We start from the raw sequence: 57,671 nt of genomic DNA on the forward strand, positions 1-57,671 counted from the left end.
TCGAGGTCTTGCGCCGGCTTCTCGACAACGCGTCGCTGCCGTGGCGGAGGGGCCGGGGGAGCGATCTCGAAAACCAGCCGGGGGCCACGCTGCGGATCACCGATGCTGATCGCCTGGCCATTGCGCAGTGCGACCGTCGAGGCCCGCGCTCCGTCGATGAAGATGCCGTTGTGGCTGAGGTCGATCGCCACCCAGTGGGTGCCGGCGAATCGCAGCACCACCTCGGGGCGAGGCGCCGGAGGCGGCGAGCTGGGAGTCCCGAGGCGCTCGAGGGCGATGTCGCTGCCCGGGCCGTAGCCGATGATCACGTCGCGGCCGGGGGAGAAGTCGAAGCGCGCCGACCCGACCCACACGGTCAACGGGGAGGCCCTGAAACCGGAAGCCTCGGGCCGCATGGCCGCCACCTTTCCTCTCACCCGGTCAGATCGACTTAGTGTCTACCCGCCGGCAGTCGTGCATCCACGTGGGTGCGCCGTCACAGCGCGTTGCGCCGCCCCGCCAGCGACGCGTTGTCGAGAAGCCGGCGCAAGACCTCGACCGCGTCGGTCAGCACCTGGCGGTCACCTGGCTCCAGCAACGCCAGCTGCGGTTCGATCGCCGCGGCACGGTCGGCGCGAACCGCGTTGAGCGTGCGCTTCCCCTGGGGAGTGATGCGGATCCGGACAGCGCGGGCATCCCCCGGGTCGACGGTTCGGGTGACCAGGCCGGCGTCCTCGAGCCGGCGTACCTGCGTCGTCATGGTCGGCTGTGAGCAGTGATCGACGGCGGCGAGGTCGCCGATCCGGGCTTCACCATGAGCTTCGATGCTGGCGAGCAACCTGGCCTGGGCCGCCGGCAGCGGCATCTGGATGCGCTGGGTGGCCAGCCGGTTGAGCCGCGCCACCACGGCGAGCAGGTCGGCTCCCAGCTGCTGGGTCCCGATGTTTGCGGTCTCGACAACTCTGTCCATGTCTCCATGGTTCCATAGCTTTGCTAAGCGAGACGAGAGGCGCCCGGTCCTGACGGGGTCGGGAGTGTCGAGTGTGACGAACCGAGTTGGGGCCGCGGCCTGGCAGAATCAGTGAAGTGAAAGTCCGTCGCCCCGTCCGTGCGCGCCGCCGGGGTGGACCTTTACACCCAACCGAATTGGCCCAGGCCTCGGTCATGGGGGCGCTTTGCGCGGTGATCGCGATCATCGCCGGTGTCATCCCGTTCGCTCAGGGTTTGGCGCTGCTGGGCACGGTCCCGATGGGGCTGCTGTCGTACCGTTACCGGCTGCGGGTGCTGCTGGCGGCGACGTTTGCTGCCGGAATGATCGCCTTCCTGATCTCCGGGGTGGGCGGCTTCGTGACGGTCGTGAACTGTGCCTACATCGGCGGGCTGACCGGTTTCGTCAAGCGCAGGGGCAGGGGCACCCCCACCGTGATCGTCTTGTCCCTGATTGTCGGGGTCGCCGTCGCCGGCGCGACGGTCGGCGCGTTGGCGGTGCTGAATCGGTTGCGGCATCTGATCTTTGAGGTGATGGCGGCCAACGTGGACGGTCTGGTCGCATTCCTGGATCGGGTGAACCTGCGGTGGCTCGGCGCCGACGTGAAGCGCTGCTTCGAATTCGGCCTGCACTACTGGCCGTGGTTGATGCTCGGCTACGTCACCTATGGGGTCATGGTGTCGTCGTGGATCGGCTGGTGGGCACTGTCTCGCTTGCTGGACCGAATGGGCAGCGTCCCCGATGTGCACAAGCTCGACGCTCCCGACGAGCCTCCGGGCGCCCCCATCGGGCCCGTCCCGGTGCGGCTGGACAGGGTGCGGTTCCGCTACCCCCACGCCAAGCAGGATGCCTTGCGTGAGCTCAGCCTGGAACTGCAGGTCGGCGAACATATCGCCGTCATCGGCGCCAACGGATCGGGTAAGACCACGCTGACGCTCATCTTGGCGGGCCGGCAACCGACATCGGGCACCGTGCAGCGTCCGGGCGCGGTGGGGCTGGGCATGTTGGGTGGCACCGCGCTTGTTCTGCAGCACCCGAAGAGCCAGGTCCTGGGAACCCGCGTCGCCGATGACGTGGTGTGGGGGCTGCCCCCGGGGACAGAGGTCGACGTCGACCATTTGCTGCAGGAAGTCGGCCTTGGGGGCTTTGCCGAGCGCGATACCGGCGGCCTGTCCGGCGGCGAACTGCAACGCCTCGCTCTCGCCGCGGCGCTGGCGCGCGAACCGGCGCTGCTGATCGCGGACGAGTTCACCAGCATGGTCGACCAGAGGGGGCGTGAGGTCCTGTTGAACGTGCTGTCCGGCCTGCCCAAGCGGCATCGGACCGCCCTGGTGCACATCACTCATTTCGACAACGAGGCCGCGTCGGCGGACCGGACCATCAACCTCAGTGATTCCCCGGATAACACCGGCATGGTCGAGACGGCTCCGCCGCCGCTGCCATCCGCCGCCGTCAGGCGCGGCCCAAGCAAGCCGGTGCTGGAAATCGTTGGCGTGAGCCACGAATACAACAGCGGGACACCGTGGGCGAAGACCGCGCTGCGCGATATCAACTTCGTCGTGGAACAAGGCGACGGGATTTTGATTCACGGGGGCAACGGCTCGGGCAAATCGACGCTGGCGTGGATCATGGCCGGACTGACCGCCCCCACGGTCGGCGCCTGCCTGCTTGACGGTGAGCCGATCCGGGATCACGTCGGCGCGGTGGCGTTGTCGTTCCAGACGGCGAGGCTGCAATTGATGCGCAGCCACGTCGGTCTGGAAGTTGCTTCGGTGGCGGGCTTTTCGCCCCATGACGAAGGTCGGGTGACGGCTGCCCTGGCGGCGGTCGGACTGGAGCCCACGATGGGGCGGCGGCGCATCGATCAGCTCAGCGGCGGTCAGATGAGACGGGTCGTGTTGGCCGGCCTGCTGGCGTGCTCGCCGCGCGTGCTGATCCTCGACGAGCCGCTGGCCGGGCTGGACGTCGGGAGCCAGCGGGGCCTGCTGCGTCTGCTGGCCGACCTGCGCCGTCACCGCGGGCTCACCGTCGTCGTCATCTCCCACGACTTCGTGGGGTTGGAAGCCGTCTGCTCGCGGACCCTGCACGTGCAGAATGGCGCGCTGCAAGAGGTGACGGCCACCGCCGCGGCCGGGGGTGTGTCGTGACCGCAAGTTCGTCTTCCCCCCGCGGCAAGGAGCGCCGCACTTCCCGCCCGGTGGTGCTGCTGGTTCCCGTGCCGGGCGGGTCCGCGATCCACAGCTTGTGGGCCGGCACCAAGCTTCTCGTGGTGTTCGGTGTAGCGGTGTTGCTGACCTTCTACCCGGGTTGGGTGACGATCGGGGCGGTGGCCGCGTTGGTGCTGACGGCGATCCGGATCGCCCGCATCCCCCGCGGTGCGCTTCCGTCAATCCCGCGCTGGCTCTGGGTCCTCATCGCGTTGGGTTTTGTGACGGCCGCGCTGGCCGGGGGTAGTCCGGTGGTGTCGATCGCCGGGGTCCACCTAGGCCTCGGTGGAGCATTGAACTTCCTGCGGATCACCGCGTTGTCCCTCGTTTTGCTCGGCCTGGGGGCGATGGTGTCCTGGACCACCAATGTCGCCGAAATCGCCCCGGCGCTGGCGGTTTTGGGCCGCCCGCTCAAGCTGGTGCGTATCCCGGTCGACGAGTGGGCGGTGGCCCTGGCCCTGGCGCTGCGCGCCTTCCCGTTGCTGATCGAGGAATTCCAGGTGCTCTACGCCGCTCGGCGGTTGCGGCCCAACCACATGGCACCGACCCGCAAGGCTCGGGTCAAGCAGACCGCGGGCAACTCGATCGACTTGGTCGCCGCCGCCATCGTGGTGACCTTGCGCCGCGCCGACGAGATGGGTGACGCGATCACCGCCCGCGGGGGCATCGGCCAACTTTCTGCCGCGCCGGCCCGGCCGAAACTGGCCGACTGGTTGTCGCTGGCGGTGACCATAGCGGTGGGCGGTGCCGCGGTGGCGATCGAGACGATATTCCACCTGACGCGCTGACCGTTCGCGTAGCGTGAGCGCGTGGCCGACATACGCCGGACTCGCTCGATCGCGGCCCGCATCGGCGACATCTGGGAAACCCTCGCGGAGTTCGGATCGATCAGTTCGTGGGCCGGCAACGTCGACCACTCTTGCATCTTGTTCCGCGGCCCCGACGGGTCCGCCGTCGGCACCTCCCGGCGGGTGCAGGTCAAGCGCGACGCCCTCGTCGAGCGCATCACCGAATTCGACCCGCCCCACGCCCTGGGCTACGACATCGAAGGTCTACCCGCCCGGGTGCGCAGGGTCTCCAACCGCTGGACGCTCGAACCGACCGGCGACTCGGCCACCACCTTGGTGACCCTCACCAGCACCGTCGAAATCGGGCCGCACGCAATGCAAAACCTGGCCGAGCGCGCCCTGTGCCGCTTTCTCGCGCGGCAGTCCGAAGTGATGCTCGCCGGCCTCGCCGACCGATTGGAGCGTGCCCGTGTCTGACCGGCCCGATGTCATCGTCATCATGACGGACGAGGAACGCGCGCTACCGCCCTATGAGGCCCCCGAGGTGCTCGCGTGGCGCGACCGAATCCTCTCCGGCCGCAAGTGGTTTGACGATCACGGGGTCAGCTTCACCCGGCACTACACCGGCTCACTGGCCTGCGTGCCGAGCCGCCCGACCATTTTCACCGGCCACTACCCCGACCTGCACGGTGTGACCCAGACCGATGGCATCGGGAAGACCGCGGACGATTCACGCATGCGCTGGCTGCGTGCGGGCGAGGTTCCCACGCTCGGCAATTGGTTCCGGGCGGCCGGCTATGACACCCACTACGACGGCAAGTGGCACATCTCGCACGCCGATCTCCTCGACCCCGGGACCGGTCGACCGTTGGCGACCAACGACGACAACGGCGTGGTCGACGAAGCCGCCGTGCGGCGCTATCTGAACGCAGACCCGTTGGGGCCGTTCGGGTTCTCCGGATGGGTCGGTCCCGAGCCGCACGGGGCGGCGCTGGCCAACGCCGGTGTGCGACGCGACCCGCTGATCGCGGACCGGGTGGTCGCGTGGCTGGCCGACCGCTACGCCCGCCGCCGCGCCGGTGACCCCGCCGCCTTGCGGCCGTTCCTTTTGGTCGCCAGCTTCGTCAACCCCCACGACATCGTGCTTTTCCCGGCATGGTCGCGGCGGAGCCCGGTCAAGCCGTCGCCGCTCGATCCGCCGCCGGTGCCCGCCGCGCCGACCGCGGGCGAGGACCTGTCCACGAAGCCCGCGGCGCAGATCGCCTTCCGCGAGGCGTACTACTCCGGCTACGGCCCCGCGGCCGCGATCGACCGAACCTACTCGCGCAACGCGCAGCGCTACCGTGACCTGTATTACCGATTGCACGCAGAGGTGGACGGACCGATCGACCGCGTCAGGCGGGCCGTCACCGAGAGTGGTTCGGGCGACGCCGTATTGGTGCGCACCGCCGACCACGGCGACCTGCTGGGCGCCCACGGTGGTCTGCACCAGAAGTGGTTCAACCTGTACGACGAGGCCACCCGCGTTCCCTTCGTCATCGCGCGCATCGGCGAGCGCCGCACGCAACCTCGGCTCGTCTCGGCGCCGACCTCACACGTCGACCTGGTGCCCACCCTGCTGGCGGCCGCGGGCGTCGATGTCGCTGCGGTGTCCGCGACGCTGGCCGAGTCGTTCTCGGAAGTCCACCCGCTGCCCGGCCGGAACCTGATGCCCATCGTGGACGGCGGCCCGGCCGACGCGAACCGGGCCGTGTACCTGATGACCCGCGACAACATGCTCGAAGGGGACAGCGGCGCATCGGGATTGGCGCGCCGCTTGAAGCGGACCGTCAATCCCCCTGCGCCGCTGCGCATCCGAATCCCGGCCCACACCGCCTCCAACTTCGAGGGCTTGGTTGTCCGCGTCGACGAGGCGACGGCCGCCGGCGGCACCGGTCACCTGTGGAAGCTGGTGCGCACCTTCGACGATCCGGGCACCTGGACCGAACCAGGCGTGCGGCATCTGGCGGCCAATGGGCTCGGGGGAGAGGCATATCGGACGTCTCCCCTCGATGACCAGTGGGAGTTGTATGACCTGACCGCCGACCCGGTCGAAGCGATCAACCGCTGGTCCGATCCGGACCTGCATAGCCTGCGACAGCACCTGCGGGCGCAGCTCAAACACGCGCGGGCCGAATCCGTTCCCGAGCGAAACCGACCGTGGCCCTACGCATCTCGCCGGCCTCCTGCGTCACGGCCGTCACGGCTCAAGCGCCTCTTCCGCCTGCGGGCGTAACGCCAGGGCGGAAAACTCGACTCGAATTGCGCCCTGGCGTTACGCGCGCGACGCCGCTAGGTGCGCATCCTGTCGATGAGGTTCGACAACACCACAATGCTTTCGCTGCGCTCGATGTCCGCGCTGGACCGGATGCGCTCGAGGGCGGCCTCCAGGTGACGCATGTCGTGAGCCAGCACGTGCAGGATGGCGTCCGATGTGCCGGTCACCGTCGCGGCGCTGGCCACCTCGGGGATGTCCACCCAGGCCGCGCGCAGCCGATCGGGCGCGATCGTGCCGTGGCAGAACACCTGCACGTAGGCCTCGGTGTTCCAGCCGAGCGCGTTGCGGTCGACGACCGTGGTGAACCCCTTGATGACGCCGGCGTCGAGCATCCGGTCGACGCGGCGCTTGACCGCTGGGGCGGACAGATTCACCTTGTCACCGATTTCGGCGAACGTCGCCCGCGCATTTTCGGTCAGCTCGGTCAGGATGCGGGCGTCGGTCTCGTCGAGGCGCTCCATCACCCTCCGTTCAGCCTTGCGCAATAGATCGATGCAAAGTCCACTCTAACGCAATAAATCACATATGGACACGCAACAGCTAGCATTTGATTGCGCTACGGGCGGCAAATACCGTTGATTTATGACGGAACAACACGTCGCCGCGCCCAGGTCCGCCCCGGCGCCTGCCGCGCACCCCCGAATACCAACCGCCCGCCGCTACGCGATGACGCCGCCGACGTTCTACGCGGTCGAGTACGCGATCAACCCGTGGATGGACACGGCGACGCCCGTCGACGTCGGGCTCGCGCTCGCCCAATGGGAAGAGCTGCGCGCGACCTACGTCCGGCTGGGTCACCGGGTGCACGTGGTCGAGCCCGAGCCCGGGCTGCCGGACATGGTGTACGCCGCCAACGGCGGATTCATCGCGGGTGACGTCGCGATCGTCGCGAAGTTTCGCTTCGCCGAGCGGGCCGGTGAATCGCGTGCCTATGCCGACTGGATGTCATCCATCGGGTACCGGCCGGTGTCCACCCGCCATACCAACGAGGGGCAAGGCGACCTGCTGATGGTCGGGCAAACGGTGTTGGCGGGCTACGGCTTTCGCACCGACCGGCGGGCGCACCCGGAAATCTCCGCGGCGCTTCGCCTACCCGTCGTCTCACTCGAATTGGTGGATCCGCGCTTCTACCATCTCGACACGGCGCTGGCCGTGCTCGACGACCACACGATCGCGTTCTACCCGCCGGCGTTCAGCGCCGCCGCGCAGGACCAACTGCAGGCGCTGTTTCCCGACGCGATCGTCGTCGGAAGCGCCGACGCGTTCGTACTCGGCCTGAACGTCGTGTCGGACGGACGGCACGTCGTTTTGCCCGCCGCGGCAACGGGATTCGCGGCACAATTGCGCGCCGCCGGCTTCGAGCCCGTCGGCGTCGACCTGGCCGAGCTGCTCAAGGGTGGCGGTTCGGTCAAGTGCTGCACATTGGAGGTATTCCCATGACGGTCCTCGACGCCCGGACCGCGACCGCGACCGAGGCCGCCATCGAGCTGGTTGAACGCCATGCCGCACACAACTATTCGCCGTTGCCAGTGGTGGCGGCCAGCGCGGAGGGCGCCTGGATCACCGACGTGGAGGGTCGGCGCTACCTGGACTGTCTGGCCGCCTACTCGGCGGTCAACTTCGGCCATCGCAACCCGGAGATCACCGCGGCGGCCCACGCCCAGCTCGACACCGTCACGCTGGTGAGCCGGGCATTCCACTCGGACACCCTCGGCCCATTCTGCGCCGCCCTTGCCCGGCTGTGCGGCAAAGACCTGGTGCTGCCGATGAACTCGGGCGCCGAAGCCGTGGAGAGCGGCCTCAAGATCGCCCGCAAGTGGGGCGCCGACGTCAAGGGCGTCCCCGACGGTCGCGCCAACATCATCGTGGCCGACAACAACTTTCACGGCCGCACGATCAGCATCGTCAGCTTCTCCTCGGATCCGACGGCGCGGCACGGGTTCGGACCTTTCACGCCCGGATTCCGCTCGGTGCCCTTCGGCGATGCCAACGCGCTGGCCCGCGCGATCGACGACGACACCGTCGCCGTCCTGCTCGAACCGATTCAGGGCGAGGCGGGCATCGTCGTTCCGCCCGACGACTATCTGCCGGCCGTGCGCGCCCTGTGCAGCGAGCACAACGTGCTGATGATCGCCGACGAGATCCAGTCCGGGCTGGCGCGCACGGGACACACGTTCGCGTGCGACCACTGGGGCGTGGTGCCGGACGTCTACCTGCTCGGCAAGGCGCTGGGCGGTGGCGTAGTACCCCTGTCGGCGGTGGTCGCCGACCGCGAGGTCATGGGCGTGCTGCATCCCGGCGAACACGGCTCCACCTTCGGCGGTAACCCGTTGGCCGCGGCGATCGGAACCACCGTGGTGTCCATGCTGGGCCGCGGAGAATTCCAAGCGCGCTCGGCGGTTTTGGGCGCGCACCTGCACGCGCGGCTGCGCGCACTGCGGGGTCACGGCGTACGGGCGGTGCGCGGACTGGGATTGTGGGCCGGAGTGGACATCGACCCGCGTCTCGGGACGGGCAAGCAGATGAGCCTTCGGTTGGCCGGCCGGGGCGTGTTGGTGAAAGACACGCACGGCTCGACGTTGCGGTTCGCGCCACCGTTGGTGATCAGCGAGCAGGAGATCGACTGGGCGATTGAGCAGTTCGCTTCTGCGTTGCGGGAGGCTGGCCCATAATCAGCTGATCGAGCAAGGAGGGGCAATTGCCACCCACGTCGATCAGCCTCAAGGAGCAGATGCTGCGGCGCCGGCCGGTCGTCGGCACGCCCGTCGCGTACGGGGCCGCGGACCACCTCAAGCGGACCATCGGCACTTTCCAGCTGACCATGTTCGGGGTCGGCTCGACGGTCGGGACGGGCATCTTCTTCGTCATGTCCCAGGCCGTGCCCGAAGCCGGCCCGGGAGTGATCCTGTCCTTTCTCATCGCCGGGGTCGCCGCCGGGCTCGCGGCCATCTGCTACGCCGAATTGGCCTCGGCCGTGCCGGTTTCCGGGTCGTCGTACTCGTACGCGTACACCACCCTGGGCGAGGTCGTGGCGATGGGGGTGGCGGCCTGCCTGCTGCTCGAATACGGGGTGTCGACCGCCGCGGTGGCGGTCAACTGGAGCGGCTACCTGAACAAGCTGCTCGACAACGTCTTTGGTTTCCAGCTGCCGCACGCGCTGTCGGCCGCGCCGTGGGACGCCCGGCCCGGCTATGTGAACCTGCCCGCGATCATCTTGATCGCGATGTGCGCGTTGCTACTCATCCGCGGTGCCAGCGAATCGGCCCGGGTCAACACGATCATGGTGCTCGTCAAGCTGGGCGTGCTGATCATGTTCGTGATCCTGGCGTTCACGGCGTTCGACGCGCACCATCTCCACGACTTCGCGCCCTTCGGCGTTGCGGGAATCGGCTCGGCCGCCGGGACCATCTTCTTCTCCTATATCGGGCTTGATGCCGTGTCCACCGCGGGTGACGAGGTGAAGGACCCCCAGAAGACCATGCCGCGCGCGCTGATCGCGGCGCTGGTGACGGTGACGAGCGTCTACGTGTTGGTCGCCGTGGCCGCGCTGGGCACCCAGCCGTGGCGGGACTTCGCCGGGCAACAGGAGGCCGGGTTGGCCACCATCCTCGACAACGTGACGGGTGGCAGCTGGGCGAGCACCATCCTGGCTGCGGGCGCCGTCATTTCGATCTTCTCGGTCACCCTGGTCACCATGTACGGGCAGACGCGGATCCTGTTCGCGATGGGGCGCGACGGGTTGCTGCCCACGCGATTCGCGCGGGTGAACACGCGGACCATGACGCCGGTGGGCAACACCGTGATCGTGGGCATCGCGGCCTCCGCGCTGGCCGCCTTCATCCCGCTGGACAAGCTTGCGGACATGGTGTCCATCGGGACGCTCACCGCGTTCGTCGTCGTCTCCGCTGGGGTGATCATCCTGCGCGTGCGCGAGCCCGACCTGCCGCGGGGCTTCAAGGTGCCCGGTTATCCCGTCACGCCCGCCCTTTCGGTGTTGGCGTGCGGATACATCCTCGCCAGCCTGCATTGGTACACCTGGATTGCCTTCAGTGGCTGGATCGCGCTCGCGTTAATCTTCTACTTCGTGTGGGGCCGCCATCACAGTGCGCTCAACGCCGGAGCGCTAGAGCGGGACGCGCTGTGACCGTCGTCGTGGGATACCGGGCCGGCAAGGTCGGGCTCTCCGGGTTGCATCTGGGAGTGCGCATCGCGCGGACCCGCGCAACCTCGGTCACCGTGGCGACCATCGTGCCCAAGCCGTGGCTCACACCGTCGCGGGCCCGCATCGACGCCGAATACGAACTGTGGGCCGACACGATGGCCGCCGAATCGGCGAAGGAGGCCGCCCGCTTCCTGGACACGGCGGCCGACGGAATCGAGGTCAGCTACCTGCATCGCGCGCACGGATCGGTGTCCGGGGGACTCCTCGAAATCATCCACGAGGTGGACGCCGACGTGCTCGTGCTGGGCTCGCTGCCCAGCGGCGGGCGCGGCCAGGTGCTGATCGGCTCGACCGCCGACTGGCTGCTGCACGCGTCGCCGGTGCCGGTGGCGATCAGCCCGCGCAATTACCGCTCACACCAAGGCAAGTTGACCCGGCTCACCTGTGCCTACTCGGCCACCCCGGACTCGGTCGACGTGGTGAAGCGCTGCTATGAATTCGGCCGGCGATTCGGCGTGCCGGTGCGAGTGATCACGTTCGCGGTCCGCGGCAAGACGATGTACCCCCCGGAGGTCGGGCTCGAGGTCGAGGATCAGGTGCTGCAGGCCTGGGCCGCCCAAGTGCGCGGCATTCTCGAGGAACTCAAGACCGACGGCATTGTGAGCGAAGACGTTGCGCTGCAGGTGGTTACCGGCCGAAGCTGGAAAGAGGCGCTCGAAAAAGCGGATTGGCAGGAGGGCGAGATCCTGGCGTTGGGTACCCGGCCCCGCGGCGACATCCGGCGGGTCTTCCTCGGGTCCCGCAGCACCAAGATCATCCGCGAGAGCCCCGTGCCGGTGCTGGTGCTGCCCGGTTAACGCTGCGCCGCGGCATTCGCGGCCGCTTGCGCCCTACGCAGGGTGGCCGCGACATCGCCGCGGCCCAGGAACATTTCGTCGAAGTATGGCCGCAGGGCGTCGTTGCCGGCCGCGAAGCCGGCGCCGCCGGGCGCTGCGATACGTGGGCCGTTGAGCACGGCGAAGAAAGGCGTCACGTCGACGCCCCGGGCGGACCAGTAATCGAAGTAAACCGGTTGAGCCGAGAGGACCGCCGGGATTGCCGCGCCCTCGCGCCCGAGGTACTCGTTGCCCTCCTTGCTGCCCATCCAGGTGAGGACCTGACGCACCGCCTCGGGGTGCTTGGTCGCGGCATTGCCCGCCGCCGCAATGCCATTGGTGACGCTCACCCGGCCCACCGGGCCGGCCGGCATCATCGCCACGCCCCAGCGGAAGCGGGCATCGCGGGCGACCGGCGCCAGGTTGTAGGTGCCGGATTGGAAGAGCGCCATCCGGCCGGCCAGGAATTGATTGCGGGAGAAGTCACCGTTGTCGTTGGTGTCCGAGGCGGGCGGCGCGACGTGGTCGTCGTTGATCAGGCCGACCAGATAGCGGAAGGCCTGCACCGCCCCGGGATTGTCGAAAGCGAACTGGTCGCCGCGCTGGAAAACTCCGCCGGCCGAACCGATGTAGTTGAGGTAGATGCCCTGCGGGTCGTTGGCGGCGTTGTAGCCCCACTGCCGAACCCGTCGGGCATCGAAACCGGCCGTGTTTCCGGCGTGTCCGTCGGCGTCCACGGTAAGCCGGACCAGCATGGGACGCAGGGTGTCGTCGCCGTCGGCGCCCCAGCGCAAACCGTTCAGCTGGGCGGGATCGACGCCGGCCGCGGCGAGCAGGTCCGCGTTGTAAAACAGCGCGATTCCGGCGTCGGTCAGCTGCGGCACACCCCACAGCACGCCGCCGCGGGTGAACTGGTCGACGACGGCCGGGTCCCACCGCGAGGCGGAGCCCGGTTCGAGGGCGGTGCCGATGTTGATCAGCCGGCCGCTGTCCGCGTAGGCGGCCAGGTAGGCATTGGACAGCCAGAAGATGTCGTCGGCGCTGCCGCCGGCGACATCGGTGCGCAGCGTGTCGAAGTACGTCGAATACGACACCACGCTGGTGTGCACCGTGATCTCGGGATGCGTGCGGTTGAACGCCTCGAAGGACCGTCGATACGCCGCGGCGATCTGATCGGCCCAAACCCGCACCGTCACAACGATCTTGCCGCCGGGGGGTTGGCCGGAGTAGTCGAGCAGCACGGCGGTCGCGCCCAGCAGCACCGCCACCAGGGCGAGTGCTGCGGCCGTCAGCGTGGAAACGCGAGGCCGGGTCATGGGCTGCACCGAGATTGCCCTGGCGGTCGTCGATCGCCCGCAATCGCAGCCGTCGCGGCAATCTCGGTGTGCGAATGACTCACTTGAGCCCCGAGACGACGATCGAAGCGACGATGTGGCGCTGGAAGACCACGAACAGCGCGATCAGCGGGACGATGGCGACGGTCGTCGCGGCCATCACCAACGTCCACTGGGCGTTGAACCGCGACTGCAAGTCGGCGGTCGCCACCGTGAGTACCCGCCACTTGTGCCCGCTGGTGATCACCAGCGGCCACATGAAGTTATTCCACTGCGAGACCACGGTGATCAACGTCAGGGCGGCCAGCACCGGCCGGCTGGACGGGATGACCACATGCACGATCACGTCCAGCGTGTTCGCGCCGTCCAAGTGTGCGGCGTTGACCAAGTCGTTCGGGATGATGCGAAAGTGCTCACGCAGCAGGAAGATCGCGTACGGCGAGCCGAACATGAAGGGCAGCACCAACGCCCAGAACGTGTTCCGGAGGCCGAGCTGGGCCATCATCAGGTACAGCGGCACGACGGTGACCGTTCCCGGCACCATCAACGTCGCGATGTACACCCAGAACAGGGCATCGCGTCCGGGAAAGTCCAACCGCGCGAACGCGTATCCCGCCAGCACCGAGAACGTCATTTGGCCGAGCAGGATCACGGCGGTCATCAACGCGGTCACGGCCGCCGCCCGGCCGAACCCCGCTCCGCCCAGGTCGGCGTAGTTGGCGAGGGTGAACGGCCGCGGGAGCTGCAGGGGCGTGCCGGTCGCGAACTGGTGCGCCGAGGTGAACGACGTGAGCAGGCCAAGGGCGAACGGCGCCAACGTAATCAGTGCACCGAGGATCAGCCCGGCGTAGATGGCGAGCCGACTAGGTAAGGTCATAGCTGATCCGCCGCCGGAAATACAGGTGCTGCACCATGGTGACGCCGATCAGGATGACGAACAACACCACCGCCATCACCGACGCGCGCCCGATGGCCGCGGAACCGAAAGCCTCGGCGTAGATGCGGTGGGCCACCAGGTCGGTGCTGTTGCCGGGTCCGCCGCCGGTCAGCGCGTAGACCATGTCGAAAACCTGTGCGGTGCTGACGATCCCCGTCACGAGGACGAAGAACGTGGTGGGCCGCAGCATGGGCAGGGTGATCCGCCAGAACCGTTGCCACGCGGTGGCGCCGTCGGTGCGCGCGGCGGCGTGAATGTCGTCGGGGATCGCCAGCAGGCCCCCCAGGAACGACAGCGAGACGTACCCGACGTTCGTCCATACGACGACGGCCGAGACGAGCGGCAGCGCGAAGCTTGGGTCCGACAGCCATTCGATGCTGTGGCCCAGCAGGGTGCTCACGGCGCCGTCGGTGGGAGCCAGGATCCAGCGCCACAGCACCGCGATTGCCAGCGGCGCGCAGATCCACGGCAGCACGTAGAGGGTGCGGAACAGGCCGGTGCCGGGCAGCTCGCGGGCCAGCATCGACGCGGCCAGCAGGCCCAGCACCGTCTGCGCCGGGACCACGATCGCCACGAAGACGGCGGTGACGATCAGCGAGTTGGCGAAGTTGCGGTCGGTCAGCACCGACCGCCAGTTGGCCAGTCCCACATAGTGCAGCGGCCCGAGCAGGTCCCACCGGTACAGGCTCAACCAGACCACCACGAGGATGGGCAGCAGCAAGAAGGCGACGACACCGAACAGGCTGGGCGCCAGCAAGGCATAGCCCAGCGCGGTGGAGCGAGGCTGTGTCCTTTCGGCGCCGCTGGCCATGGAGGTAATTAAAGCGGGCGGCGCCCGGGTTTGGGGTGAACGGCCGTTACGGTGGAACCGTGACACCGAACCGGGGGATCGATGCCGACTTCCTCAACCTGCCGCGCCACGAGCTGGCCGACGCCGCGCTCTCAGCGGCCACCGCGGCCGGCGCCAGCTACGCCGACCTGCGGGTTCACCGCATCGTGACCGAGATCATCCAGCTGCGTGACGGCGAATTGGAGACGTCGGTCGTCAACCGCGAAATCGGGTTGGCCGTGCGGGTGATCGTCGACGGTACGTGGGGGTTCGCCTCGCATGCGGAGCTGGCGCCGTCGGTCGCGGCCGAGACCGCCCGGCACGCCGTGCAGGTGGCCACCACCCTGGCGACGCTGAACCGTGAGCGCGTCGAACTGGCGCCCGAGCCGGTGTACGCCGACGCCACCTGGGTCTCGAATTACCGCACCGACCCGTTCAGCATCCCTGTGTCCGACAAGATCGACGTGCTGGAGGAGTACTCCGGCCGCCTCCTCAGCGCCGATGGGGTCGACCACGTGTCGGCCATCCTCACCGCCGTCAAGGAACAGTCGTTCTACGCCGACACCTTCGGAACGTCGATCACCCAGCAGCGGGTACGGGTGCAGCCGTCGTTGGAGGCTGTCACCGTCGATGCGGCGGCGGGCAGCTTCGACTCCATGCGCACGCTGGCCCCACCGACCGGGCGCGGGTGGGAAGTGCTGGCCGGTGACGACGTGTGGAACTGGACGGACGAGCTGGCGCAGTTGCCGTCGCTGCTCGCCGAAAAGGTCAAGGCGCCCAGCGTGACCGCGGGGCGCACGGACCTGGTGATCGACCCCACCAACCTGTGGCTGACGATTCACGAGTCCATCGGGCACGCAACCGAATACGATCGGGCGATCGGCTACGAGGCCGCCTATGCCGGTACGTCGTTCGCCACACCCGACAAACTCGGCACCATGCGGTACGGCTCACCGGTGATGAACGTGACCGCCGACCGCACCGTAGACCACGGCCTGGCGACCATCGGTTACGACGACGAAGGCGTCGCGGCGCAAAGCTGGGATCTGGTGCGCGACGGCATCTTCGTCGGATATCAGCTCGATCGGGTGTTCGCTCCCCGGCTCGGACAACCGCGGTCCAACGGATGCTCGTATGCCGATTCGCCGCATCACGTGCCGATCCAACGGATGGCCAACGTGTCGCTGCAGCCGGCCCGCGAGGACGTCAGCACCGCCGACCTGATCAGCCGTGTCGAGGACGGCATCTACATCATCGGCGACAAGTCGTGGTCAATCGACATGCAGCGCTACAACTTTCAATTCACCGGTCAGCGGTTCTTCCGTATCCGTGACGGCCGGCTGGACGGCCAGCTGCGAGACGTGGCCTATCAGGCCACCACCACCGATTTCTGGAACTCGATGGAAGCCGTGGGCGGCCCGTCGACGTGGCGGCTCGGCGGCGCATTCAACTGTGGGAAGGCCCAGCCCGGTCAGGTCGCCCCGGTCAGCCACGGCTGTCCGTCGGCGTTGTTCCGCGGCGTCAACGTGCTCAACACCCGGACCGAGGGCGGCCGATGATTCGCGCGCAGCATGTCGTCAACCTCGTCCTCGAGGAGGCCGCCAAGCTCGGCGGCGCGAGCGAGACCATGGTGCTCGTCACCGACAAGGTCGAGGCCACGTTGCGGTGGGCGGGCAACTCGATGACCACCAACGGGGTGGCGGTCAATCGCAGCATCACGGTCATATCCGTTGTGCGCCGAGGGTCCAGCGCGCGCATTGGAACGATGGTGTCCGCCGAGGTCGACCCGCGGGTGATCCCCGAGCTGGTGGCGGCCTCCCAGGAGGCGGCCCGCTCGGCGCCCGAAGCCGGCGACGCCGCGCCGCTGCTGGCCGACACCGGGGTGCCCGCCGATTGGAACGCGCCGGTGCCCGGCACCGGGCCCCTGGTGTTCGCCGACGTCGCGGACTCCTTGAGCCGCGGCTTTGAAGGCGCGGACCGGCTGTACGGCTTTGCGCACCACAGCGTTTCGACGACGTTCCTGGCGTCCTCGACGGGAGTGCGCCGACGCTACACCCAGCCCGCCGGGGCGGTGGAGATCAACGGCAAACGCGGCGACGCAAGCGCGTGGGCGGGTATCGGCACGCCCGACTTCGTCGATGTGCCAATGGATTCGCTGCTCGACGAGCTGTCGATGCGGCTTGGCTGGGCCGAGCGCACCGTCGAGTTGCCCGCCGGACGCTACGAGACCATCATGCCGCCGTCCACCGTCGCCGACATGATGCTGTACCTGGCGTGGTCGATGGCCGGCCGGGGCGCGCGCGAGGGCCGCACCGCGTTCTCGGCGCCCGGCGGCGGGACGCGGGTGGGGGAGCGCCTCACCGAATTGCCACTGACGCTGTTCTCCGATCCGATGGCGCCGGGTCTGGCGTGCACACCGTTCGTCGCGGTCAGCAGCTCGTCGGAGACGATGTCGGTGTTCGACAACGGCATGGAGATTGGGCAGGTGGACTGGATCCGCAACGGCGTGATCAACGCGCTGGCCTACCCGCGCGCGACCGCCGCCAAATTCGGTGCCGACGTCGCGGTCGCCGCCGACAACCTGGTGATGACGGGCGGGTCGGCCGAGCTGGCCGACATGATCGCCGCCACCGAACGCGGGCTGCTGCTGACCACGCTGTGGTACATCCGCGAAGTCGACCCCACCACGCTGCTGCTCACCGGGCTGACCCGCGACGGTGTCTACCTGATCGAGGACGGCGAGGTAACCGCCGCGGTCAACAACTTCCGCTTCAACGAGAGTCCGCTGGACCTGTTGCGGCGGGCCACCGAGGCGGGGACGAGCGAGAAGACACTGCCCCGGGAGTGGGCGGACTGGGCCACCCGGGCGGCCATGCCGTCGCTGCGGATACCGGACTTCCATATGTCGTCGGTGAGCCAGGCTCAATAGGCGATTGCCGCTGGGCCGGAGGCGTTCTAGCGTGTGACGAATGGCGGCTCCGGTTTCGGTCCAAACAGATCAGCTTGCGCGATTGGTGGCCCTGTGTCCGGGGTCCGGGCCGGAGGCGCGCATCGCTGCCCTGATTCGGCGGGTGTGTGCCGAGACTCTGTCGCTACCGCCGTTGCCGGCTCCCGTCGAGGCCGGTGCGCCGGAATCGGACACCGAGGTCGTCGTCGCCGAGTTCGCCGAGCAGTTCAGCGCCGACGTGTCCGCAATCACCGGCGCGCAGCGGTCCCAGCTGGTCAAGCAGTTGGGCGATGGCGCCTTTGGCGTAGTGGTTGCGATGTATATCGCCGACTTCGTCCCGCGGGTGCGGGCCGGCCTGGAGGCACTCGGCGTCGGCTCGGAGTACTTGGTTTGGGTGCACGGCGTCGCGTGGGATCACACCACGAACCCGGCCAATCTCGTGTTCAACGACTTCCTGCCCGCGGTGGCCCGCATGCGCGCGCTGGACCCGGTCACTTCCGAGGTGGTCCGGTTGCGCGGTGCGGCTCAGCACAACTGCCGGTTGTGCAAGTCGCTGCGCGAGGGCACGGCGCTCGATGCCGGCGGTTCGGAGACGCTGTATGACGAGATCGGTCGTTTCGAAGCCTCGCGGTTGCTCGACGACCGCGTCAAAGCAGCGCTGCGCTACACCGATGCGTTAATTTGGACCCCTGCGCACCTCGCCGTCGACGATGCCGCCGAGGTGCGCTCCCGGTTCTCGGATGCCGAGGCCGTCGAGCTCACCTTTGACATCATGCGGAATGCAAGCAATAAAGTCGCCGTCGCATTGGGCGCCGATGCGCCCCGCGTCGAGCAGGGTACCGAGCGTTACCTGCTCGGGTCCGACGGCCAAACCGTATTCAGCTGACGCCCGGCGGGCCGCCGGGCGGCGGCCTGCCGCCGGCGCCCGGTGCGTAATCGCTGGTCAAGGTGCATTCGGTCCGGACGTGCCGGCTGGGCTGGCATGGGACGGCCGACGGCGCGACGCCCGGTGCCAAGCACCGAATGTTAACCATCCGTACACGGTCACGCAAACAAAAGTTCGTCGCTCGGGCCGCTGCTACTGGCTAAATTTATGTCCCGACACCAAAACTCATATGTGAACTCATATGTGCTGGTGATCTCAGATGGCAGCGCCGCCTGAGTTGACGACTATTCGACCGCGTGACTGTCAGCCGTGGCCCGTTATCTCGGCTAGCAGTCACCACACGAAGGCTTGTTTGCGTCGGAGGGCGACCTCGCCCCCGCAGAGGGAGGACCGGAGATGACAACCACCCGTTCGCGCTCGCGTATGCGAGTGTCCTCGGTCTGGGCTGCCGGTGTGGCGCTGGGGGCCTCGATGCTCGGCGGCGCCGTGCTGTCGGCACCGCAAGCTGCGGCCTCCTGCAACTTGAGTCCGAAAGACGACCAGTACATCCAGCTGCTTGCCCAGAACAAGATGGTGCACAACGCCGACTTCAGCGACTGCACCGAGGCCGCCGAGGGGCGGTGGTTTGCCGACCAGGTGCGGAACCACCCCAACCCGTTCGGGGAAGCCCAAGAGCTGGTCAACATGATCACGAACACCACGTCGATGACCCAGGCGCAGGCCGAGTGGGAGGTCGAGTCGGCGATCTATGTCTACGCGCCGGACGTGATCCCCAAAATCCAGGATCAGGCCGCGCATGCGGACTGGCCCAAAGAGTAACGACTCCGGCTTCACCAGCTAATTGGAAATAGATCACCGGCACGCTCTGCGCCGGTGATCAACGCAACCCGTGTGATTGCCGGTCGGCGGTAGCCGTCGACGGCGTGGTGGCCCCTGCCGGCCGGAATGGTAAAGCTCGCTGTGATTTTGGCTAACCGCTGTTCACCCACTGTTTGACGAGTGCGTCGTTTGCCACGCTCGTCGACGGTGGTACCCGACGCGTAGCGCGGAAGGACAACTAGCAAATTCCACGATGAGGGGGTCTGGAGAAGTGAAGATGACACGATCGCGCGGGCAAGCGCTGGCGGCGGGGGCCGCCGGAGTTGCCTTGGGAGCGACGATGTTCGGTGGTGCGGTGCTGGGGGCGCCGCACGCGTCGGCGTCGTGCAATATGTCCCCGGCCGACGATCAGTACATCAAGCTGCTGGCGCAGAACAAGATGGTGCACAACGCCGACTTCAACGACTGCAGCGAGGCCGCCGAGGGGCGTTGGTTCGCCAGCCAGGTCCGGTCCAACCCGAATCCGTTCGGGGAGGGGCAGGAGCTGATCAACATGATCACCAGGACCACGCCGATGAGCCAGGCCCAGGCCGAATGGGAGGTCGAGTCGGCCGTCTATGTGTACGCGCCGGACGTGATTCCCAAGATGAAGGATGAGGCTGCACGGCAAGCGCCCGGCCAGCCGGCCCCTGCGTGACGCACCCCGAAGCCCGTCGCCTCTCTTTCGAGGGCGGCGGGCTTCGAGCATGCCCGGCGGCCGATGGCAACCCGTTGGGCTACCGTTTCCTACGGAACATCGCTAGGGGCGGTAGCTCAGTTGGTTAGAGCCGCGGACTCATAATCCGTTGGTCGCGGGTTCGAGCCCCGCCCGCCCCACGTCAGAGGCCTTTTTTTGCGGATCGACGGGGTCGATCCATCGTTTATTCATCGCTTATGGCGCGGTCCAGCAGCTCAGCAACTTCGGTGTGAACGCGGTTTCTGGCCATGTAGTTGTCCTGCGTCATCGAAACCTTGGTATGACCTAACTGGTCAGCGCCTACACGCGCAGATAGACCCGCGTCGTCAATGAGCGTGGCAACGGTCTTGCGGAAGCTGTGGGTAGTTATCTCCGGTGCTCCCAAGTCTTCGCGTACGGCGCGCCACTGCTTGCCGAAGTTGTTCGGGTCGCGCCAGGCGCCCGTGGTCGACGGAAAGATCATGGGTTGCTCGCCAACGAATGCCCGCCCACGACGCGACCTGAGAACATTCACGGCGAACTGGGGGAGTGGGAGGGTCCGTTTACCGGCTGCACTCTCGGTCTCGTCGATCCGCCTCAACCCGTGCCCCGTCGCTCGGACTAGCTTGCCGGTTACCGACAATTCAGCGGCCTCGGCATCAAAATCGATCCAGCGCAGCGCCAGTAACTCAGAGCGGCGTAATCCAGTGGCGATCAAGACGGTGACCGGATCGACCAAGTCCTGGTTTTGGCAGTAAGTCGAGCGGTGCAATTTCGCCAGCAGCTCCCGCAGCTGCTCGCTGGTAAGAGCTATCGCCCCCTTTGGCTGCGCCTTTGACCTGATCGCTTGTATATCCCGCACAGGGTTGGCGTGCACCACGCTCGCCATCACCGCTAGCTGTAGCGCGCCGCGAAGTATTGTCTTGGACTGCCGTGCCATGGTCGCTCCATGCGTTGCCCGCATCGACCGTATGGCGGCATCAATTCGGGCTGGCGTCGCCTCGTGTACCCGGAGGGCACTGATGAACTTGTTGAGCTTCTTCGCGGCGAACTTGTAAGTCGAGATTGTGACAAGAGAGCGGTCATCGTCTGCCAACCGTTCCAGATGTCGCTCGATTAGCGCACTAACTGGGGTGTCAAGCGTGACCTCGTCGCCCATGGCTGGCGTTCGCCGACCCTTCAGCGCGTCAATGAGTGCATCCTCGGCCAGCTTGCCGTACTGGTCGAACTCATCAGCCGGACCGCGCCTCTCAACGATTCGCGTGACGCCGTCCGTATCGCGGTACCGGCACCTTGCCAGCCAAGCGCCGTTACTTAGCTTCGTGCGACTGATAGTTCCGTGTTGCCCTATCCGCAGGGGAGGTCTACCTGCCATCGCCCCTAGCTTCCCACCCTTGCTAGCCGCTCATGCTCCCAAGCGATGACATCGCTGAGCCGGTAGCGGACATGGCGTCCAAACCGTGCATATTTCGGGCCGGAGCCTTTGGTCGCCCATTCGGCTGGTGTCTTGTGCGGCACGCCGAGGCGATTCGCAAGCTGCTTTCGGCTGAGCCATATCACTTCTGAACCCTGTGTCATGTGTCCTATTGAATACCAACTAGTTTGGCGTGAACCGGGAAAGTTATTGGTTGCCCTCCCTCTCGGGCAAGTTACCGACCGCCGGAAGCAACCCTCTGGACAGTACGGCCACATCACAGCAACAATCACGTCGGGCGTACGCGCAACGTGTCGACTCGCGGCTACCCTTCTGGCCTGCGCTTTTTGGCTCCCGGTTGACGGCTTCTTTGCGCATCTAGCGTTGAGGCGTTCGTATGGCTACAACAGCCGCGATGGTTTCGGGCAAGCCTTACGAACAACGGAATCCCTTCTGCATGAGGGGGTTCCATCCCAAGTTGAAGGCCCCTCGGGCTGATCGAGCTGTCACGATAGGAGTAAAAGGTGACTCAACACGATGAGTTGTACGACTTTCCGGAGGCTGCCCACCAGAACGTCAATCTGATCCGCGATCTAGAGAATTGGTGTCTACTCGCGAATGCTGCCGCCTACGAGATCCAGGGCGTCCGGAACACCTGCATTCACACGTCCCATGCTCTCGTCGCCTATCTGCAACTACAGGGTTTTGGGGCCGAGGTCTTCCGCGCTCGGGCGAGGGCACTTCCCAGCAAGGAGCTTGCGCAAAGGCTCGGCAGGCGAGGCTATGGCGCATTTGCGGGGGAAGGACATGTCGGTCGCGGCTCCTGGCCCGGTCATCTCGCAGTCTCTTGCGGCGACTTCGTACTCGACCCGACGCTAGATCAGCTTGAGGCAGAGGGCGAGCGTCCTAGGCCTGCTGTCTTCCGCAAGCCTGTCGGATGGGATGTCCCGCCGCCGGACAGGCCGTGGCAGGGCGGCGCTTGGCACTACTGGCGCGACGGCGACCTCAACGTGGGCCATGCTCGCTACCCCCGCCAGGTCGGTTGGAAGTCCAAATCAGCCGCGCGACCGAGCTGTTGGATGAAGGTGGTCGACATGATGATAAGCATCAGCGGCGATCGGACGGACATCAAAGAGCGGAACGCGCTGGCGTGGACGGCTGCTACTGCACCGGAAGCCGCAACCCCGATCGGTGGTGTGCGGTGACTGCGCCGACTGGTCGTCTCGCGGACATCGCGGATCTCGCGGGCATGGGAGGGTCTGCGGTCCTAGATGCAGTGGACGGCTTCCTCGCCCGCTTTATCGCCTACCCCAACGAACATGCACGTCAGGCACACACACTGTGGTTGGCCCACACCTGGCGCATGGACGAATGGGACTCCACACCACGGCTTGCGTTCATGTCGCCGGAAAAGGGTAGCGGGAAGACACGCGCACTCGAAGTGAGTCATCACCTAGTCCCGCGAGGTGTTCGGGTCAGCCAAGCTACGCCGAACTACATCTTGGCCAAGGTCTCGGAAGTGCCTCCACCCACCTTGTTCTATGACGAGATCGACACGGTCTACGGGCCGCGGGCCAAGGGCAACGAAGACTTGAGGGCAGTTCTCAATGCTGGTTTTCGCCGTGATGCGACTGCCGGCCGTGGTAGTTGGGAAAACAACCGGCTGACAAGCCAGGACTATGCCGCCTACTGTGCAGTCGCACTCGCCGGCCTCGGGAAGCTACCGGGATACAGTCGCCGACCGAGCCGTGATCATTCGCATGAAGAAGCGCAAGCGGTCGGAATGCGTGGAGCCGTGGCGGGAACGTGTGCACGCAAATGAGGCCAAGGCACTCGGTGAGGTACTCGGATCGTGGGTGAAGGAAGGAATCTTCACATGGCCAATCGACATGCCAGTAGAGGATCGCGCCGCCGATGTGTGGGAATCGCTCATCATGGTTGCTGACACTGCGGGAGGCCACTGGCCCGCGACTGCACGCGACGCAGCAGTCGTCCTCACCTCTGAGAAGTCGCAGGCAAGTCTCGGTGTCCAGCTCCTGCGCGACCTTCGGATCGTGTTCGGGCCGAACAACAAGATGCGCAGCGACGACGTCATCACTGCATTGACGGAGCTGTCAGAGTCACCTTGGCAGAGGTTCCATGCCGATGGGAGCCCACTCAACTACCGCGACTTAGCCTCTCTGCTAAGGGAATACGAGACCCGTCCAAAGGATGTATGGATCGATGGTGCGTCGGTAAAGGGCTACACGGCCGATGACTTGCGGGACGCGTGGGAAAGGTATCTGCCCGCCTCCATAGTCCGCGAGGACCGCGAGGTCCGCGAGGGCTGAATGGCACACCGTGAGAGCGCTTCTTCTGCAGCCGCATACGTTTCGGCCGCGCACACTAGCTGATTCGTGCGGACGTCGACGTGGAATTGAAAATGAAAGTACTCGACTCAATTTTGCCGGAGAGAGAGGCCGCGATTTGCAAGTCGTGTCCGGTCCAACTGCAAGAGGGGATCCCCCCCAGGCAAAGGCGTGTCAGATCGGAAAGCCTTGAGATGCAACGAGCTGATTTGCCGGAGACGAACTCACTCCCGGGTACGCGTGCGCCCGCGCGCAGGTTGCTATGACCTCACGGGCGAGTTTCGGCCCCCGCCGTCCAAAAGTGGGTCGGCGACAAGCGGGTCACCCAACCGGATTTCCTGCCAAATTGCGACGAGCTGTGCGGCCTGTTGATCAGAAATGACCCCACGTTCGGTCGCGATCTGCGTCGCTTTCGTGATGCGGGTCTTACGGCTCGCCTTGATCTTTGCGATTCGCTCCTCGCGAGCCCGATCCTCAGCGGCCACTACAGCAGGGTCGACGATGCCAGGCGGCCACGTAGGGTCGCTGCTACAGCCCGGACACCAAGTATCTGGCGTGCTGTTACGCGCGTCGCCTTGGCTGTACGTCCCGTACGCCGTCTGGTGCACACGACAAACGGCGAACACCGCATCATCGACCTCATGGGCGAACACAACCTTGTACCTAGCCAACTCGGCGGCGCTGACCGGCTTTCCTGTGCCATACCGCGAAGGGGCCGTATCCACGACGGTGCTACCGCGCCATTCACCCACAAGCCGGTTCGGCTCAGCCTGGGCCGCACCTTTAAGCCTGGCGTCCACCATGGGCGCGACCACTTCGATCTGCCTGCGTCGCCGTCGCCGCATCTGCTCGATATCTTGATCAGTCGTCAAATCTGCCCTTCCGTAGTGGCTGTATCTAAGCATCTCTCGTCTGTCGGGGGGAACCTTCGGCAAGTACTCGGTACACCGTTGCCCTGCTCACGCCCAATGCATCGGCAATCATCCTTGCTGACTCCCCATTCTCGTTCATCCTTTGCGCTAGAGCAGCTTTCGACTCATCGAGTGCCTTAGGTCGTCCGATGTGCTGTCCGCGCATCCGACATGCCTCGCGTGCCGCCGAACGACGTTCGCGGACGAGTTCAAGCTCAAGCTCGGCGAGGCTGGCGAGGACGCCTGCCACCATGCGGCTGGCCGCATTGGAGGCCAGAATCGAACTCGACGCTTTCGTCTCAAATGTAAGATTTGAGAAATTGTGGCCGAGCCGAGTTGAGCAGTCCGTCCCCCCTGCCTGTGTGCAGACTTCGAGCCCGATCCACGTTGACAGGCTCCCGCATCAGGGATCGGTGGAAGGCAGTAGCCAAAACGCTCGCGCCAGTCGGTCGGCCGAGCCGAAAGCTGGAGATGACTCAGCCCTCCGTCGGAGCCGCTTACCCCATAGAATCGCCATCCTCTTTAGGCGCACAGTCGGTGCGCCCCCTTTTCTGTACGCTCGAGTTTGTACATAATTCGCACTGTGGTAGCCCAGGGGGGTGCTCAGCCGTCGACCGGAGTACTGTTCGGTTGCACTTGCACAACCAAGCCGGACATCCATCTAGAACTTGCCGAACTTTTCACTTACGCGGAAGGCTCAGGTACCCGAACAGCCGAATGGCAAACTGCACGACTTGCAGCAGTTGACACCGCCTCGCTCGAGCTGGCCGCGTGTGCCATCGCTAATGCAGCAGTCGCTTGGAGATGTGTCGGCACACCAGCCGTGCACAATAGCTGGGTCCAAGCTGTAACCGCGGGAGCCAAGCTTTCCAGCGAAGAGACGGAGCTGTTTCGGGCCTACGTTGAACACGCGTTTGGGCTCCCTGATGCGCCCCGAGACGGCAAACACAGGCGCGGATGGCTTGCGGAGTTCCTGTTCTATCTTCTTGCGGAAAGAGTAGGGTCGCAGGCTGGACGGTCACTTGTACGTGTTGAAGGTCCCGACTGGCATCCGACGAAACCTGGTCCCGATAGTCTGGCGATTTGGAAGAAGAACGATGAACTTGAATTCCGGCTGTGGGAGATAAAGCAAAACGTTGGGTCAGGCCCTGTGTCTAATTCGGTCGGAGAAGCGACTGCGCAGCTGAAAGAATCAGCTCTTAAATACTTAGCACAAGCTACCAGCATTGCAAGAGCTGGTAGCGCTGCACTTAGCGAAGACGTACAGAGACTTTATGGAGAACTGGCGCTGCTCTGGGTGCGAGGAAGCCGTCAGTCTGGGATAGGTATTTCAGTTACCACTACTGATTCGAAGGTACCTAAACGATGCTTTAGCCGCGTGGCTAAGTCATTCCCAAAATTGCTTTCAGCTTCTCAGATCGAAGGGCTTGTCTCAGGAATCGGCGATTTCACTGAGTTCGCTGACAATGTAAGAGACCGCGTGTGGATGCCTCTCTAAATTTAGATTTAATTTCCGATGCAATCGGATTTGGAGATCCAAGACTCACCGATGTATTCGAGTCCGGCGCTCTTCCTACGCCGGCTCGGCTGCAACAACTATTAGCCGAAGCGGAAGTGCAGCTCTTCATCGGACAGGGAGACGTAGGCCATGATCTCATTGGTGCTGCGTGGTACTTACACGGGGTCGCAAGCGCCAGTGAGAGATTGCAACTGTATTCAACACAGCAGCAGCGGCAGGCCTTTGCAGTTAGTGCACATATCTTCGATCTGGCCTGCATGCTTCCAGGCGTTGACGAACAGGAAACTCTGCAGAGGGCTTTCGCCTCTCAGGTGGGCTTCCATCGAAGCGGAGGCGAGCCGAACGCTGGCGCGATCGGTCGGCGGATGACTCCACTTTTGATTTCAACGGATCGAACAGTTATGAGCGACCGGCTGCCGACAGTGGCCCTAGCTGCGGGCGTTTCTTTCCTAAGCCTAAACGCCGGGGATGCGGCGGCACGGTTACGCCAGTGGAGTCGCGAGATAGCGTCATTCTCGCGCCGACTTGGCACGAACGATCCATCGGCTACGATCTTCGGGCCGACTATTCTTGTAGTTAACGCATGCTACGACTTGCTCCAGTACTTACGACGCGGAATCGTTGCACGTCTGGAACGAGCCCGCGAAGCGTTAGATCGGGCGGTTTCCGATGAGCACGCGGGGCACGATCACATAGCGCGGTGGGTCGCGTCACATCTGAGATCTATAGGCGACGCGGTATCACAGGGAAGTGTCTGGTCGATCCTTCCCGACGGCACTCCCGACGCGGCCAAACAGGCCTTCACAATGACGGCACCCCAAATCCTTACTCTTTGGCCACCTCAGCGCAAGTTATTAGCGCCGGAAGGCAAAGCAGCCGATTTGGCCTCAGCGAAGCGATTGGTCGTCGGTGTGCCCACGAGTGCAGGTAAGACACTTATTGCACAGTTGCTTATGGTTCAGCATCTAGCGACCCAAGGAACTGGCGTTTGCTACGTCGCACCGCAGCGTAGTCTCGGACGTGAGGTTCGCACAGCAGTCGTACGTCGGCTGCGATTGCTGGCCCGCGAAACGGCACGCGTTGGACCGGATCACGGTTTTCCTACCACTGGACCTCTGGCTGAACTTCTAAAACAGTTAGTCGCTTCTCCTGCGGTCCTGGACCGAGAGTCGGCGATCGCCATAATGACGCCGGAGCGTTTAGCGCATTCGCTTCGTGAAAATGCTGATGAAGTCCTTGCATCGTTTGGGATGTTTGTCTTCGACGAAGCTCACCAGATACGGGAGAAGGGTCGCGGCTTCTTGCTCGAGAGCCTTATCTCGTACCTTCACTGGCGAACGATAGATTCGGACCAGCAGATTGTGCTCTTGAGTGCTGCGCTCGGGAACGCGGCGCAGATTCGCTCGTGGATAGATCCGACGGGCGAAGGTGAATTGTTCGAATCGGAGTGGCGAGGGCCGCGCCGATTAACCGCGTTATTCGGTGTCCGAAATGACCCCAATGTGCCGCCTCGAGTGGAAAGCGTACGCGCGAGCGGTGCAATGGCTGATTACGTTAGAAGACTCATCTTTCAGGCGCAGGGAGTGTTCCGTCTGAAACCTACCGGCCAGAATACGATCCTTCTTACGACGCGCGATCCGCTCGGCGAAGTCGCATATAGAGCTACGGCATCCGGCGTGCGCGCGTTTGCGCCTGAGTCGGGCCACAGTACGCCGAAGTATCGGATGCTCGCCCAAATGGTTAGCTTCCTCGGACACGCAGGATCCGTTCTAGTGGTGTGTGATGAACGCAAGGCTGCTCGAAATATGGCCGCGGCGATCGCCGCGACCCTTCCCCCGGATCCGAGTGTTTCACGGCTCGTTCTGGCTTCGCGGTTAAAGTTGGGAGATGACCATCCGTTAGTGTCGGCTCTTGAACGTGGAGTGGCATATCACCACGCGGGTTTACCGTCGGATCTCCTCGAAACCATTGAAGATGCGGTTCGGTCGGGGGAGTTGAACTATCTGGTATCAACGAGCACCCTCACAGATGGAGTGAACCTTCCAGTCCGTACTGTCGTCCTGAATCCGAGTCATTACCCGAACCAGCCGGAAGACCAAAAAATGTCTGGGCCGAGGCTGCTAAACGCAATCGGGCGAGCCGGCCGCGCGGTGCTCGAGACCGAAGGATGGGTTGTCATGGCTGATTACCGCGGCATGAGTTCCACCGGATTAGATAACTTCGAGCCAGATGTGGATGAGCTCGCGGCCAGATCTGTGCTGACTAGAGAAGATGTCCTGGAAGAACTCGAGATCTTCGAGCATGAATTTGCGAGTAGTTACGACGCCGCCATGTCGGCACGAGGTAGTGTAGCTGATTTTCAAGCTTTTATATGGTTTGCCCTCGCTGCCGGAACAATCGAATTGTCTAGTGCAATAAGTGACGGACTAATTCCACTTCTTCATTCGACTCTTGCTTTCTCACAACTTCCCGAGCCGACACAAGCGCGCTTCCTGCGTGTAGCGCAACTTACAGCTCAACAATTCATCGACACCGACGATTCGTCGCGACGTTCCTGGGCGCGCATGGGCACGTCGGTCAATAGTGCAAGACAGCTGGACAAAATCGCGCACGAACTAGCCGCTGAAGTTGTCAGCCGTCAGCATATCGACGATCTGTCGGATCCATACGTCACGCTGGCATTGTTTGAGGCAATGGGAATTTGGACGCAGCTAGCTGACCTTCCCGAAAGTCCTCGAGAGTGGAGATTTCGAGTACGAGACTACTGGAATGCCCCGGAGGTCGACATCGATGTTGGCAACTTTCTCCATGCGTGGATTTCTGGTGTACCGATCCCCGCGATCGCCAATGACATATTTTATACTGTCCAGGATCGTGGATGGCGACTCGAAATGGCGGTCGACACGGTTTCAGATTTCTGCGAGCATTATTTCGCCTGGCTCAGCTCGGTGCTGATCACGCGCGTGAATGAATATCTACTTGAAGCAGGACAACCCCTGGAGCTATGCGTCGAATTAGGTACTTATATGCGTTATGGTGTATCGAGCAATCTGGCGGTCGAATTGATAACAGCTAACGTTCGCTCCCGAGAGCTGGCCAACACTGTCGCGAAGGTCGCTGTCGAAGAGGAAGTGCCCACCGAGCAGGTTCGGGAATGGCTAGGTGGATTAACTTTTGACACCTGGCGCGATAGATTCGCCGCAACACAGCTGGATCTTATTGATCTAATCGAGTACGCAAGACCGCGCTCGAGTAGTCTTCTGCGTGATTTGCTACTGAACGGCACAGCTAGCATCGATATGCCCCAGGTGTCGCAATTCAAAGCCGATCACCACTTCGTCTCGATCGCGCAAGAAGCGTCTGGTACGCCGCCCTACCCACTCGCGCTGTTTGTCGCTGAGCCTGAAGCGGACGGCATAGCGATCGCGCCGACTGGCAGCTTGATCGGCTATCTGCCACCGAAGTATCACGCGGAGGCGGAGTTGGTAATCGAGTCCGGCACCGACGTGCGACTGTCTCTGACTGATTATGTATTGACGTTCGCTCTTGTCCGCGATGACGATGAGCAATCACCGGCGTAAAGCTCGAGATCGCCGACCGGGATTCCGGCGGATCAAACTATGCAGACGCTGGCTTCAATGCGCCCGGGCTTGGCATCGAGGCGCAAGCGTCTGGTCAAGCGCTAGTCCGTTTCATCCGAACGTTGAGCCCATTTTCCGCGCCGCGTGATCGAAAGCATCTGGCCTAATCGCCGGAGTGGCGGCAGGCTGCCCACCACCGAGCCGGCAGCTAGGTCCGCCCACAAGCCGCCGACCGAACAGTGATGTTAAGGCCATCGCGGGCCGGTTCTGACACACGTACGATCTTCGTTGCGAGCCAAGGAGGGGAAGAGAGTCAATGGCGACGTTGGGTTCCTTACTGGCAACCGCTGCGAATCTGACGAAGCCTGATCGCAGTCCACAGGAGCGAAGGGCCCTGCAGGCTGCGCTTAAAGACCTCCGCTCTGCGATTGACGAGCTCGCCCCAGGCCATGCCACGCGGCACAGCGAGGGGCAGACAAACCCGGCTGACATTCCGTGGGTTCTGGCGCTGCCAAAAGGTACTGAGTACAACGACCCGGAAACCGACGCCCGTGTGATCTACCTATTCGCGTCGGACGGCAAGTTCGTAAACCTGTGTCTCGGGGTCAGCACCGCGAAGCTGGGAACCCTTGGCGCGCTTCGCGCAAGGACTGCAGTCCTCCGTGAGTTCTGTCCCGACGCAGCGGACTTGTCGTTGGTCCCCAAGCTGACCAATCAAGATGGAAAAGCAGCCGACTACATTAATGGCACTGCCTTAGCAAAGGTGTACGACCCTGAGCACATGCCGCCAGAAGACGAACTGCGTGGTGACCTCGATCGATTCCTCGGGTTCTCAGATGCCGCATACGCGGCTGGGCTCCGGTTCCACGAAACGATGGAACCAACCCATCTGTTCTATCCGTGGGTCGAAGATCTTTCTGGACCCGGCATTGTCGAGACCCGAAAAGCAATAGCCGATGACAAGGGTGCTGTCTGGTGGGTCACGAACACTGAGGTTGCCCAGCAGAAAGTTGAGCAGCTCCGCCAGCAAATCGCACAGGGAATCGACACGTATGCGTACCTTTACGCCGCCGGCAACTCGTGGCGAACGCGACTTCTAAACTTCACCAGATCAAAGGGGGACGTGGAGGCGGAACCGGAACTGCTCCCACCCGGTGACGCAGCACGCGAGGAGCGCCTGGCTATGAAGCTGGCTGACTTTATTGCGATGCCCACCTCGTGGTCGGGCGAGGGCCTCTTCGCTGCAGGGAACGGCAGACCTGTGCAAGAGATCATCGCGACTCGACCTAGCCGCACCTACGTTCACAGCGGTTTCGTTGCTGACGCCGGCACCACAACGACACCTCGTCTCGCAGCCCCGGTCAAGATCGCCACTCCGCCTCCGCCGGTGCGATTCCGCGCGGCGGACTGCGCACTATTTCAGCGTTACGCCAAAACGGTCGCGTGGCCGACCGAGGTCGAACAAGAGGATCGCGACCATTTCCGCCAGATCAGGTCTTCCCTGGTGGACTTGTTCGGCTGGCTAGCAGCTGAATACGAGGGAACGACCCAGCTCACGAAGTACGCTTCCCTACCCAGTCCAAGTGGGCGTTCACCCACGCACCTTTGGGGTTGTTCTTATCCTGCCGCCGCCGGCCATAAGTCCTTCGGTCTTCAGGTTGCCCTTATCATCCGTGCGGACGGTGCGGAGTTGTGCTTCTGTCTCGGTGCAGGATCGGCGGAAGTATCCGACGCGGCGAAGAGGGAGAGGCTCGTTTCTTCCTTCGCCGAACTCCAGAAACGCCTGCTGGAGGTTCCCGACTCCGTCAGCGATGCCGTGGCAGCTGCGCTTGAATCGGAGTACCGGCTACGCAGGCAGTGGCGGAGCGCACCCGGAGCCTCAGAGTTCAACGGTCTTCGCGACTGGATCAAGTATGCCGCCTCTCCAGAGGCGAGCGGCGCAAGCGTATCGCGATATTTAGGTCCGGATGAGCTTGACGCACTCGGCACCGGCATCGCCGACGAGATGTACTCGCTGCTTAGTGCAGTCCGTCCATTGATCGACTTCGTTTACGGCGATTCTCCGCCGCCGGTTGATCCATTAGAAGCGGCGCTCTCCAAGTTCGAGGAGACCGTCGACGAGGCGTTGCTGGACAAGTACCGACGGGGCTGGGAAGCAGCCAAGGCGGCGTTCGAGGCGACCTTCGGCACGAAAGACAAGCTTAACGAGCTGACGGCCGACGGCTTTTTCGCCTTCCTTAACCAAATCGATAGCCACACGAACGCCGAAACGGGGCTGTTCAGGCTTGGCCCAGGGACTCCGGCACCGAAGCGTGCGAACACTGAGTCCTGGAGGGCGCTCGAGGAGGACCTACCCAAGCTCAGGGAGGCGTTGAAGGCGTTGCTCTTCGGCAGCGGCGGCGTCGCAGCGCGAGTCGACAGCATGCTGGCTTTGCCGCGCCCCCGCCGGTACATCACAGATGACCTGGCCGTTCCCAGCATGCTCATGTGCTTCGTAGATGAGGCGGATCACTGCGGCATGAATCGGATGTATATCAAGGAGGGCCTTCTCAAGCGCATCGGGAAGCTCCCCGCGCTACCGGCCAACGCAACAATTGGCGCACGGTTCGAGTCTTGGGACCGCGTGCTACGGCGATTGCCACAGGAATACGGATGGGATTGGGATTGGGCGAAGACATACCTCTTCTGGTCGAGCGATGTTGTCGCCGAGTTTTTTGGAGAGGGAATCATCGACGGGGGCGAAACCTCCGCCGTGCTTGATGATGCCGCGCTGGTCTCGCTCGCCGGCGAACTTTATCTGAGTGACGATCAGTTTCTGGTTCAGCTGCGCGAGATGCTCTTCGAGAAGGGCCAGGTCGTTCTTTACGGGCCGCCCGGAACCGGCAAGACGTATATCGCGAACCGACTAATGCAGGTCCTCGCCCCCAGCCCGCAACAACGCCGAACCGTGCAGTTCCACCCGAACTACAGCTATGAGGACTTCGTCCGTGGCTACCGGCCGGTGGCGAACGAAAAGAGCGGCCTGACGTACAAGCCCGAGGATGGCCCGCTTACCGAGCTCGCTGCGAAGGCCCGTGATGACAGCGACAACCTGTACGTGCTCCTCATCGACGAGATTAACCGAGGCAACCTCCCACGGATCTTTGGCGAGCTGCTTTACCTACTCGAGTACCGTGACGAATCCGTAGACCTCATGTACCCAGACAAATCGGACGACCGGCGATTCACGCTACCGAGCAATCTCGTTATCCTGGCGACGATGAACACCGCTGATCGCTCCATCGGGGTGATCGACGCGGCCCTTCGCCGACGGTTCCATTTCCTCGAGCTCGCGCCCAACGTAGCACCGCTAGACGGCCTCCTCAGACGATGGCTTCAGGCTAACGAGCCGTCGATGCTGGAGCTCGCCGAGTGGGTGGATTGCCTCAACGAGAAGCTTGCCGCCGACTTCCCGGGCAAGCAGCTCCAGGTCGGCCATAGCTACTTCATGCCCAGGCCACCCGTAGTTGGTCCCGCGGTCCCCGTTGCGCTCGGTGAGGACAGGCTTGAACGCATTTGGCGAACTGACATTGAGCCTTTCCTGCAAGACCAACTCTTCGGCCAGGAACAGAAATTGTCGACTTACACCCTCGCAGCGATCAGGAAGTCCGTTGCCGCGTCCAAACATCCGGGGATTCAACAGGAGAGTCTCGCCAGTGGATCGGCCGACGATCACCCTTCGTGAGTTCGAGAAGAAAGAACTGACGCTCGACGCGCGGCAAGCGCGAGATCTCGCTGCATCAACGGCTGCATCGCTACAGCTCGGTATTACCGCCGAGGGGAACTACCAGCTCAAGGCGGGCAATCAAGTCGGCACGGTTGTCTTGCCATCGCTGAACGTGCTGATCCAGCCGAAGGTGGACATTCCCGACCTCTTCTTCCTTCTCTCTTATGCGCGCAGACTGCGCTGGGCAGCCGAGCACTTCCCGTTCGTCCATACAGAAGATCTCTTCGCATCCCTAGTTCAGTTCTTCGATGCCGAGATGGAGCGCGTGAGGATATTCGGCCTTCCGCGCGACTACGTCGAGGTATCCGAGACTCTTCCCACCATTCGCGGGCGTATTGACATCGCCGAGCAGTTACGCTCCCGGCAACTGCAGCCCTACCCCCTGGAATGCCGCTTCGCTGACTACACCGACGACATCCCGTTGAATCGAATACTGAAAGAGGCGCATGCCGTGGCCCTCGCGATCCCTGGGCTAAGCGCGGAGCTCAGCACACGGATTCGCGACCGACATCGTCGTCTATTTGCAACGGTCGAACCAGACGCTATGGGCGTCGACCTTCGCTGTGATGTCCACTTCACACACCTGACCGCGCACTGGGAGCCGGCGTACTGGCTCGCGACGCTTCTTCTGTCTTTCCGTTCGCTCCGCGACCAGGAGGGACGCACAATCGGACGCGCATTCACGGTCCAAATGGATCGGGTGTTCGAGCGTTTCGTTGAGATCGTGGTGAGGGAGGAGTTGTCGGAGGCGGGATTTGAAGTGCGATCGCAGATGCGAATGCCATTGACCGACCAAGCGAGGGTCGTCGACACGAACGAACCGCTTAACGGTGTCGGCATGCAGCCCGACCTGGTAATCATGAAGAATGGCAGGGCCGTCGCGGTCGCCGACATCAAGTACAAGCGCACCGATGACATCGGCGACTTCCAGCAGCCAGACGTCTACCAGCTATTTGCGTACTGCTCGGCTCTGGGCGTTCCCCGAGGACTTCTTATTTGCGCCGACCAGCAACCGCATACGACACAGCGGGCCACGCTTCCGAGTTTTGGGGGCCACATCGACATCGATGGCGTGGGCATTAACCTGTCTCTGCCGTGGCGAAGGGTACTCGACCAGGCCAAATCGGGAGCGAAAGTGCTTGCGGCGATGGCAAGCAGGGCAGTGCCTTAGCCATCGCTTATTCACCGATAATGACTGCGAAACGCTGGGAGTTAACCGGATCCAATAGGCTGACGATGGCGCGAAAGCGGTTGTCCAACAACGCATAACACGATCGAACCGGAACCGTTCGGATCGGCGGTTTGCTAATCCGTTGGTCGCGGGTTCGAGCCCCGCCCGCCCTACTTAGCGTCTGTATGACCTCGGCTGATCCGTGACACTCCCGGGATGAGGGAGTTGAACGTGGCGGAGCAGAGGTATCAGGCTGGAGACCCACGCTGAACATCGGACACAGCGCACCTCTGGCTCACTTGGGATCCCAGCGAAGGGCTCAGGGTTTGCATGAAATCTCAATTGATGATTTCGCCGCGCTCGCTTGAGAGGAGCTCGGCCAGGCGTTCCCGCCAGGCCTGCAGCTGCTCGGCTGTGAGTCGCGTCCACTCGGCGACCTCACTGACCACGCGGAGCGGGGCCGTGCTGCGGAACGACCGTGTGGGGTTGCCGGGGAACTTCTTGTCGGTCACATTCGGGTCGTCTTCGAATTCTCCCGTCGGCTCAACTTGGTAGACCCTCGGGACGGCTTCGCCCCCGGCGAGTTCTGCGGCGATCTCCGCGGCGAGGCCGGCGCCGTCGACGAGAGCGGTGAAGTAGATGTGGTTCATCACGATCTCGGGGCGGTAATTCGATCGATGACCGGCGGTGAGGAAGTCGCCCACACGCAACTGCGCCGTCGTGCCGTGGAAGAACGGACCTTCGTCAAGCGATTTCGACAAGTGGAATCCTTCGGAAGAACTGCGGGGACGTGCAAGCATGCAGCAACACCCGGGCCTTGCCGCAAGCCCCCCATGGCGCCTTATCCTGGTGGTGGAAGCAATCCAATGAACGTGGCGTCGGCAGCCGCCATAGCGTAGGAGCGTGCTGCTTCAGTGCGAACGCCTTCCGGTTTTCTGCCTATCTCAACCGGCCGCCGGTCAGCCCCGACACGATGGGCACATGAGAACCGGGCGACTGTTGTCGTGTCTCTCGGGGCGGGGGCGTGCGACCCGCAGCCGCGTTGTAAGTTCGTTCGCGGCCATAACCCCCGTGGCGCCTGCGCCACCGAAACGACGCGAGAGGAAGCCGATGCCAACGGTTGCATACCGCCGTGCGGGAGTTGTCGGCTTGGCCGCTGTCGCGCTGGTCGCCGTGAGCTGCACCGGTGGCAAGAGCGTGGGCACCTCGGCGCCCCAGCAGGGCGGGGTGAGTGTTACCTCCACACCCCAGGCGCCGGCGGCGCCCACTGAGGTGAAGCTTGTCGGGGAGCGCGGCGTGCAGGTAACGCTCACCGGACCGATCGCTGCCAAGTACTCGTCGGCCACCCAGGATCAGAAAAACGCTCTCGGTAAGCCGCTGACGGGTGACCACAATGCGGGCACACGGCCGAGCGGCCTGGTATTCCAACAGTTCCAAGGCGGGGTGATCACCGCGAAGAACGGCGACACCGGCACGCCGGCATACATCACGCTGGGCAAGATTCGGGAAGCGTGGAACGTGCCTCGCGATCCGGCGGGCGTGCCCGCGGTCACCGGCACTAACGGCTCGGCGGGGCCGTTGGGCTACCCGACCAGCGACGCAACCGCGGCCGGCGATTCGCTCGTGTCGAGCTTCGAGCACGGCCAAATCGAGTACAACCCCAAGACCGATCAGCTCCAGGTGACGGTAAACGGCAAGGCCGTGCCGTCGGGGCTGTAGCGGTGGACTCGTCGAAGACGGATTCCGCAACGCAAGGCACGCGCTGTTCCGGTCAGAGCACCCGGCGTCGCCGCATGGCCTCGGGCGAGGCCGATGCACTTACCCCTGTTGGTCCTCGACACTCCCTCGCGGGGGTGCATCGGCCAGCGCCGCCACTCCTTTGATGAAGGAATAGACCCCCTGCAAGGGAAAGTGGAACGGTTCATCCGTCGTCTTGCGTAGGACGGCGCAGGCGAGGCTGTCCCGGATGCCCGGATTGGCGGCCACGATCTCGGAGGTGATCTGGCCGGGCACCATCGGCACCATCATGGTCTCGCTCGACAGCGCGGCGAGCAGGATTTCATAGGTGTTCGCGGTCGCCAGGTCGTGGAAAAATCCCGGCTGGACGTTGTAGAACCCGTGGTCGACCCACCCCAGGCAGGGCGTCCAATGGATCATCACGCCGCCGGGCGCGGTGTGATCGTGAATCGCCTTGTAGCAGTTGGCTTGATTGAAGACATGCTCGGTCGTGCCGTTGTTGATGCAGACGTCGAACCTCATCCCCAAATCAAAGGGCAGGTTGAGATCTTGCTGCAGGCGATACTCATTGGGCGGGAGCAGATCGATGGCGTTGTAGCTGCGGTAGTTGAACAACGCTTTGTAGATTCGCTTGGCGTCGGCATAGCCCGCAGACATGCCGTCCGGCGCCGTCTCGGCCAGCAACGCGTCGCGCCGCGGTCCTTCGGGGAGAAGAATCGGGATTGCCTGCGCCGCATCGATCACCGACTCGGCTTCGCCGAATTCCAGGATGCGGCCTTCCTGAGGAAGCAGGCCGCGGCGCGACGCCTCCAGCAGGAAACTCAACTCGACGTTGGTAATTGCCATTACGAAGTCGGACTGGGCAGGTGGCAGCGCATCGTCGTTGATCCTATGGCTCGTCGCCGTTGGCCTGTTTCGGCTAATCATGACACCCGCTCGTCAGGGGCGCCTAGCAAAGACTGCGTTTATGCCACACCCGCCCTTCCACGCCGACCACTCCCGCAGTTCGCGCTATCGTCTGCAGGTGGCCATATCGACTCCGGTGAGCGCAGGGGTCGCGGCATTGCTCGCGATAGCGGCTTGCGCGACGGCACCGCTCGGCGCCGCCGACCCGACACCCCAGCAGTCGCCTTTTCCGACAGGGAAATCCGGCACCACCATCCATGTCACGGAATACAGCGCTGCGACCGCGGACGTCACGCTCAACAACGCGAGCTGGGTCTCGTCGGGCTGCACCGCGAGTGGCGGGGGCTGCAGCGTCATCGAGCTCACCATCGTCGGGAAGTCGGACACGCCGTTCAGCTATGGCGAGGCCTACGTGACCGCCGCGTCTACGCCGTGGCGGCAGGACCCTTACCGGGACGTCGAACGCGGTTCGTTGACCGTCGACTACCAGAAAATCAACAAGACGCCGCCCCTGCGATCGGGCAGTGTCGCCAACGGCCAGACCGCCCACGGATTCATCGCCTACGACGGGGCCGTCAACCAGGGCGACGTCTATATCGAGTTCAATGACCCCAACGCGCCGGCGGCGCCCACCCCATTAGCGGGCTGGAAAGTCCACACCTAGCGAACCGCAGCCCGGCGAAGGTTGCGGCGACGACGGGCCGTCCCGGCGATAGACTTTGGCGTCGGAGTTCCTGGCGGCACCAGTCATGCTTGGCTCGCAGCGACCGCCGAACGTGGAAGTCGGTGGTGCGCGGTGATCGAGTCGGGTGGCGACGCCGCGCTGGAAGTCATGCGTTCGGACGAAGAAGCGGCCAAGGGTTTTCGGGACTGGCTGGCCGCCGCCGAGCGCTCCGGTCAAAGAGTGCTGCGGCAGCCGGACGGCACCTACGTGCTGTGGCGGCGCGACGACGTCCTGGCCGCCATCCGCGACGGCGAGGTTTTCGCCAGCCGGCAGGGTGAGCTCATGCCCGGCAATCGGCCATTCGGTCCATACCGGAAAATCATGGTCGAGCAATTGTTCACGCCCGGCAATTCGCGCGACATGCTCAAGCCGGTGCGCACGATCATCGAAAACTGCGTCGGCGCCGTCGAGACGCAACTAGACCGCTGCGACGGTGCGGGTGTCGCCGAGGTTGTCTGGCGCGCGGCGTTCGTCACGGTCTGCGGGCTGCCGACGCATACCGCGCCCGACGCGGTCAACACAGAGCTGGTGGCAGCGATCCGCCGGCATCCGCAGGGCGGCACCGATGTGATCAGCCTGCTCGCCAACGAGCCGCTGACCGATGAAGAGCTCCTGGGACTGATGGCCTCGGTGGGCCGCGGCTTCATCTTCGTGTCGTTCGCGATCCGGGCCGGACTGGCGGTGCTGGCGCGAAAGCCGATGCTGCAGCGGGAGCTTCGTGAAAACCCCGATCGGCAACGCAGGTTCATCGAGGAGTTGCTGCGCTTGGATGGCGGGGCGAAGACCGTTTCCCGAATCACCAGCCGCAGCGTGACAATCGGTGAAACAACGATCCCGGCCGGGTCGCCCGTCGAGTTGTGCGTCGGATTCGTTCACCGCGACGAAGCTGACGAGATGTCCGGCCATAGCATCAAACTCGATGGACCGCAGCGCAATTGGAGTTTTGGGGGAGGGCCGCACCGGTGTCCGGCCTCGCACCTCGCCCGGGATCTGCTGGGTATGTTCTTTGAAGTGTGGCTCGCCAAGATCCCGTTCTTTTGGTTCGACTGGAACGGCGGCGACGTGCCCAAAGCCTGGTACCCCAAACCCTACAGCCCTGCGCCCAGCGCGATTTTCGATAATTGGTTTCCGGTTCACGTGCCGCTCAGGTGGCGACCGGAGCGGTGAGTTGGGCGGGTGCCGCGGAACGCGCGGACCCCGCGCCGCGGCAACGGTCTGCCAGGATCATCCCATGAACCAACCGTGCCCCTGCGGCAGTGGCGAACGCTATCCAGCGTGTTGCGGACCGCTTCACCACGGTGAGCGACAAGCGCGAACCGCGGAGGAATTGATGCGGTCGCGGTACTCCGCCTTTGCCGTCGGTGACGGCGACTACCTGTTTCGCACGTGGCACCCGCGCACGCGCCCGTCCGACGTGACCGTTGACCCGGGCATCACCTGGATCGGCCTCACGGTCGTCGACACGGTCGCGGGCGGCCCGGACGACGACCATGGGGAGGTGGAATTCACGGCCCGGTTCCAGTCCGCCGGCCGCGGCGACCGCCTGCGCGAACGCAGTCGTTTCGAGCGCCGCGCCGGCCGATGGTTCTACGTCGACGCGGTGGCGGAAGAGGCGTAACCGCAGGCGTGCCTGATCGTGGGCGGCACCCAACCTCGTCGACTGATCTTGTTACAGAGCGAGTGACGGGACTCGAACCCGTGTGTACGGCTTTGCAGGCCGCTGCCTAGCCACTCAGCCACACCCGCACGAACCGCAACCCTGCCAGCGCGGGTGACTGTTGCCCAGCGATTTCCTCGGTCTGATTCTTTCGGCGGCGGCAGCGTCCGCCCTGCCGGGTGGTGGCGGCTAAATTACCCGTATGCGCGGCGTTCGCCTGGTTCATGCTGTCCTGACCATCCTCACCGCGGGGTTGCTGCTGGCGGCTCCTGCCGGCGCGCAACCGCCGTCCAGGCTGACGGACCACGTTACCGACAGCGCCGGCGTGTTGACGGGTTCCGGTCGCGCGGCAGTGAGCTCGGCGATCGACCGGCTCTACCGCGACAGGCACATTCAGCTGTGGGTGGTCTACGTCGACAACTTCTCCAGGTTCAAACCGGAGAACTGGGCCGACAGAACCCGTAGCGCCAGCGGATTGGGCGGCAGCGACGTGCTGCTGGCCGTGGCCACGAACACCAAGCTGTACGCCTTATCGGCGCCGCCGCAGCTGCCCGGCCTCACGGATGCCGAGCTGGACAATCTGCGCAGCAAGCGAATTGAACCTGCGGTGGGCGTCAAGGATTGGAGCGGCGCCGCGGTCGCTGCGGCCGACGGATTGGACCAATCGGCGAGCTCGCCGAAGCCGATCTGGCTGCCAATCGCGATCGGCCTCCTGGTCGTCGTGGTCGTCGTCGTTGTGGTTTTCGCGCTCTACCGGTTACGCCGCCGCCGCGCCGCGCGTCGCGACGGTCAGCCGGGCATCGAGGGGCGCGAAGAATCATCGGGGGATGCGCTGTCGACCGCGGACGCCCGGCTGCGTCAGATCGCCGACTACGTCAGCAGGCATGGCGAGAGCATCGGGGCCGAGGCGCAGACCCGATTCCAAGAGGCCAAGCGGTATCTGGCGGCGGCGCACGCCAAGGAAGCCACCAACGCGGCCGAAGCCGTCGCCTACGCGAACAGGGCATCCACGTTGGCCGCTCAGGCGCAGACGCGGGCGAACGCCGACGTGTTGGCAGCGCACCGCCGTCGGGGTGGCGGCACGGCAGCTAGACGGTGAGGGGTGGCGCCACCGTCCGGTTCAGAAGCACCCGCTCACGTGAACCCGCCGTCCGCCCCCCACGCAAACATTCACCGGCGGCGGTGGAGGTGGAAAATCTTGCGGCAGTGGGGCGTACGCGTCGGGCGGTGGGACGTTGGCGTTGATCGTGTCGGCGACGTTCGTGCACCCACTAACTGAAACACGTCGGCCCACGCTGGCGCACACATCCGCGTTGGCCACACCCGACGGCCGCACCACGGCATACGTCTCGGGGATCGCGGCCAAGGTCAACACTGCCATCCCCGCTACGGTCCAGGACCGTGCCCTGACATTCATCGGGATCTCCTCGTTCTGACCGGCGGCGAATTGGGGGCCGCGAGGTGGTTACGTCGCCGACCCGGTCGCTTAGGGGGTCGCGCCGGCCTGTCCGAGCAGCGGGGTCCACTGGCAACGCTGCCTGATGTCGGCCAGTGGCTGACGGATGTTCTCAAGATCGGCCTGCTCCTGGGGGTTGGCGTTGAAGTACTGCTGCACCTCGTCGCGGATCTGGTCCTTGGGCCGATCCTGCAGGTCGGTGTAGAAGCCGTTCAAGTCCGGATGTGTGAACAGGTAGGTCGAGAGCGATGCGGCCACGCCAGCCGCGACGCCGGCGACGTCCGCCGCGGTGCAGTTGGCGGGGCGCGGCGTCGGGTCGGCCGTGGCGGTTCCCGCGCCAGCGCATACCAGTGCGCCGCTGATCGCGCCCGCGCCGATCACCCCGACCAGTAGCCGACGCGGGATCCACTCCGCGAGGACCGGGACCGCTCTGTTCAAAGTAAGTCGGGCTGCAGTTGGCATGGTGTTAACTCTGGACCCGGACGGAGGTCCTGTGCTCGGGCCGAAAGTCCCTACTAGCGCGGCCAACCGTCACCCAGGGCGTGAGGGGGTGAATTTGCGGCCGGGGCCGCAGACGGAACCGTGGATGACTTGAACCAAGGGGCAATTCAGCCGGAACCGTCGGCGTGCAACAGCGACCGGGTGATCCGACCGCTCTGGAAACGGATGTGATGCGCGGGACGACGCAGGGCCTCGACAGCGGTGTCTGGATGCACGATGACTCCGCCACCAGACGGAATCCCGAGCCCGCTGGCGGCTCCCTGCAGAGATTCGATCGTCCGCGACAGCCGCGCCCACTCGCCGCCCTCGTCGTGCGCGTCGACGACCATGGGAACGAGGTCGAACACGCCGAACAGCTCGGGTGCGCAGGACTGCGGCGTCTCGGCGATTCCGTACCGGCCCAGCTGGACCGCGCCTGCGGAAATGCCCACCAGAAGCGCGCCTTGGGCGTAGCGGTCCCGAATCACCTCTTTCATCCCGGTTTTCTCGAACGTGTCCCAGCCGAGGCGGACGTCGCCGCCCGCGAGGACGATCAACTGGGCCCTATCCAGGGAGGCGCGGTCGTCTGGCCCGAACGACGAATCGATCATGCGGCGATCGGTTATTCCAACGGCCTCCATCGCGGCCTCGAAGATCTCGTAGAACTCCGGACGATCGCCGTTCGAGGCGCCGATATAGGCAGCGCTCAGCGGGCTGGCTCGGGCTAATCCATCGACGGCGGTCTCGAGGAGCAGCCGGTCCCGGTGTTTCCAGAAGAGCAGCTGACTGTCCGCCAGGAGATAAAGCGGTTGTAGGCGAGGCGCGGTATCTGTCACCGACCGGCCTGGTCGTTGGTGAGCTCGTCGAACCGCGCAAGCGCGGTATCGAGGTCCGCCTGGTCGAAGATTTCGCAGCGGTCGATGAGTTGACCGTCGACGGTCTGGACTTCGATTCCTCGCCACTCGGCGTCGAAGCCGTCCTGTGAAACGCCGTGCGCCACATGGGAGCAAACCATTCCGAGGTCAGTCAAGCGGTGCACGGCTTCGATCCGGAAGGTGAGATCCGTGGTCAGTTGCCACAGCGAAAGCAGGGATGCGTTCAGGCCGCCCTCCTCGATGATCCCGGGTCGTCGGTGATCGATGTTCACCCAATCCGGCGTCGTCGGAAACAGCTCGCGCCGGTTCATCGCGTCGTAGGACCCTGCGATCACCGACCACGTGTGCGCGTGTGGGGCCGCTTCACCGGCGAGATAGCGGGCATCGAGTTCTTCGAAGGCGGCGTCCATGTCGTCGGGATCAAAGAAGACGTGGGCCGAAATCCGCAGGTCCGCATCGAGCTCCGCGACTCCGAGCATTTCGATGACGAATTCTGAACGCTCTGGGTCGGAGTTGAAGGATCGAATGAGTATGAGGGCGAGCCGCTCCCCGCGAGTGGCAATGACCGTCAGTGCCACGTGCGCCAAGCCCTCGGCCAAGGCTTGTATGTTTGCGATGACGGCGTCGCGGCCGTCCCAGAAGCCGACATTCACCACTCGCCGGCGATCGTCGACAACGCTGTCGCCAGAAAGGATTTCGGCCGCGGCGGCCCAGTCGGCATTGGCCGAGTGCGCGAAGAGCCGCTCTTCTGCCCGGCTTGCCGCGTTCTCTAGGCTCGGCGTCGGCCGGTTCAGCTCTTCAAAGCGGGCAAGGGCGGCGTCAACGTCCACATCATCGAACATCTCGCAGCGATCGACCCTGTCTTCCCGGAAAGTGAAAAAGACGACCTCTCGCCACTCGGCGTCGAAGCCGTCTTGGGAGGTGCCATACCCGGTATGAGTAATGACGGCTCCAGCGTTTGTCAGCCGGTGCACCATCTCGATGCGCATCTTGAGATCGGGCGCGACATCCCAGGTGGCTTGGACATACGGGACGATGTTCCCCGGCTCGAACGTTATGCCGCGCCGATGGTCGATGCTGACGAAATCCGGCGTGGTCGCGGGCATCTCGCGCCGGTTGAGCCCCGCGTACGTCTGCACCATGAGCGACCACGTGTGCCCTTCATCCGCCGCCTCGCCTGCGAGGTAGCGGCCATCGAGTTCTTCGAATGCGGCGTCTAATTCGTCGGGATCGAACAGGATGCGTGTCGCAATCCGGTTTTCGGCATCCAGCTCGACAATGCAGAGCAGCTCGACGTTAAAGTCTTCGGGCCCTTCGTCCAGCGAGAATCGCGTACGTCTGAGGAGAAGTCTTTCGCCGCGGGTTGCGATGATGGTCGATGTGACGTGGGTGACCCCAATCTCGGTAAGGCTTCGCATGTTTGCGACGTCAGAATCTCGGCCTCGCCGAATGCCGGCGTTCACGGTCCGCCGGCGGTCGTCATTGGCCACGTCATCAGCCAGCATCGCCCCCAGGGCTTTCCAGTGACGTGCCGCGATGTACCCCCAGAACTGTTGATCGGCACGAGTTGCCGCGTTTTCATACCTCGGCGCGGGTGGTTCAAGTTGCTCGAACCGCGCGAGCGCGGCGTCGAGCTCCGTCTCGTCGAAGACTTCGTATCGACCGAGCCGGTCACCTTCGAAGGTACAAATAGTGGTCGTCTGCCACTCGGCGTCGAAGCCCTCTTGCGAGGTCCCCTTCACCACTTGGCTGACGATGGCTCCACGTTCGGTCAACCGGTGCACGGCCTCCACGTAGACGTGTACCTGGGGGAGAAGCTCCCACACGGAGCGAACGGATTTCGCCAGATCGGCACCCTCGATTGTCACGCTCCGTCGGTGGTCGATGTAAACCACGTCGGGCATCATCGTGGGAAGTTCGTGCCGGTTGAACTGGGTGTGGCCCTGGGCGACCAGCGACCACACGCGCGCGTGGGGGGCCGCTTCGCCGGCGATGTACCGGGCTTCGAGCTCGGCAACGGCGGCGTCGAAGTCGTCGGCGTCAAAGATGGAGTGAACAATCATCCGGTTGTCCCCGTCGATCTCGACGACGCCGACCATGTCCGCGCTGATTTCCCCGGGCTCACATCCCTGGGCGGAGGACCAAATACGAGTGAGGGCAAGGCGTTGCCCACGAATCGCGAGGACCGTCGAGACAAGACGCTCGAATCCGACCTCAGCGACGGCCCGCAAGTTGGCGATATTCGAATCGCGCCCGCGTAGTACACCGGAGTTGACGACCCGACGGTTGTCATGCGACACAGCGTTCTCGGCGAGTAAGTCGGCCATCGCTGTCCAGTCCCGTGTCGTGAGGCAGGCCCAAAACCGTTCGTTCACTTGGCCTGCCGCATTGACCGGGCGGTGCGGCCGCGCTTGCAATTCTTCGAAGCGCGCAAGGGCCCGGTCGAGTTCTGTTTCGTCGAAGATCTCGGAGCGGTTGATCAGATCACCGTCGACGGTCGAGATGCCGATTTCTCGCCATTCGGCCCGGAAGTCGTCGCTCGACGTCCCTTCGATAACCCGCGTGACGACTGCGCCGAGCTCGGTCAACCGATGCACGGCTTCGATGTAGACCCTGAGCCCCGGAGCGAGCAGGTCCCACGAGGCTTCGAGGTATGCCGCCAGATTGTCCGGAGGGAACGCTATTCCTCGTCGGTGGTCGACGTTGGACCAGTCCGGCGTCGTCGGCGGTAGCTCGTGGCGATTAGCCGCGGCATAGGCGTGCGTGATGACCGACCACGTAAGGGAATGTTCGGCCGCTTCTCCTGCGAGGTAACGCGCGTCGAGCTCGGAGATCGCGGCGTCGATGTCGTCGGGATCGAATATGACGGCCGCCGCGCATCGATCGTCGCCGTCGATCTCGACGACACCGAGTGCCGCAGCTTGAAACGACGTGGGTAGTGCGTCTTGGCTCGTGAAGGTGAACCGGAAGAGCGCAAGGTTCTCTCCGCGAGTCGCGACGACGGTCGCGCGCACATCGCTCATCCAGACCTCTGCGGTGGCCCGCCAATTCGCCATCTCGATATCGCGACCGCCTCGGATCCCGGCGTTGATGACGGAGCGGCGGTCGTCGGAGCAGAAGTCACCCGCGAGTAGCTCCGCCATCGCCTCCCAGTTGTGGGTGCCAAAATGCGTCAGGAACTGGTGGACGACCCGGCTTGCCGCATTCTGCGGCGTGGGCGCCGGCTGGCTGAGCCGATCGAACTGCTCGATCACGGCGGCCAAGTCTGTCTCGTCAAACATCTCGCACCGGGTGAGCCGATCACCGGCGACGGTGAGGAGTTGAATCATGCGCCACTCGACGGCCAGGCCGTCGCGTGACGATCCTTGCGAATCGATGGTGACGACTGCCCCGATGTTGTTTAGTCGATGCACAGCTTCGATGGTGACCCGAAATTCCGGCGTGAGATCGAAGAAGGTCTGTAGAGCCGGGGTCAGCTCGCCCGACGCGAATGGCGTGCCCCGCCGGTGGTCGACGATCGCCCAATCCACCTTCGAAACTTCATGCCTGTTGAACCTCCTGTAGATCTCCGTGATCACCGACCACGTCCGTGCGTGGTCGGCCGCTTCGCCTGCGAGGTAACGGGAGTCGAGCTCTGCCAAGGCAGCGTGAATGTCGTCCGTATCGAAGAAGACGACTGAGGTGATCAGCCCCTCGGAATTGAGTTCGAGCACGCCGACCACATCGGTGAGAAATGCGTCGAGCCCGTGATCGCGATCGGCGAAGCGCAGGCGCATGAGGGTAAGACGCGTGCCGCGAGTCGCCACCACGGTTGCCGCCACGCTCGCGGGCCAGAGACCGGCCACTGTCTTCATGTCGGCGATCTGAGCGTCTCGACCATGTTGGGGGCCCGCGCCTACTACACGACGGCGATCGTCGTATACGAGGTTGTTGTCCAGCATCGCCGCCATCGCGTCCCAGTCGCCGGCGGCGAACAACGCCAGGTACCGCCGACCGGTTTGGGTTGCTCCGTTTTCCAATTGGCGCGCCGGCCGGCTGAGCTCATCGAATCGCGCCATCGCGGCGTCGACGTCAGTTTCGTCGAAAAGCTCTGTACGGCTCATCCGGTCACCGTCAAACAGCACAATGTCAACGACCTGCCACTCAGCGTCGAAACCCTCCGGCGAGGTCCCAATGGTCACGTGAGTGAGCACCGCGCCGAGGTTGCTCAGCCGGTGCACAGCCGCGATGTAGATATGGGACCGCGGCGAAAGTTCCCAAGTAGCGAGAAGATATGCGCCCAGATCACCGGAACCGATCGGTGCGAGCCGTCGATGGTCGATATTCACCCAATCGGGTGTAACGCGAGGGAGTTTCCGCTGGTTCAGCGCCGCGAAGGCCTCGGCTAGGAGGGACCAGGTATGAGCGTGGGTGGCCGCTTCACCGGCGAGGTAGCGCGCGTCGAGCTCATCGATAGCGGCACCGAAGTCATCGAGGTCGAAGACGATCCGTGCCGACACCTTCCCGTCGGCGTCGAGTTCGAATACGTCGAAGACGTCGGTGTGGAACGCCTCGGGTCCCGTGTCGCGGCCCCAGGTTTGCGTGCGGCAGAGCGCCAGGCGATCGCCTCGGGTGGCAATGACGTCCGACGTCATGCTCTTGACGCCGATAGCGACCGTTGCCGACATCTCTTCGAGCACCGCCTTACGGCCCTGTCGCACACCCGAATTCACCGTGCGACGACGATCGTCGCTGGAAATGTCATCGGCGACCATGGCGGCTATCGCGTCCCAGTCGCGCGCCGCATAGTATGTTTCCACGAGCTTGTGGGCCAGGGTTGCCGCGTTTTCCAGCCGCACCACCGGTTGGCTCAACCGGTCCAAACGCGCCATCGCGCGGTCCAGGTCTTCCTCGTCGAATAACTCACACCGGCTGATCAGGTCACCGTCGACGGTCATCAGGACGAGCTCCCGCCACTCGGCTTCGAAGCCCTGTTGCGATGTTCCACGCGTGACATGGGTGACGATCGCGCCGACGTCGGTCAGCCGATGCACCGTCTCGATGTGAGTCGCGCCGTCTTGGGCGAGATTCCAAGCGGCACGGACATAGGCGACCAGGTCACCGGGTGCGAACGCTGCGCCCGTCCGATGGTCGAAGCTCGCGAAATCTGTTGTGGTCTGAGGCATCTCATAACTGTTGAGCGAGGCGTAGGCCCGAGTGATAACCGTCCAGGTATGCGCGTGGGCGGCTGCCTCGCCTGCCAGGTAGCGGGTGTCGAGCTCGGCGACCGCGGACTCGATGTCTTCGACGTCGTACGTGTCGACGTTCGCGATTCGGTCGTCGGCATCGATCTCGACGACGTTGAGGGCGTCGTTTTCAACAGCCCCGGGGTCGCGGCCGGAGGCTCGAGTACGGGCGAGCACGAGGCGTTCGCCGCGAATCGCCAGGGCGCCCACCATCGAGATGGTGAAGCCGACTTCGGCGGCCGCCTGCAAGTCACGCACCACGGCACGTCGACTGTATTGCGTCTCGGCACTCACGACCCGCCGGTGATCGACGCCCACATGGTTGTCAGCGACGGTGTCCGCCAGGGCATCCCAGTCGCGGGTCGCAAAGTGCGACCAAACATGCTCGAACACCCGCGCCGCCATGTTTTCCAACCGCCGCCCGGGTGGTTGCTCCGCTTTGAACCGGGCTTTGAGTTCGGCCATTGCGGCTTCGATGTCGTCGATGTCGAACCACACGTGCAGCCCGATTCGTCCGTCAACGTCGAGGCCGAACAATTGCAGCGAATCGTCCCGCGGCGCACCGGGACTGGTATCCGCCATGTGCACTTCTAATCGCGTGAGCGCCAGCCGATCACCCCGCACGGCGACGGTTGCGTGACCGTGCCATACGCCGCCGAGCGCGCGTGTGCTCTTGACGACGTCGTCGACCCATTGGGAAGGGGTGACCACTGTGCGGGGGAATCCGACGACCTTGCGCCGGCTCTCGAGGGCGAGTTCGGGCGCGAGTCGTCGCTCCGTTTCCTCCCAGGCCTCCCGGTCGATAGCGGCGTCCAATTCGCGCACCGCACGCACGCAGGCGTTGTCCAGTTCGACGGGCGGCGGCGCTTCCTGCGGTGCCTCCGGGGTCGCGGCGCCACGATCGCCGACCAGGCCGCGCGCCCTTTCGGCAAGTGCCGCAGCGCCTTTACGCTCGTATAGCTCGACCGCCCGCGCGGCGGCGGATCGCGCTCCCGCGATGTCCCCGGCGGCGCCCAAAGCCGTTGCCAGCGCAAGGCATGCGTCGCCATGATCGACCAAGGCGTCGGTGCGCTCGGCCAATGCGACGGCCTCCTGGGCAATTCGCCGCGCCTCGTCGTGGTCACCGCCGCGGGACAGTAGCCGCGCCCGCAGGGTGCGCCAGGCGATCGACGCCTTCAATGCGTGACCGGCCAGACGCTCACTCTCGGAGCACAATTCACTGGCCTCGGCATCCCGGTCGAGTGCGAGGCACGTGCGGCCGAGCAGCGCAGCGGTTTCGGCGGTGTCGGCGTCGAGACCCATGCGGCGAAAACCGTTGTAGGCCTTGCGCAGGTACTCCTCGGCCGCGGCGGGCTCGTCAACCACCAGCTCGACGATCCCGGCGAACTGCTCGACCTCGACAAGGGCATGGCGCAGACCGAGCTCGGTGACCGTGCGCCGCGCCGAGTCGATCATCCGTCGCGCCGCCGCCGCCCGGCCGCGGAACGCCTCCAACACCGCCTGGCACCGCGTCGACGTCGCTTCGACCGCCGGGGAGTCGGTGGTGATGCGCAACAGCCGCACCACGTCCAGGCACCGCCCGCCGGCGCGCGGCACCGGGTTGGGTCCCCAAAGCGCGGCCAGTGGTGCCTGCGCCAGCACCGCGTTCACCCGGCGGTGTTCACGCGCGCGCCGAGCGGCGGTGAGAGCGTCGTCGAGGGCGATCTCGCAGTCGCCGATCCTGCCCAGCCGGGCCAGGCACCCGGCACGCACGGTGTGTGCCTTGGCTTCTCCTGCCGCATCACCCAACTCCGCCAGTTTGCTGGCGGCGGCGCCCACCGCGGTCTCGACCTCGTCCAGCCGTTCGGGGTGAATCAGCATCGACAATTGACCGTCGAAGCATGTCGCCCATGCCGCGAGTTGGGCGGAATCGACTGTGGCGGTTTGCAATTGAGCGACGGCGCTGTTCGCCGAGGCCACGTCGCCCGCGGCCAGCAGGGCCTCGCACCGCGCGATCAGCAGCGCGGCAATTTGGTCGTCGCGGTCGGGCAGCTCGTCGTCGATCTCTTCCAGTGCGTGCAGGGCGCGGTCGTAGAGGTCGGCGGCGCCCTCGTAGGCGAGGCGCGCCATCGCCTGATCCGCCGCGCGCCGGCAGTATTCGACCGCCTTCGCCGCGTTCCCCGCCCACGCGCATTCGAAGTAGTGATACGCCAGTTCGGCGAGCAGTTCCTCGTCGGCACCGGGCTCGCTTTCCAATGTGGTGGCGATGCGCTGATGCAGCCGCATGCGCCGCACGGACGGCAGTTCGGCCAGCAGCGATTGCCGAACGATCGCATGGTTGAACCGGTAACGGCCACCGGGCTCTTCGATGACGATGCCGGCTTTGCACGCCTCGTCGAACGCGTCGACCAGATCGTCGCCGACCACGCGTTCGACCAGTTCCAACACGAACCGGCTCCCGACGACGGCGGCGGCGGCGAGCGCCTTGTTGGCCTCGGCCGGCAGCCGCGAAAGCCGCCGGCTCACCGCCTCCCGCACGCCCTGCGGCAGCGTGCTCTGATCCCAGCGACCGCCGCTTTCATCCACGTGGCGCAGGGCCTCAATCAGGAAGAACGGGTTGCCACCGGTGACCGACGCCAATGCCCGGGCCAGTTCCTCGTCGTTGTAGCCGGCCTCGGCGACGTAGGCGGTCACATCGTCTTCATCCAGACCGCTCAGCGCGAGGCGGCTGGCGGTGCCGTCGCGGTGCAGGTCGGCCAGCATCGCCGCCAGGGGATGGGCTCGGTCGAGATCCGTGCTGCGATACGTGCCGATGATCTGCAGCCGGGCGTGCTCACCGAAACGCAGCAGATGGCGCAACAGCAGCAGCGTGGGCTTGGCCGCCCAGTGCAGGTCATCGAGGATCAGCACGACGGGCGCTCGCGCGGAGGCGAGCGCCAACAACGCGACGACCGCGTCGAACAGCGCATAGCGTTCGGTGTCCGGGTCGGCCCGCGTCGGTGCGGCCAGGTCGGGCAGGACGTCGACCAGCCCGGGGATCAGCGTGAGCAGCGCCTCCACGCCGCGCAGCCCACGGAGCCCGCCCGGACCCAGGCACGGCACCAGCGAACGCAGCGCTTCCGCGAAGGGCTGGTAGGGCGCGCCGAGGTCCTCGTCGCATCGGCCGTAGATCACGAGTGCGCTTTGGTCGTAGGCCTGCCGCGACCACTCACCGGCCAGGCGCGTCTTGCCGACCCCCGGTTCCCCGGCGATCAGCATTGCGTTGGTGCCCCCGGCGAGCGCGGTCTGCCACCCTGAAGCCAGTCGCTCGAGCTCGCGGCCACGTCCGACGAATGGCCCGCGCCCCGTGAGCACCGCGGGCAGGCTGGGGCGTTCCAGCGGCGGCTCGGCGGGAGCCGCCGGACCGGGATCGTCGGCGGTGAGCAGATGCAGCTCGAAAACGTGTTCCGGCCGCGCCAGGTTGCGTAGTTGCCGCGTTCCCAGGTCGGCGAGCACGACGTCGTCGGGCAGCGAGTCGATGACGAGCTCCGCCGTCGCCCCCGAGCACAGGATCTGGCCGCCGACGGCCAGCGACCGGAGGCGAGCGGCGCGATTGACCGCGCGACCGAAGTAATCGCCGTCGCGGAGCTCGACCTCCCCGGTGTGCAAGGCCACGCGGATACGCATGGGTTCGCGCAGCGCCCACGGCTCCTGCTCGATCGCGGCTTGGACCTCGATCGCCGCGGCGGCGGCCGCCGAGGGGCGATCGAAAACCGAGAAGGTGGCGTCGCCCTCGCCGCGCGTCTTGATCAGCCGCCCCCCGCGCGACGTGACGACCTGCTCGACGAGCTCGTCGTGTCGGGCCAGCGCCACCGCCATGGCCGCGGCGTCGGCCTCCCACGCCGCCGTCGATCCTTCGATGTCGGTCAGCAGGAATGTGACGGCGCGCGTCACCGACGGAAGCTGCTGTGCCGCAGGCGTTTCCAGCGAGGAATCTTGCGCGACAATCGCCGCTTCCAGCCGCCGGAGCTCGGGGCCCGGGTCGACGCCCAGTTCGTCGGCCAGCAGCGCACGCGCACGCTGGTAGGCGCCCAGCGCTTCGCCCTGCCGGCCGGCGCGATACAGCGCGAGCATCAGCTGGCCCCACCGCCGTTCACGCAGGGGCGCATCGGCAACGGCGGCCTCGAGCTCGCCGATGATCTCCGCGGCGCGGCCGGTCGCGAGCAGCGCATCGGCCCGATCCTCCACCAGCGCGGCATGGCCCTCGATCCACCGCGTTTTCTCGGAGGTTCCTCGCCGACTGTCGGGCAGCTCGGGGATCCCGCGCCAAAGGGCGAGCGCCTCCTCGAAGCGGACCACCGCCTGGCCGGTGTCGCCTGCGGCGGCGGCGTCGCGCCCCAGCCGGGCGGCCGACTTGTAACGCGCGGCATCCACCTGGGTCTCGGCCAGGGTCCAGCCCGCGCCCGCCGTCAAGACGAAGCCGTCACCCAGCGTGCGGCGTAATGAGGAGATGTGGGTTTGCAGCGCCTTGGCTGCGGTGCGTGGCGGATCCTCACCCCAGAGCAGTTCGACGAGCGTGTCGGCCGCCACGACGGATCCGCCGTGCAGCCCGAGCATCGAAAGGATCGCGCGAGGTTTTGCGCCCGGGATGATGACGGGCGCTCCGCCTTGCCGAACCTGCAGAGGTCCCAAAACCCCCAGTTCCACCGGTGGAAGCGTACTCACATAGGTCATCGTCGGTGGGCTGATTCAACGCATGGTCAAGACCGGGTAAAGGTCTCGTCGCCAGGAAGATCACCGCCACCCTAGGGTCCGCCACTGTGAACCGTTAGGTTTGTATCCATGGTCAATGAAGGGGGAGGTGGTTCGGCGTTCACCTGGCAAGGCCGGCGTGAGCTGGTTAGCCAGATTCATGAGCAGCTCGATGAGCTGGTGGAAGCCCGCGACCAGATGGAGCAACTGGTCAGGGTCATCAGCGAAATCGGTTCGGACCTCGACCTCGACGTGACCCTGCATCGGATCGTCAAGGGGGCGATGGAGCTGACCGGCTGCCGTTACGCAGCCCTGGGCATCCGCGCTCCCGACGGCGCCTTCGTGTCGTTCGTCCGCGCGGGGATCGACGACGACACGGCGCGCCTGCTCGGTGATCTGCCGGTCGGCGAGGGTCTGCGGCTCGCCGACGTGAGTGCCCATCCCCAGGCCGGCGCGCTGCAAGCCCACGATCCGCCGGTGCGTGCGCTGCTCGGGATTCCGATCACGGTTCGGGGGGCGGACTTCGGCAGCCTCTACCTGGCCGACGACGTGGCCGGCCGGGCGTTCTCCGACTCCCAGGCGGCCGCCGTGCGGGCCCTGGCGACCGCCGCGGCCGCGGCCATCGACAACGCGCGCCTGTTCGAGCGGGAACGGGAATCCGCGAAGTGGACCAAGGCCAGCCGCGAGATCACCACCGCGCTGCTGTCCGGCGACCCCCAGACCGGGCCGCTCCAGCTGATCGTGAACCGCGCGCTCGACCTGGCCGGCGCCGAACAGGCGATCCTGCTGGTCCCGAAGGAGCCCGACCTGCCCGCCGACGAGGTCGACACCCTGGTCGTGGCCGCCACGGCCGGCCGATACTCCTCGGAGGTGATCGGTCGCCAGGTGCCGATGGACGGCTCCACCACCGGCGGTGTCGCGCGGCGCGGCCTGCCGCTGATCACCGAGTCCTTCCAATACCCGATCGAGGGATTCACCGACGTCGGTGAACGCTCGGCGATCGTGATGCCGCTGATCGCCGACGGCGCGGTGCTCGGCGTCATCGCCGTCGCTCGCGACCCGCAACAGTCGCCCTTCGGCAACGATTACCTCGAGCTGGTCAGCGACTTCGCCCGGCACGCGGCCATCGCCCTGGCGCTGGCTGCGGGTCGCGAACACGCGCTCAACCAGGAACTCGCCCAAGCGGACAGCGTCGATGATGCGGTGAACGCCGCCGCGGAGGAATTGCGCCGGCTGTGGCGTGCGCGCCGCGTCGTCGCCGTCACGTTCCCGGCGCAGAGCTCCTCCACCGGAACCGCCTATGGCACACCACAAGTCGTGTCGGTCGGCGAACCCGTGCAGTGGGAAGACTTGCCGCCGCGTACTCAACGCAAGCTCAGCGCCTTGCGCGAGGGCGACCTACTCACCCCCAGCACAGGGGAGCCCGGGACGGCCGGCATCGCGCTGCAGCACCCCGAGGGCGTGCTCGTCGTCTGGATAGATCTGGCCGAACGTCGGCCGTTCACCCTCGAAGACCAGACCTTGCTGACTGTATTGGCGGGCCGGCTCGGCCAGGGCCTGCAGCGCGTCCACCAGGTCGACCAGCAGCGCGAAACCGCCCTGGCTCTCCAGCACGCGATCCTGGGTCCCGCTGATCTGCCACACGGGTTCGCGGTGCGTTATCAGGCTGCCAGCCGGCCGCTGCAGGTGGGCGGTGACTGGTACGACATCGTCGACCTCGAAGACGGACGCATCGCGATGGTCGTCGGCGACTGCGTGGGGCATGGCCTGGCCGCCGCGACCGTGATGGGGCAGGTGCGCAGTGCGTGCCGCGCGTTGCTCTTCGAAAACCCCAGCCCCGGGGCCGCTCTCGCCGGGATGGATCGCTTCGCCGCGCGGCTGCCCGGCGCGCAGTGCACCACCGCCGTTTGCGCGGTGCTCAACCCGGAGACCGGCGAGCTGGTGTATTCCAGTGCCGGGCACCCGCCGCCCATCCTGGTCCACGCCGATGGCACCACCCAGATGCTCGACGACGGCCACACCATCGCGTTGGGGGTACGGCCCAACTGGTCGCGCCCCGAGGCCCGGGTGACCGTGCCGGCGCGGGCCACCCTGCTGCTCTATACCGACGGCCTGGTCGAACGCCGCCGTACCGCGTTGGGGCAAGGCATTTCCCGGGCCGCCAAGCTCGTGCAGGACGGTCGTGGGTCGACCCTCGACGAATTGGCGAACCACATCATGTCCGGTCTGGCCCCCAGCGGCGGCTATCAGGACGACGTTGTCGTGCTGCTTTATCGTCATCCCGCGCCGCTGGAGCTGACTTTCCCGGCCGATGTCAGTCACTTGGCCCCCGCCCGAACGGCGTTGCGCACCTGGCTGACGCGCACCCGGCTGGACCCGGAACAGGCGATGAATGTGCTCGTCGCCGCCGGGGAGGCCGTTGCCAACGCGATCGAACACGGTCACCGGGACAAGCGGGAAGGCACCATCAGCCTGGGCGCGACCGCGCTGGTCGACCGGGTGCAGTTGACCATCACGGACACCGGCTCGTGGAAGCCCCCACAACCGGCAAGTTATCCCCACCGGGGACGGGGTATTGCCCTCATGCGGGGGCTGATGCATGACGTCACCATCAACCCCGACGCCGCCGGAACCACGGTCCATCTATCCGCGAGGATCACATGATGCCCACGTCGCTCACCCTCGACACCGCGCGCCGTGACGATGGGGAGCTGATGCTGGTCGCGGCCGGCGAGATCGATCTGAGCAACATCGACGCCTTCGTCCAAGCCCTCGCGACCGTCAGTGGAGAGGCCGCGACCGGCGGGCCGCTCACGGTAGACCTCAGCGGCGTCGAGTATCTCGACAGCGCCGCCATCAATGCCTTGTTCTCCCACGCCAACCACATCAACCTGATCGCCCACCCGATCCTGATGCCGATCCTCACCATCAGCGGCCTCACCGAACTGGTCGCCGTCGAACCGGCGGCTTCGGCGGACTGACGACGCCGAGCGTCAGGTGTTCTCGGCGATCCAGGTGCTGGTGAAGCGCTGCAACGCGGGGATGCTCTCGGCCAAGTCCGCCTGCATCGATTTCTCGAGTTTGCGGCCCACCAACGGGATCTTCACCGCCACCTCCACCGCGAAGCGCAGTTTCGCGCCGTCGCCCGCGGGCGCCATGACCGCGTCGGCGCGGCCCGAGCCCAGCCCGCCGGAGGTCACCACGTTGATCTGACCGCGGACTTCGCCGCCGGCGACCGACCGCCACGTCTCGCTGTGCACGATCTTCAACTCCCCGGGCACTGCCCTGGCGATCAGCGTGGGCATGATCTGCCGGGATACGTGTTGGGTCGCGCGCATCGACACCGTGCCGTCCTCGTCGACTTCCAGCGAATCCAGCGTGGTGGGCGCGTTGCTGGCTTTCAGGCGGGCCAGCCAATACTCCTCGCTCCCGAACGCCGCGTGGATCTGTTCGACGCTGGAGGGCGACTCGATGCGGATGTCGAAGGATCGCGACATAACAACCGATTCTTGCAAAGGACCGGCCAACGCGAGCGCCGTGCCCGCACCCGATCGCCATGTTTCGAACGTACGTGCGATGGTTATCCCTCCCCGCGGAGGTGGAAGACATGACTGACGACACGCGACAGGCGCCGAGCGAAAACCCGGAGAAGGACACGTCCCAGTGGGTGACCGCTGACGAGCCGATGACCGGTCCACAGCGCAGCTACCTGCACACGTTGGCCCAGGAAGCCGGGCGGGATGTGCCCGACGACTTGACCAAGGCGCAGGCGTCCGAGCTCATCGACGAGTTGCAGCAGCGGACCGGACGCGGCAACTGATCACCCGGCGGGCCGGCCGCGGGCGCTGGGCGTCGTCGATGTCCGCGGCTCGCCCGCCTTTTGGGCGACGTCTCCGAATCTGACGCTGACGCGCTGAAAGTCCTTGACGCGTTCGGCTTTTGCCTTCTTGGTGTAGGTCTTGCGGTCGGCCGGTGTGAGTTCCGCCTCGTCCGTGAACGGGGTGAGTAACGCCCGCGGGTAAAGCCGTTCCACCAGAACGACATTGATCTCGGCGCAGAGAACCAGGGTGGACGACACCAGGAACAGGAAGGCCAGTAAGCCCAATACCAAGGCGAAGACACTGTTGGTCGCGCTGGCCGACTTCACCGTGTGCCGGATGTATCCGGCGCCGCCCCACTGCAGGACCTGCCAAATGACCGCTGCCGCAAGCGCTCCGGGCAGCACCTGGCGATAGGTCAGGTCCCGGGCGGTGGTGACGCGAAACGCCACCAGGCAGATCAACGCGTTTATCGCCACGGCGACCAGTACGACGCCGATCTTTCCGAAGACGCCCAGCGCGCTGGTCGCCTGGCCGGCCGCCGACAGGACCGTGGCGGCGATCGCCGCCGTGCCGAGGACCAACAGCAGCATCAAACTGCGCAACCGCGAGCGAACCGGGTCGGGGCGCTTGTTCCTCGGGACGGCCCACACCGAGTCCATCGCGTTCTGCACGGCCTGGCCCACGCCCAGGCCGCCATAGAGCGCGCCCGCGATGCCGACGACCACGGCGACGGTTCCCCCGCTGAGCCCCGCGGGTTGATGCAGCTGATCGCCGATCACCGGGAACTGGCTCAGCGTGCTGTGCAGCACCTGTTCCTGCAGGTCGGGGCGTCCGGCGAGCACCACTCCCAGACCGGTGGTCAACAGCAGCAGTAGCGGGAACAGGGATACGAACCCGTAATAGGTGATCAGGGCGGATAGGTAGCCGCCTTGGTCGTCGAGATACTTGTATACGACCCCGATCACCACGCCGGCGACGCGGTTTCGTCGCTGCAGCCTGTCCAGCCAGCCGACCATCTCAGTGCTCACTTCGTCGCTGCGGAAGCGGATACCCCCCCGATGGGATTGCCTGGTGATACCCGCATTCGGGCCGGGTCAATCCGCGGGGCCCTCGCGGGCTGACTCCGTGCCAGGATGGGTTTATGGGCGACGACGAAATGCATTCGGAGCGCGAGTTCAACGAACGCAACATCGAGGAATTTCGCCGCAACGGCGGCAAGGTCGGCGGACAGTTCGAGGGATTCCCGTTGCTGCTGTTGACCTCGACCGGGGCGCGAAGCGGTACGCAACGCGTGAACCCCGTCGCCTACTTCGATGTCGACGGCGGCATCTACATCGTCGGATCCGCCGCGGGCCGGGACAAGAACCCCGCATGGGTGCACAACATCCGCGCCAACCCGCGGGTGACCGTGGAAATCGGCTCGCAGGGGCCGAAAGAGGCCACCGCGCGCGAATTGCCAGGCGACGAGCGCGATTCCGTCTACCGGATTGTGGTCGACCGGGCGCCGGGGTTCGGCGAGTACCAGGAGCGCACCGACCGCGTCATCCCCGTGTTCGAGCTGCTAATCGAATAACAGCACCGCCAGCG

45 protein-coding genes, 2 tRNA genes and 1 pseudogene are annotated in these 57,671 nt (G+C 65.1%); 29 read left to right on the forward strand and 19 right to left on the reverse strand.

The window, feature by feature from the left end; translation table 11 throughout:
• Window positions 1-395, reverse strand: a 395-nt coding sequence (locus tag A5681_RS08225; RefSeq protein ID WP_231996249.1) for an FHA domain-containing protein, incomplete at its 3' end; no start/stop codon positions are given.
• Window positions 396-475: 80 nt separating this feature from the next.
• Window positions 476-949, reverse strand: coding sequence for a MarR family winged helix-turn-helix transcriptional regulator (locus A5681_RS08230; RefSeq protein ID WP_067271955.1), 474 nt, complete (start codon window positions 947-949; stop codon window positions 476-478).
• Window positions 950-1,143: 194 nt separating this feature from the next.
• Between A5681_RS08230 and A5681_RS08235 the strand changes: the two genes are divergently transcribed.
• From A5681_RS08235 to A5681_RS08250, 4 genes are read left to right on the forward strand one after another with little or no spacing between them, the layout of a single operon-like run.
• Complete coding sequence (locus A5681_RS08235; RefSeq protein ID WP_156737909.1) at window positions 1,144-3,114, forward strand: ABC transporter ATP-binding protein; 1,971 nt, start codon at window positions 1,144-1,146, stop codon at window positions 3,112-3,114.
• The gene (locus tag A5681_RS08240; protein WP_067271960.1) at window positions 3,111-3,962 is read left to right on the forward strand and encodes an energy-coupling factor transporter transmembrane component T family protein; all 852 of its coding nucleotides are present in this window, start codon (window positions 3,111-3,113) and stop codon (window positions 3,960-3,962) included. Before A5681_RS08235 ends, A5681_RS08240 begins: the two co-directional genes overlap by 4 nt.
• Window positions 3,963-3,983: 21 nt before the next feature.
• Window positions 3,984-4,439, forward strand: coding sequence for an SRPBCC family protein (locus A5681_RS08245; RefSeq protein ID WP_067271964.1), 456 nt, complete (start codon window positions 3,984-3,986; stop codon window positions 4,437-4,439).
• On the forward strand, window positions 4,432-6,237 hold the full coding sequence (locus tag A5681_RS08250; RefSeq protein ID WP_082968277.1) for a sulfatase-like hydrolase/transferase: 1,806 nt from the start codon (window positions 4,432-4,434) through the stop codon (window positions 6,235-6,237). Before A5681_RS08245 ends, A5681_RS08250 begins: the two co-directional genes overlap by 8 nt.
• 56 nt (window positions 6,238-6,293) lie before the next feature.
• On the opposite strand, the gene A5681_RS08255 is transcribed toward A5681_RS08250, so the two are convergent.
• On the reverse strand, window positions 6,294-6,740 hold the full coding sequence (locus tag A5681_RS08255; protein WP_067271966.1) for an Lrp/AsnC family transcriptional regulator: 447 nt from the start codon (window positions 6,738-6,740) through the stop codon (window positions 6,294-6,296).
• 121 nt (window positions 6,741-6,861) lie between these two features.
• Between A5681_RS08255 and ddaH the strand changes: the two genes are divergently transcribed.
• Genes ddaH through A5681_RS08275 form a run of 4 tightly spaced genes read left to right on the forward strand, consistent with a single transcriptional unit; the run spans window position 6,862 to window position 11,298 of the window.
• Window positions 6,862-7,719, forward strand: a complete 858-nt coding sequence (ddaH, locus tag A5681_RS08260; protein WP_067271968.1) for a dimethylargininase — start codon at window positions 6,862-6,864, stop codon at window positions 7,717-7,719.
• A complete protein-coding gene (rocD, locus tag A5681_RS08265; protein ID WP_067271973.1) occupies window positions 7,716-8,951 on the forward strand; it encodes an ornithine--oxo-acid transaminase in 1,236 nt (411 codons plus the stop codon). Before ddaH ends, rocD begins: the two co-directional genes overlap by 4 nt.
• Before the next feature lie 26 nt (window positions 8,952-8,977).
• Window positions 8,978-10,423 (forward strand): amino acid permease, encoded by a 1,446-nt coding sequence (locus A5681_RS08270; RefSeq protein WP_156737898.1) that lies wholly within the window; start codon window positions 8,978-8,980, stop codon window positions 10,421-10,423.
• Window positions 10,420-11,298 carry a universal stress protein gene (locus tag A5681_RS08275; RefSeq protein WP_067271976.1) on the forward strand — a complete coding sequence of 293 codons (879 nt, stop codon included), beginning with the start codon at window positions 10,420-10,422 and terminating at the stop codon, window positions 11,296-11,298. Before A5681_RS08270 ends, A5681_RS08275 begins: the two co-directional genes overlap by 4 nt.
• Here A5681_RS08275 and A5681_RS08280 read toward each other — a convergent pair.
• From A5681_RS08280 to A5681_RS08290, 3 genes are all read right to left on the reverse strand, one after another.
• Complete coding sequence (locus tag A5681_RS08280; protein ID WP_067271979.1) at window positions 11,295-12,632, reverse strand: ABC transporter substrate-binding protein; 1,338 nt, start codon at window positions 12,630-12,632, stop codon at window positions 11,295-11,297. The two genes, A5681_RS08275 and A5681_RS08280, sit on opposite strands and share 4 nt — an antisense overlap.
• 79 nt (window positions 12,633-12,711) lie before the next feature.
• Window positions 12,712-13,527, reverse strand: a complete 816-nt coding sequence (locus tag A5681_RS08285) for a carbohydrate ABC transporter permease (RefSeq protein WP_067271994.1) — start codon at window positions 13,525-13,527, stop codon at window positions 12,712-12,714.
• Entirely contained in the window at window positions 13,514-14,398 is an 885-nt protein-coding gene (locus A5681_RS08290; RefSeq protein ID WP_067271997.1) for a carbohydrate ABC transporter permease, read from the reverse strand. The genes A5681_RS08285 and A5681_RS08290 overlap by 14 nt, the downstream gene beginning before the upstream one ends.
• Window positions 14,399-14,457: 59 nt before the next feature.
• Between A5681_RS08290 and A5681_RS08295 the strand changes: the two genes are divergently transcribed.
• The 6 genes from A5681_RS08295 (at window position 14,458) to A5681_RS08320 (ending at window position 19,944) form a co-directional block, all read left to right on the forward strand.
• A complete protein-coding gene (locus A5681_RS08295) occupies window positions 14,458-15,975 on the forward strand; it encodes a TldD/PmbA family protein (RefSeq protein WP_067272416.1) in 1,518 nt (505 codons plus the stop codon).
• Window positions 15,972-17,345 carry a TldD/PmbA family protein gene (locus tag A5681_RS08300; protein WP_067272008.1) on the forward strand — a complete coding sequence of 458 codons (1,374 nt, stop codon included), beginning with the start codon at window positions 15,972-15,974 and terminating at the stop codon, window positions 17,343-17,345. The genes A5681_RS08295 and A5681_RS08300 overlap by 4 nt, the downstream gene beginning before the upstream one ends.
• A gap of 40 nt (window positions 17,346-17,385) precedes the next feature.
• The gene (locus A5681_RS08305; RefSeq protein ID WP_067272011.1) at window positions 17,386-18,249 is read left to right on the forward strand and encodes a carboxymuconolactone decarboxylase family protein; all 864 of its coding nucleotides are present in this window, start codon (window positions 17,386-17,388) and stop codon (window positions 18,247-18,249) included.
• A gap of 423 nt (window positions 18,250-18,672) precedes the next feature.
• A complete protein-coding gene (locus A5681_RS08310) occupies window positions 18,673-19,068 on the forward strand; it encodes a DUF732 domain-containing protein (protein WP_067272014.1) in 396 nt (131 codons plus the stop codon).
• Between the two features lie 277 nt (window positions 19,069-19,345).
• Window positions 19,346-19,765 (forward strand): hypothetical protein, encoded by a 420-nt coding sequence (locus tag A5681_RS08315; protein ID WP_067272418.1) that lies wholly within the window; start codon window positions 19,346-19,348, stop codon window positions 19,763-19,765.
• Between the two features lie 105 nt (window positions 19,766-19,870).
• A tRNA-Ile gene (locus A5681_RS08320) sits at window positions 19,871-19,944 on the forward strand.
• Window positions 19,945-19,988: 44 nt separating this feature from the next.
• Here A5681_RS08320 and A5681_RS08325 read toward each other — a convergent pair.
• Both A5681_RS08325 and A5681_RS28040 read right to left on the reverse strand, forming a co-directional pair.
• Window positions 19,989-21,158 carry a site-specific integrase gene (locus A5681_RS08325; protein ID WP_067272018.1) on the reverse strand — a complete coding sequence of 390 codons (1,170 nt, stop codon included), beginning with the start codon at window positions 21,156-21,158 and terminating at the stop codon, window positions 19,989-19,991.
• Between the two features lie 5 nt (window positions 21,159-21,163).
• Window positions 21,164-21,361: a helix-turn-helix transcriptional regulator gene (locus A5681_RS28040; protein WP_082968259.1), complete on the reverse strand. Its 198-nt coding sequence runs from the start codon at window positions 21,359-21,361 to the stop codon at window positions 21,164-21,166.
• Between the two features lie 360 nt (window positions 21,362-21,721).
• Here A5681_RS28040 and A5681_RS26400 point away from each other — a divergent pair, with 360 nt between their 5' ends.
• Window positions 21,722-22,402: a hypothetical protein gene (locus A5681_RS26400; RefSeq protein ID WP_082968260.1), complete on the forward strand. Its 681-nt coding sequence runs from the start codon at window positions 21,722-21,724 to the stop codon at window positions 22,400-22,402.
• A gap of 555 nt (window positions 22,403-22,957) precedes the next feature.
• Window positions 22,958-23,527, forward strand: coding sequence for a DUF3631 domain-containing protein (locus A5681_RS27065; protein WP_197498546.1), 570 nt, complete (start codon window positions 22,958-22,960; stop codon window positions 23,525-23,527).
• A gap of 278 nt (window positions 23,528-23,805) precedes the next feature.
• Here A5681_RS27065 and A5681_RS08335 read toward each other — a convergent pair whose 3' ends face one another.
• Complete coding sequence (locus tag A5681_RS08335) at window positions 23,806-24,417, reverse strand: hypothetical protein (RefSeq protein ID WP_156737900.1); 612 nt, start codon at window positions 24,415-24,417, stop codon at window positions 23,806-23,808.
• Between the two features lie 25 nt (window positions 24,418-24,442).
• Window positions 24,443-24,727 (reverse strand): annotated as a pseudogene (locus tag A5681_RS26410) (helix-turn-helix domain-containing protein); the annotation flags it as partial.
• Window positions 24,728-26,781: 2,054 nt separating this feature from the next.
• On the opposite strand from A5681_RS26410, the gene A5681_RS26415 reads away from it, so the two are divergent.
• From A5681_RS26415 to A5681_RS08350, 3 genes are all read left to right on the forward strand, one after another.
• Complete coding sequence (locus A5681_RS26415; protein WP_197498547.1) at window positions 26,782-29,556, forward strand: DEAD/DEAH box helicase; 2,775 nt, start codon at window positions 26,782-26,784, stop codon at window positions 29,554-29,556.
• A gap of 316 nt (window positions 29,557-29,872) precedes the next feature.
• Window positions 29,873-33,280: an MrcB family domain-containing protein gene (locus A5681_RS08345; protein WP_067272032.1), complete on the forward strand. Its 3,408-nt coding sequence runs from the start codon at window positions 29,873-29,875 to the stop codon at window positions 33,278-33,280.
• A complete protein-coding gene (locus tag A5681_RS08350) occupies window positions 33,252-34,493 on the forward strand; it encodes an McrC family protein (protein WP_067272036.1) in 1,242 nt (413 codons plus the stop codon). The genes A5681_RS08345 and A5681_RS08350 overlap by 29 nt, the downstream gene beginning before the upstream one ends.
• A gap of 338 nt (window positions 34,494-34,831) precedes the next feature.
• On the opposite strand, the gene arr is transcribed toward A5681_RS08350, so the two are convergent.
• A complete protein-coding gene (gene arr, locus A5681_RS08355) occupies window positions 34,832-35,254 on the reverse strand; it encodes an NAD(+)--rifampin ADP-ribosyltransferase (RefSeq protein ID WP_156737902.1) in 423 nt (140 codons plus the stop codon).
• A 349-nt stretch (window positions 35,255-35,603) separates the two neighbouring features.
• Between arr and A5681_RS08360 the strand changes: the two genes are divergently transcribed.
• The gene (locus A5681_RS08360) at window positions 35,604-36,212 is read left to right on the forward strand and encodes an LGFP repeat-containing protein (protein ID WP_067272043.1); all 609 of its coding nucleotides are present in this window, start codon (window positions 35,604-35,606) and stop codon (window positions 36,210-36,212) included.
• Between the two features lie 99 nt (window positions 36,213-36,311).
• On the opposite strand, the gene A5681_RS08365 is transcribed toward A5681_RS08360, so the two are convergent.
• A complete protein-coding gene (locus A5681_RS08365) occupies window positions 36,312-37,076 on the reverse strand; it encodes a hypothetical protein (RefSeq protein ID WP_067272046.1) in 765 nt (254 codons plus the stop codon).
• A 184-nt stretch (window positions 37,077-37,260) separates the two neighbouring features.
• Between A5681_RS08365 and A5681_RS08370 the strand changes: the two genes are divergently transcribed.
• The 3 genes from A5681_RS08370 (at window position 37,261) to A5681_RS08380 (ending at window position 39,478) form a co-directional block, all read left to right on the forward strand.
• Window positions 37,261-37,800 (forward strand): hypothetical protein, encoded by a 540-nt coding sequence (locus A5681_RS08370; protein ID WP_331710645.1) that lies wholly within the window; start codon window positions 37,261-37,263, stop codon window positions 37,798-37,800.
• A gap of 240 nt (window positions 37,801-38,040) precedes the next feature.
• Window positions 38,041-39,027 (forward strand): cytochrome P450, encoded by a 987-nt coding sequence (locus tag A5681_RS08375; RefSeq protein ID WP_156737903.1) that lies wholly within the window; start codon window positions 38,041-38,043, stop codon window positions 39,025-39,027.
• Between the two features lie 64 nt (window positions 39,028-39,091).
• On the forward strand, window positions 39,092-39,478 hold the full coding sequence (locus tag A5681_RS08380; RefSeq protein WP_067272056.1) for a YchJ family protein: 387 nt from the start codon (window positions 39,092-39,094) through the stop codon (window positions 39,476-39,478).
• Between the two features lie 57 nt (window positions 39,479-39,535).
• Here the strand turns inward: A5681_RS08380 and A5681_RS08385 are convergent.
• Window positions 39,536-39,606 (reverse strand) — tRNA-Cys (locus A5681_RS08385).
• Between the two features lie 113 nt (window positions 39,607-39,719).
• Here A5681_RS08385 and A5681_RS08390 point away from each other — a divergent pair.
• Window positions 39,720-40,616, forward strand: a complete 897-nt coding sequence (locus tag A5681_RS08390; RefSeq protein ID WP_067272059.1) for a TPM domain-containing protein — start codon at window positions 39,720-39,722, stop codon at window positions 40,614-40,616.
• A 21-nt stretch (window positions 40,617-40,637) separates the two neighbouring features.
• Here A5681_RS08390 and A5681_RS27630 read toward each other — a convergent pair whose 3' ends face one another.
• A complete protein-coding gene (locus A5681_RS27630) occupies window positions 40,638-40,889 on the reverse strand; it encodes a hypothetical protein (RefSeq protein ID WP_231996257.1) in 252 nt (83 codons plus the stop codon).
• Between A5681_RS27630 and A5681_RS27955 the strand changes: the two genes are divergently transcribed.
• Window positions 40,831-40,953 (forward strand): hypothetical protein, encoded by a 123-nt coding sequence (locus tag A5681_RS27955; RefSeq protein WP_269454946.1) that lies wholly within the window; start codon window positions 40,831-40,833, stop codon window positions 40,951-40,953. The two genes, A5681_RS27630 and A5681_RS27955, sit on opposite strands and share 59 nt — an antisense overlap.
• A gap of 50 nt (window positions 40,954-41,003) precedes the next feature.
• Here the strand turns inward: A5681_RS27955 and A5681_RS08395 are convergent, their stop codons facing one another.
• The 3 genes from A5681_RS08395 to A5681_RS08405 all read right to left on the reverse strand — a co-directional run bounded on the left by A5681_RS08395 (window position 41,004) and on the right by A5681_RS08405 (window position 52,218).
• Complete coding sequence (locus A5681_RS08395) at window positions 41,004-41,435, reverse strand: heme-binding protein (RefSeq protein WP_082968265.1); 432 nt, start codon at window positions 41,433-41,435, stop codon at window positions 41,004-41,006.
• A gap of 146 nt (window positions 41,436-41,581) precedes the next feature.
• The gene (locus A5681_RS08400) at window positions 41,582-42,289 is read right to left on the reverse strand and encodes a Type 1 glutamine amidotransferase-like domain-containing protein (protein ID WP_067272063.1); all 708 of its coding nucleotides are present in this window, start codon (window positions 42,287-42,289) and stop codon (window positions 41,582-41,584) included.
• Complete coding sequence (locus A5681_RS08405; RefSeq protein WP_419866299.1) at window positions 42,286-52,218, reverse strand: BTAD domain-containing putative transcriptional regulator; 9,933 nt, start codon at window positions 52,216-52,218, stop codon at window positions 42,286-42,288. Before A5681_RS08405 ends, A5681_RS08400 begins: the two co-directional genes overlap by 4 nt.
• A gap of 135 nt (window positions 52,219-52,353) precedes the next feature.
• On the opposite strand from A5681_RS08405, the gene A5681_RS08410 reads away from it, so the two are divergent.
• Together A5681_RS08410 and A5681_RS08415 are read left to right on the forward strand one after the other, a co-directional pair.
• A complete protein-coding gene (locus A5681_RS08410; protein ID WP_067272070.1) occupies window positions 52,354-54,927 on the forward strand; it encodes a SpoIIE family protein phosphatase in 2,574 nt (857 codons plus the stop codon).
• Window positions 54,927-55,244, forward strand: a complete 318-nt coding sequence (locus tag A5681_RS08415; protein ID WP_067272423.1) for an STAS domain-containing protein — start codon at window positions 54,927-54,929, stop codon at window positions 55,242-55,244. Before A5681_RS08410 ends, A5681_RS08415 begins: the two co-directional genes overlap by 1 nt.
• Window positions 55,245-55,256: 12 nt before the next feature.
• Here A5681_RS08415 and A5681_RS08420 read toward each other — a convergent pair whose 3' ends face one another.
• A complete protein-coding gene (locus tag A5681_RS08420; RefSeq protein WP_067272074.1) occupies window positions 55,257-55,760 on the reverse strand; it encodes a DUF2505 domain-containing protein in 504 nt (167 codons plus the stop codon).
• Between the two features lie 110 nt (window positions 55,761-55,870).
• On the opposite strand from A5681_RS08420, the gene A5681_RS08425 reads away from it, so the two are divergent.
• Window positions 55,871-56,083 (forward strand): DUF3072 domain-containing protein, encoded by a 213-nt coding sequence (locus A5681_RS08425; protein WP_067272425.1) that lies wholly within the window; start codon window positions 55,871-55,873, stop codon window positions 56,081-56,083.
• On the opposite strand, the gene A5681_RS08430 is transcribed toward A5681_RS08425, so the two are convergent.
• The gene (locus tag A5681_RS08430) at window positions 56,084-57,100 is read right to left on the reverse strand and encodes a YihY/virulence factor BrkB family protein (RefSeq protein ID WP_067272077.1); all 1,017 of its coding nucleotides are present in this window, start codon (window positions 57,098-57,100) and stop codon (window positions 56,084-56,086) included.
• 125 nt (window positions 57,101-57,225) lie between these two features.
• On the opposite strand from A5681_RS08430, the gene A5681_RS08435 reads away from it, so the two are divergent.
• Window positions 57,226-57,657: a nitroreductase family deazaflavin-dependent oxidoreductase gene (locus A5681_RS08435; protein ID WP_067272082.1), complete on the forward strand. Its 432-nt coding sequence runs from the start codon at window positions 57,226-57,228 to the stop codon at window positions 57,655-57,657.
• Window positions 57,658-57,671: the final 14 nt, after the last annotated feature.

Source organism: Mycobacterium scrofulaceum, from assembly GCF_001667885.1.
Taxonomy (GTDB): Bacteria; Actinomycetota; Actinomycetes; order Mycobacteriales; family Mycobacteriaceae; genus Mycobacterium; species Mycobacterium scrofulaceum_C.

What these genes read in the sequence shown, in the direction of transcription:
- A5681_RS08280 (WP_067271979.1), bottom strand. Translation starts at nt 12,632, where the DNA reads ATGACCCGGCCTCGCGTTTCCACGCTGACGGCCGCAGCACTCGCCCTG.
- A5681_RS08345 (WP_067272032.1), top strand. Translation starts at nt 29,873, where the DNA reads ATGGCGACGTTGGGTTCCTTACTGGCAACCGCTGCGAATCTGACGAAG.
- A5681_RS08230 (WP_067271955.1), bottom strand. Translation starts at nt 949, where the DNA reads ATGGACAGAGTTGTCGAGACCGCAAACATCGGGACCCAGCAGCTGGGA.
- A5681_RS08395 (WP_082968265.1), bottom strand. Translation starts at nt 41,435, where the DNA reads ATGCCAACTGCAGCCCGACTTACTTTGAACAGAGCGGTCCCGGTCCTC.
- rocD (WP_067271973.1), top strand. Translation starts at nt 7,716, where the DNA reads ATGACGGTCCTCGACGCCCGGACCGCGACCGCGACCGAGGCCGCCATC.
- A5681_RS08310 (WP_067272014.1), top strand. Translation starts at nt 18,673, where the DNA reads ATGCGAGTGTCCTCGGTCTGGGCTGCCGGTGTGGCGCTGGGGGCCTCG.
- A5681_RS08425 (WP_067272425.1), top strand. Translation starts at nt 55,871, where the DNA reads ATGACTGACGACACGCGACAGGCGCCGAGCGAAAACCCGGAGAAGGAC.
- A5681_RS08235 (WP_156737909.1), top strand. Translation starts at nt 1,144, where the DNA reads ATGGGGGCGCTTTGCGCGGTGATCGCGATCATCGCCGGTGTCATCCCG.
- A5681_RS08435 (WP_067272082.1), top strand. Translation starts at nt 57,226, where the DNA reads ATGGGCGACGACGAAATGCATTCGGAGCGCGAGTTCAACGAACGCAAC.
- A5681_RS26415 (WP_197498547.1), top strand. Translation starts at nt 26,782, where the DNA reads ATGACGGCACCCCAAATCCTTACTCTTTGGCCACCTCAGCGCAAGTTA.
- A5681_RS08410 (WP_067272070.1), top strand. Translation starts at nt 52,354, where the DNA reads ATGGTCAATGAAGGGGGAGGTGGTTCGGCGTTCACCTGGCAAGGCCGG.
- A5681_RS08315 (WP_067272418.1), top strand. Translation starts at nt 19,346, where the DNA reads ATGACACGATCGCGCGGGCAAGCGCTGGCGGCGGGGGCCGCCGGAGTT.
- A5681_RS08360 (WP_067272043.1), top strand. Translation starts at nt 35,604, where the DNA reads ATGCCAACGGTTGCATACCGCCGTGCGGGAGTTGTCGGCTTGGCCGCT.
- A5681_RS08415 (WP_067272423.1), top strand. Translation starts at nt 54,927, where the DNA reads ATGCCCACGTCGCTCACCCTCGACACCGCGCGCCGTGACGATGGGGAG.
- ddaH (WP_067271968.1), top strand. Translation starts at nt 6,862, where the DNA reads ATGACGGAACAACACGTCGCCGCGCCCAGGTCCGCCCCGGCGCCTGCC.
- A5681_RS08380 (WP_067272056.1), top strand. Translation starts at nt 39,092, where the DNA reads ATGAACCAACCGTGCCCCTGCGGCAGTGGCGAACGCTATCCAGCGTGT.
- A5681_RS27065 (WP_197498546.1), top strand. Translation starts at nt 22,958, where the DNA reads ATGAAGAAGCGCAAGCGGTCGGAATGCGTGGAGCCGTGGCGGGAACGT.
- A5681_RS08255 (WP_067271966.1), bottom strand. Translation starts at nt 6,740, where the DNA reads ATGGAGCGCCTCGACGAGACCGACGCCCGCATCCTGACCGAGCTGACC.
- A5681_RS08325 (WP_067272018.1), bottom strand. Translation starts at nt 21,158, where the DNA reads ATGGCAGGTAGACCTCCCCTGCGGATAGGGCAACACGGAACTATCAGT.
- A5681_RS08390 (WP_067272059.1), top strand. Translation starts at nt 39,720, where the DNA reads ATGCGCGGCGTTCGCCTGGTTCATGCTGTCCTGACCATCCTCACCGCG.
- A5681_RS28040 (WP_082968259.1), bottom strand. Translation starts at nt 21,361, where the DNA reads ATGACACAGGGTTCAGAAGTGATATGGCTCAGCCGAAAGCAGCTTGCG.
- A5681_RS08305 (WP_067272011.1), top strand. Translation starts at nt 17,386, where the DNA reads ATGGCGGCTCCGGTTTCGGTCCAAACAGATCAGCTTGCGCGATTGGTG.
- A5681_RS08430 (WP_067272077.1), bottom strand. Translation starts at nt 57,100, where the DNA reads ATGGTCGGCTGGCTGGACAGGCTGCAGCGACGAAACCGCGTCGCCGGC.
- A5681_RS08285 (WP_067271994.1), bottom strand. Translation starts at nt 13,527, where the DNA reads ATGACCTTACCTAGTCGGCTCGCCATCTACGCCGGGCTGATCCTCGGT.
- A5681_RS08365 (WP_067272046.1), bottom strand. Translation starts at nt 37,076, where the DNA reads ATGGCAATTACCAACGTCGAGTTGAGTTTCCTGCTGGAGGCGTCGCGC.
- A5681_RS08300 (WP_067272008.1), top strand. Translation starts at nt 15,972, where the DNA reads ATGATTCGCGCGCAGCATGTCGTCAACCTCGTCCTCGAGGAGGCCGCC.
- A5681_RS08420 (WP_067272074.1), bottom strand. Translation starts at nt 55,760, where the DNA reads ATGTCGCGATCCTTCGACATCCGCATCGAGTCGCCCTCCAGCGTCGAA.
- A5681_RS08290 (WP_067271997.1), bottom strand. Translation starts at nt 14,398, where the DNA reads ATGGCCAGCGGCGCCGAAAGGACACAGCCTCGCTCCACCGCGCTGGGC.